This is a genomic window from Acinetobacter gandensis, assembly GCF_001678755.1.
Taxonomy (GTDB): Bacteria; Pseudomonadota; Gammaproteobacteria; order Pseudomonadales; family Moraxellaceae; genus Acinetobacter; species Acinetobacter gandensis.
In genome coordinates this window covers 1-54,787 of sequence record NZ_LZDS01000012.1, presented here as the reverse complement: position 1 = coordinate 54,787, position 54,787 = coordinate 1, and the positions used below count along the sequence as shown (strand labels likewise).

Sequence of the window (54,787 nt, the reverse complement as noted above, 5' to 3'; positions counted from 1 at the left end):
AAGCTCAGAAATCTCGTGCTGACGTATCTGGTGGTGGTAAAAAACCATTCCGTCAAAAAGGTACTGGTCGCGCGCGCGCTGGTTCTATTCGTAGCCCTATCTGGGTTGGCGGTGGTAAAACTTTTGCTGCTCGTCCACAAGATTGGTCTCAAAAAGTAAACCGTAAAATGTATCGCGGTGCTATGCAATGCATCCTAGCTGAACTTGTTCGTCAAGATCGTCTAGTTTTGGTTGAAGAGTTTGCTGTTGCTGCTCCAAAAACTAAAGAATTGCTTGCAAAACTTAACGACTTGAATGCTACTCGTGCATTGATCGTTACAGATGCTGTTGATGAGAACTTGTATCTTGCTGCTCGCAACATTCCACACGTTGATGTGGTTGATGCTACTGCAATCGATCCTGTTAGCTTGATCGCGTTCGATAAAGTTGTTATGTCTGTTGCTGCTGCTAAGAAAATTGAGGTAGAACTCGGATGAACAACGAACGTATCTATCAAGTCCTACAAGGACCTGTATTCTCAGAAAAAGCACAAGTTTTAGGCGAAACTGCTGGTGTTCAAGTTTTCAAAGTTGCTTTAAGCGCTAACAAACTTGAAATCAAAAAAGCTGTTGAGCAACTATTTGGTGTGGAAGTTGTTAAAGTTAACACGACTATCACTAAAGGTAAGACTAAACGCTTTGGTAAAACATTAGGACGTCGTTCTGATGTTAAAAAAGCATACGTCACCCTGAAAGCTGGCCAAGATGTTGAAATGGCTGACTTGGGCGATACCGCTGAAAACGCAGCGGAATAAGGACGAAAATTATGCCGATTCAAAAATGTAAGCCAACGTCTCCAGGACGTCGCTTTGTAGAGAAAGTGGTTCACGATCACCTTCACAAAGGCGCACCGTACTCTCCGTTGGTTGAAGCTAAAAAACGTACTGGCGGCCGTAACAACAATGGTCACATTACGACTCGTCACGTTGGTGGTGGTCATAAACAGCACTACCGTATCGTTGACTTCAAACGTAACAAAGACAGCATCCCAGCTGTAGTTGAGCGTATTGAATACGATCCTAACCGTACAGCTCATATTGCTTTATTGAAATATGCTGACGGTGAACGTCGCTATATTATTGCACCTAAAGGCCTTCGCGCTGGTGATCAAGTACAATCTGGTAACGATGCTCCAATCCGTCCAGGTAACTGCTTGCCACTTCGCAACATGCCAATCGGTTCTACTCTTCACAACATCGAGCTTAAAATCGGTAAAGGCGCACAATTAGTACGTTCTGCTGGTACTTCTGCTCAATTGTTGGGTCGTGACGGTTCTTACGCAATCATTCGTCTACGTTCAGGCGAAATGCGTAAAGTTCACGTTGAATGCCGTGCAGTTCTTGGTGAAGTTTCTAACCAAGAAAGCAACCTTCGTTCATTGGGTAAAGCTGGTGCATCTCGCTGGCGTGGCGTTCGTCCTACCGTTCGTGGTATGGCGATGAACCCAGTAGACCATCCACACGGTGGTGGTGAAGGACGTAACAAAGGTATTCAACCTGTAAGTCCATGGGGTCAAAAAGCTAAAGGGTACAAAACACGTACCAACAAGCGTACGACTAAGATGATCATTCGCGACCGTCGCGTTAAGTAACAAGTAAAGGAATCTGACAATGCCTCGTTCTCTGAAAAAAGGCCCATTCGTCGATGCGCACTTGTTCGCTAAGGTTGAAGCGGCTATCGCGGCTAATAACCGTAAGCCGATCAAAACTTGGTCGCGTCGTTCGATGATCCTCCCGGATTTTGTTGGTCTAACAATTTCTGTACACAATGGTCGTAACCATGTTCCAGTGATCGTATCTGAACACATGGTTGGTCATAAACTCGGTGAATTCGCGCCAACTCGTACCTATCGTGGTCACGGTGTTGACAAGAAATCTAAACGTTAAGGTGCGATGATGGAAGTTACTGCTAAATTACGCGGTGCCGCTATCTCGGCACAAAAAACTCGTTTGGTTGCAGATTTAATCCGTGGCAAATCAGTTGCTCACGCTTTAAATATCTTGAACTTCAGCAACAAAAAAGCTGCAGTTTTAGTGAAAAAAGCATTGGAATCTGCGATTGCAAACGCTGAACATAATAACAGTTTAGATGTAGACGACCTTAAAGTTTCTACGATCTACGTTGATGAAGGCACTAGCCTTAAACGTATTTTGCCACGTGCTAAAGGCCGTGCGGATCGTATTACTAAGCGTACTTGTCACATTACCGTTAAGGTAGGGGTTTGATATGGGTCAGAAGGTTCATCCAATCGGTATCCGCCTAGGTGTTGTGAAACGTCATAACGCTAACTGGTACGCGAATCCGAAACAATATGCTGAATACTTGCTTAAAGATTTGCAAGTTCGTGAGTTTTTAACTAAAAAACTTAAGAACGCAATGGTAAGCAATATTCTTATCGAACGTCCTACAGGCGCTGCTAAAATTACAATTAGCACTGCTCGTCCAGGTATCGTAATCGGTAAAAAAGGCGAAGACATTGAGAAATTACAGCGCGAATTAACATCTATTATGGGTGTTCCTGCGCAAGTAAGCATCAACGAAATCGATCGCCCAGACTTAGACGCTCGTCTAGTTGCTGAAGCAATTGCTTCTCAATTAGAAAAACGTGTTATGTTCCGTCGTGCTATGAAGCGTGCGGTACAAAACTCTATGCGTGCTGGTGCTAAAGGTATCAAAGTTGAAGTTTCTGGCCGTTTAGGCGGTGCTGAAATTGCGCGTACTGAGTGGTATCGTGAAGGTCGTGTACCTCTACATACACTTCGTGCTGACATCGACTACTCTTCTGTTCGTGCTGAAACTACATACGGTACGATCGGCGTTAAAGTATGGGTATTCCGTGGCGAGATCTTGGGTGGCATGAAACAAGTCATGAACCCGGCTCCTGCTGAAGAACGTCCAGCTAAACGCGGTCGCGGTCGTGGTGAAGGTCAAGAGCGTCGTGGTCGTCGCAATGATCGTTCTGCTGAAAAAGGAGAATAATCCATGTTGCAACCTAAACGTACTAAATTCCGTAAAGTGCAGAAAGGCCGTAATACTGGTCTAGCTCACCGCGGTAGCTCTGTATCTTTTGGTACTATTGCACTTAAATCAATTGAACGTGGTCAAATGACTGCACGTCAAATTGAGGCAGCGCGTCGTACAATTAGCCGTCGTATTAAACGTGGTGGTAAAATCTTTATCCGTGTTTTCCCAGACAAACCAATTACTGAAAAACCATTAGAAGTTCGTATGGGTAAAGGTAAAGGTTCTGTGGAATACTGGGTTTGCCAAATCAAACCAGGTAAAGTCTTGTACGAAATTGATGGTGTTAACGAAGAATTGGCTCGCGAAGCGTTCACGCTTGCTGCTGCTAAACTTCCGTTTAAAACCGCTATCGTGACTCGGACGGTAATGTAATGAAAACTAAAGATCTACGTGAAAAGTCGGTTGAAGAGTTGACAGCTTTGCTTGATGAGCAACAGCTTAACCAATTCCGTCTTCGTATGGCGAAAGCAACTGGTCAATTGGGTAAATCGCACGAAGTTGCGCTTACTCGTAAAACTATTGCTCGTATTAAGACACTCCTAACCGCAAAACAGGGGAACGGACAATGAGTGAACAAACAGTTCGCACGTTAACCGGTAAAGTTGTAAGTGACAAGATGGACAAGTCTATCGTTGTACTTATTGAACGCCGCGTTCAACACCCGTTGTATGGCAAATCAATCCGCCGTTCAACTAAATTACACGCTCATGATGAGAGCAACACTGCTAAATTAGGCGATGTTGTAACAATCAAAGAAAGCCGCCCAATTTCTAAAACTAAGTCTTGGACTCTAGTTGAAGTAGTTGAAGCAGCTGCTGAGTAATTAACGTTCTTGTTGCATCATCGGTCAATTTCGAGTACTCTTTGAGCCTTTCGAAATTGCGACCGGTGATGCTCGGTTTTGGAGTAGGGCAATGATTCAAACCGAAAGTATGCTCGACGTAGCAGACAACAGTGGTGCTCGCCGCGTACAATGTATTAAAGTACTTGGTGGTTCACATCGTCGTTATGCTTCTGTTGGCGACATTATTAAAGTTACTGTAAAAGAAGCAATTCCACGTGGCCGTGTTAAAAAAGGTGACGTGATGAATGCTGTTGTTGTACGTACAAAATTCGGCATCCGTCGTCCAGACGGTTCAGTTATTCGTTTCGATGATAACGCAGCTGTTATTTTGAACACCAACAAAGCGCCGATTGCAACTCGTATTTTCGGACCAGTGACTCGTGAACTTCGTACTGAACAGTTCATGAAAATTATTTCATTGGCTCCTGAAGTTCTATAAGAGGCACTCATGGCTAAGATTAAAAAAGGCGATCAAGTAATTGTGATCGCAGGTAAAGAAAAAGGCAAACAAGGTACTGTTTTGTCTGTTTCTAATGACCGTGTTAAGGTTGAAGGCCTTAACTTGGTAACGAAGCATCAAAAGCCTAACCGAGCTACTGGCGCCGAAGGCGGCATCGTAACTCAAGAAGCTGAGCTTCATATCTCTAACGTGGCAATTTTTAATGCTACAACCCAAAAGGCTGACCGTGTTGGTTACCAAACGATTGAAGGCGTGAAAACTCGCGTATTCAAATCAAATGGTGAATCAGTGGCGGTAGCGAAGTAATAGGTTGACTAGGCAATGGCCAGACTTAAAACGCGTTACAACGACGAACTTAAGGCTCAATTAAAAGAAACATTGGGCGTTAAGAATGTGATGGATATTCCACGCATTACAAAAATCACCATCAACATGGGTGTTGGTGCTGCATCAGCTGACAAGAAATTGTTAGATGGCGCTCTTTCTGATATGCAAGCAATTGCTGGTCAAAAACCAGTACTTACTTTAGCTCGTAAATCTATCGCTGGTTTCAAAATCCGTGATGGTTGGCCGATTGGCTGTAAAGTTACTTTACGCGGCGAACGTATGTACGAATTCTTAGACCGTTTGATCTCTATCGCGATCCCTCGTATCCGTGACTTCCGTGGTTTCTCTGCGAAATCATTTGACGGTCGTGGTAACTACTCAATGGGTCTTAAGGAACAAATCATGTTCCCTGAAATCGATTTTGATAAGATTGATCGTATTCGTGGTATGGACATTACCATCACTACGACTGCTCGCACCGATGACGAAGGCCGTGCGCTTATGCGTGCATTCGGCTTCCCGTTCAAATAAGAGGTCGATATGGCTAAGAAAGGTATGATTAATCGCGAATTGAAACGCGAAGCTACTGTTGCTAAATACGCTGCGAAACGTGCTGAATTAAAAGCAATTATCGCAAACGTAAATGCATCAGACGAAGAACGTTTCGAAGCGATGATGAAATTTCAAGCATTACCACGTAATGCGTCTCCAGTACGTCTACGTAACCGTTGTGGTTTAACTGGTCGTCCTCATGGTTACTTCCGTAAGTTCGGTTTAAGCCGTAACAAATTACGTGAAACAGTAATGCAAGGTGATGTACCGGGCGTTGTTAAGGCAAGCTGGTAAGGAGCACTATAAATGAGTATGCAAGATACCGTTGCCGACATGCTAACACGTGTTCGTAACGCACAAATGGCTAAGAAACAAACTGTTTCTATGCCAAACTCAAAGTTGAAAGTTGCGATTGCTAACGTACTTCAACAAGAAGGTTATATCGCTGATGTAGCTGTTGCTGACAACGAAGGCAAAGCGACTTTAACGATTACTTTAAAATATTTCGAAGGCAAACCAGTTATCGAAACTGTGAAACGCGTAAGCCGCCCAGGTCTACGTCAATATCGCGGTAAAGATGCACTTCCTAGCGTTAAGCAAGGTTTAGGTGTTGCAATTGTTTCTACAAGCAAAGGCATCATGACTGATCGCGCTGCACGTGCTGCAGGCATCGGTGGTGAAGTTATTGCTTTTGTTTCTTAATAGGTGATTCCTCATGTCTCGTGTGGCTAAAGCCCCAGTAACTGTACCTAACGGTGTAACAGTTACTCAGAACGGCCGGCAGGTCGAAGTGAAAGGCACTAAAGGTACATTGTCTTTCAACCTGCATGCGCTGGTCGAGCTAAAACAGGAAGACGGTACATTAGTTGTTGCTCCTAAAGCTGAGTCGAAAGACGCTTGGATGCAAGCTGGTACTGCTCGCGCTGTTCTTAACAACCTTGTAAAAGGTGTTAGCGAAGGTTTCGAACGTAAGTTACAACTGATTGGTGTTGGTTATAAAGCTGCGGTTAAAGGTAATGTAATTAACCTTAACCTTGGTTTCTCACACCCAGTCGACTACAACCTTCCTGAAGGTGTAACTGCTGAAACTCCTACTGCAACTGAAATCGTTCTTAAATCTGCTGATAAAGCAGCTTTAGGTCAAGTTGCTGCGGAAATTCGTGGTTACCGTCCTCCTGAGCCTTATAAAGGTAAAGGTGTTCGTTATTCTGACGAAGTTGTACTTCGTAAAGAAGCTAAGAAGAAATAAGGCGCGAGGTTCTTATGAACGAAAAGAAACAATCCCGTTTGCGTCGTGCGAAAAGCACACGCTTGCACATCCGTGCGTTGGGTGCGACTCGTTTGTGTGTAAACCGCACTCCGCGTCACATCTATGCTCAAGTTATCTCTGCAGATGGTGGCAAAGTATTAGCGCAAGCTTCTACTTTAGACGCTACTCTACGTGCTGGTACTACTGGTAACGTTGAATCGGCTCAGAAAGTTGGTGCTTTAATCGCAGAACGTGCTAAAGCGGCTGGTGTAACTAAAGTTGCATTTGACCGTTCTGGTTTCAAATATCATGGTCGTATCAAAGCCTTGGCTGATGCTGCTCGTGAAAACGGCTTGGAGTTCTAATCATGGCTAAAGTTGAACAAAACGAAGGTCTTGTTGAAAAGCTGGTTGCCGTTGATCGTGTAGCCAAAGTTGTTAAGGGTGGTCGTATCTTCTCTTTCACAGCATTAACTGTGGTAGGTGATGGTAATGGTCGCGTAGGTTTTGGTCGTGGTAAAGCACGTGAAGTTCCAGCTGCTATTTCTAAAGCACTTGAAGCTGCTCGTCGTAACATGATCACTGTTGACCTTGTTGACGGTACTGTACAACACCCTATTAATGCTCGTCACGGTGCAAGCCGCGTTTACATGCAACCTGCTTCTGAAGGTACTGGTGTAATTGCTGGTGGCGCTATGCGTGCAGTTTTAGAAGCTGTAGGTGTACGTAACGTATTAACTAAGTGTTATGGTTCTACTAACGCTGCTAACGTAGTTAACGCAACTTTCAATGGTTTGCGTGATATGACTTCTCCTGAGAAGGTTGCTGCGAAACGTGGTCTTTCAGTAGCACAAATTCAAGGGTAATCAATCATGAAAACGATTAAAGTTACCCAGACTAAATCTTCTGCGCATCGCTTGAAAAATCACAAGCTTAGCCTTAAGGGTTTAGGTCTGCGTCGTATTGGTCATACTGTTGAAGTGCAAGATACGCCTTCTAACCGTGGTATGATCAACCAAGTTTACTATATGGTTAGTGTAGAGGAATAAGCCATGACTCTGCGTTTAAATACAATTGCACCTGCAGAAGGTGCTAAACGTGATAACCTTCGTCTAGGCCGTGGTATCGGTTCTGGCGTTGGTAAGACTGGTGGCCGTGGTGTCAAAGGTCAAAACTCACGTAAGAGCGGTGGTACTCGTCCGGGCTTTGAAGGCGGTCAAACAGCGTTATATCGTCGTTTACCAAAATTCGGCTTCACTAGCCAACTCGCTTTGAAAACTGCTGAAGTACGCTTATCTGAGCTTACTAAAGTTGAAGGTGATATCGTTTCACTTGAAACTTTAAAAGCGGCGAATGTTGTTCGTAAAGACATGATTCGTGCTCGTATCGTACTTTCTGGTGAAATTACTCGTGCATTCACTATCCAAGGTGTTGCATTGACTAAAGGCGCTAAAGCTGCTGTTGAAGCTGCTGGCGGTAAAGTCGAGGAGTAATCCCCAGTGTCTATGACTCCTAGTTCGACAGGTCATGTTAACATGATGAAAGGTCAACCATTTCATGTGAAATACCGTGAAATTATTCGCCGTATGATGTTCCTCATCGGGGCGTTGTTGGTTTTTCGACTGGGAGCTCATATTCCAGTACCGGGCATTAACAATGCCGCACTTGAAAACTTGTTTAATGCAAACTCAGGCACGATCCTGGGTTTGTTTAACATGTTCTCGGGTGGTGCATTAGAGCGTATGTCAATTCTTGCGCTCGGGATCATGCCGTACATTTCTGCTTCGATTATCGTGCAGTTAATGTCTACGGTTGTTCCTTCGCTGGAAGCTTTAAAGAAAGAAGGCGAGCAAGGTAAACGTAAGATTAATCAATATACGCGACAAGGCACATTGTTTCTTGCACTTGTGCAAGCGATTGGGATGTGTGCAGGTTTGATTAGCCAGAATATTACGCTGACTAGTGGACTTGCTTTTTACGTTCCAGCAGTAACTTCTTTGGTTGCTGGTACAATGTTCTTAATGTGGTTGGGTGAACAAATCACCGAGCGTGGGGTGGGGAATGGTATTTCCATGATCATCTTCGCTGGTATTGTTGCTGGCTTGCCGAACTTAGTTCTGCAATCTTTAACTTCTGTAGATAATGGTCAATCAAGCTTGATTGGTTTAGCAATTTTTGCGCTGTTATCTGTCGGTGTTCTTGCAGCAATTGTATTTATTGAGAAGGCGCAGCGTCGTATTCCAGTAAACTACGCCCAAAAACAACAAGGTCGTCGTGTATTTACTGCTCAGCAAAGCCATTTGCCATTAAAAATTAATATGGCGGGGGTGATTCCTGCAATTTTTGCTAGTTCATTACTTTTGTTCCCTGCGAGCTTAGGTCAATGGGTGGGTAGTGCAGATCCTGATGCTGGGATTATCAAACGTGGACTTCAAGATTTGGCGCTCATATTGTCGCCAGGTCAACCGATGTATCTGGTTTTATTCGGTGCTTTGATCATCTTCTTCTGTTATTTCTATACGGCGCTTGTATTTAGCCCGAAAGAAGTATCTGAGAATTTAAAGCGCAGTGGTGCATATGTTCCAGGGATTCGTCCTGGTGAGCAAACAGCACGTTATTTAGACCATATTCTCAATCGTTTGACTTTTATTGGCGCGATTTATATCACGATCATCTGTTTAATGCCGATGATCCTGCAAAGCTCTTTTGGTATTCCATTTAGCTTAGGCGGTACGTCTTTACTGATCGTAGTGGTTGTTGTGATGGACTTTATGGCTCAGCTTCAAGCTCATCTCACATCGCATCAATATGACAATCAATCGTTAATGCGTAAAACGACTGCTCATCCGAAAGGATAAGCGCACTTAGAGATTTCATTATGAAAGTTCAAGCTTCTGTAAAGAAAATTTGTGGTAGCTGTAAAGTTATCCGTCGTAATGGGGTTATTCGCGTAATTTGCAGCGCAGAACCTCGTCATAAGCAGCGTCAAGGTTAATCTGATCAAGACCTGTTGATTTCAGTAGGCTAATTAGGTTATTATCCGCCCCTCAAGATTTTGTCGGGCGGTTGATTATCTTAACTGCCTTTTTGGAGAAAATTGAATGGCTCGTATTGCCGGTGTAAACATTCCGGATAACAAGCATGCTGTTATCTCTCTAACGTATATCTTTGGTATTGGTCGCCACACTGCAAAAGCTATTTTAGCTGCTGTAGGTATTGCACCAACTACTAAGATTCGTGAACTAGATGACGCTCAGCTTGATGCGATTCGTGCAGAAATTACTAAGGTTCCGACCGAAGGTGATTTACGTCGCGAAATTTCCATGAACATTAAACGTTTAATGGATCTAGGCTGCTACCGCGGTCTTCGTCATCGTCGCAGCTTGCCTGTCCGCGGTCAACGCACCAAAACTAACGCACGTACCCGTAAAGGTCCGCGCAAACCAATTAAGAAATAAGATTTCTGGAAGCTAAAAGATGGCTAAAGATACTCGCACACGCAAGAAGGTCACTCGTACCGTCTCTGAAGGTGTTGCACACATTCACGCTTCTTTTAATAACACCATTGTGACTATTACCGATCGTCAAGGTAATGCACTGGCTTGGGCTACCTCTGGTGGACAAGGCTTCCGTGGATCACGTAAATCAACTCCGTTTGCTGCTCAGGTAGCTGCTGAAGTTGCTGGTAAAGCTGCTTTAGATTACGGTTTGAAAAACTTGGACGTCCTTGTAAAAGGTCCTGGTCCTGGTCGTGAGTCTGCGGTTCGTGCTTTAGGTGCAGTGGGTTATAAAATTAACAGCATTACCGATGTGACGCCAATTCCGCACAACGGTTGCCGTCCACCTAAAAAACGTCGCGTGTAAGGAGAAACATTCATGGCTCGTTATATTGGTCCAAAATGCAAACTCTCTCGCCGCGAAGGGACAGACCTGCAACTTAAATCAGGCGTTAAACCGTTTGATGTTAAGACAAAAAAACATGCTAAAGCTCCTGGCCAACATGGCGGGGCTCGTGGTAGCAAACAATCTGAGTACTCACTACAATTACGTGAAAAACAAAAAGTACGTCGTATGTACGGTGTTTTAGAACGTCAATTTAGTAATTACTATAAAGAAGCTGCTCGTGTTAAAGGCGCAACAGGTGAAAACTTGTTGAAACTTCTTGAAAGCCGCCTAGATAACGTTGTTTATCGCATGGGTTTTGGTTCTACACGTGCAGAAGCTCGTCAGCTTGTATCTCACCGTTCAATCACTTTAAATGGTCGTCGCGTTAACATCGCTTCTATCCAAGTTAAAGCGGGTGACGTGATTGCAGTTCACGAAGGTGCTAAACAACAATTGCGTATTAAAAACGCGGTTGAATTAGCGACTCAACGTGGCATTCCTGCTTGGATTGAGATTGATCATTCTAAACTTGAAGGTACGTTTAAAGCTGCACCAGATCGTTCTGATTTACCTGCTGAAATCAACGAAAGCTTGATTGTAGAATTGTATTCTAAATAATCCTTGAGGTAGCAATAATGACGCGTACTGCAAATGAGTTTCTAACTCCGCAAGCGATCAAGGTCGAAGCGGCAAGCGGGACCTCGGCAAAAGTTATTCTAGAACCATTAGAGCGTGGCTTTGGTCATACTCTTGGTAATGCTTTACGTCGTATCCTTTTGTCTTCTTTACCTGGCGCAGCCGTGGTTGAAGTTGAGATTGAAGGTGTCGAGCACGAGTACAGTACTTTGGAAGGCTTGCAGCAGGACATCGTCGAGCTCTTGCTGAACCTAAAAGGATTGTCTATTAAGCTGTTCGATCAAAATGAAGCTTATCTGACATTGGAAAAACAAGGTGCAGGCGACGTAACAGCCGCTGATCTTCGTTTACCGCACAATGTTGAAGTGGTTAACCCTGAACACTTGATCGGCACATTAAGTGCTTCAGGCTCATTAAAAATGCGCCTGAAAGTTGCTCAAGGTCGTGGTTATGAGACTTCTGATTCACGCTTCCCTGAAGGCGAAACTCGCCCAGTGGGTCGTTTACAATTAGATGCATCTTATAGCCCAATTAAACGTGTTTCTTACACAGTAGAAAATGCTCGTGTAGAACAACGTACTGACCTTGATAAATTGATCATTGATCTTGAAACAAATGGTACTGTAGATCCTGAAGAAGCGATCCGCAAAGCTGCAACAATTTTGCAGCAACAAATTGCGATTTTCGTTGACCTTCAGAAAGATCAAGCACCAGTTGCTCAAGAACCTCGTGAAGAAGTTGATCCGATTTTGCTTCGTCCAGTAGATGATCTAGAGCTTACTGTTCGTTCTGCTAACTGTTTGAAAGCAGAAAATATTTACTACATCGGTGATTTAGTGCAGCGTACTGAAGTTGAGTTGTTAAAAACTCCTAACTTAGGTAAAAAATCGCTTACTGAAATCAAAGATGTTCTGGCATCGAAAGGCTTGCAATTGGGCATGCGTTTAGAGAACTGGCCACCAGCTAGTCTCCGCATGGACGATCGCTTTGCTTATCGTAGTCGTTAATTAAGTAGGACTATCACCATGCGTCATCGTAATAGTGGTGTGAAATTAGGCCGTACAAGCAGTCATCGTAAAGCGATGTTCCAAAACATGGCTAATTCTTTGTTCGAACACGAGTTAATTAAAACTACTGTTCCTAAAGCAAAAGAATTACGTCGTGTTGCTGAGCCTTTAATCACTTTAGCTAAAGTCGATTCTGTAGCAAACCGTCGTTTAGCGTTTGCTCGTACTCGTTCAGCAGCAACTGTAGGTAAATTATTTACCGTTCTTGGCCCTCGTTACAAAGAACGTAACGGCGGTTATCTACGTGTTCTTAAAGCGGGCTTCCGTGCAGGTGATGCTGCACCGATGGCTTACGTTGAGCTAGTAGATCGCGAAGTTAACTAATTTCGTGTAGAACAGCGCACGTTGTTCGGAAAAGGTCGGTTGTTTAACCGGCCTTTTTTTACGTCTGGTGAAATTGATTGTTAGACAATATTTTAATTTGTCCTGAAAAGATAAATTTTTTAGCGGTTTTTTATAAACTTGACATTGTGCATTGTCAAAAATGTGTTTTAATAAATATAAATCTAAAACAGGTTAAAAGAACAACATGGAAAAACAAGTTGATATTCTTATTGTCGGTGCTGGGATCTCAGGAGTAGGTTTAGCAGCACATTTATCTAAGCAATGTCCAAATCGTTCATTTGAGATTATTGAACGTCGTGAAAGTTTTGGCGGTACTTGGGATTTATTTAAATATCCGGGTATTCGTTCAGATTCAGATATGTCTACTTTTGGCTTTAATTTTAAGCCATGGCAAAAAGCCAGCGTACTCGCTGATGGTTCATCAATTAAAGGCTATTTATCTGAAGTTATTGATGAATATAAGCTAAAGCAGAAAATTCATTTTCAACATCGCGTGATTAGTGCTAATTACGACTCACAAAGCCACAAATGGTCCGTAGTGATTGAAGATGACAAACAAAAGCAACAAACTTGGGTAGCAAATTTTGTCTTCGGTTGTACGGGTTATTACAACTATGATCAAGGTTTCCAGCCAGAATTTCCGAACCAAGCCGATTTTAAGGGGACTTTCATTCACCCACAGCACTGGCCAGAAAATTTTAATTACGCAGGCAAAAAAGTGGTGATTATTGGTAGTGGTGCTACAGCAATTACCCTTGTACCTGCGATGGCAAAAGGTGGAGCAGGGCATGTGACAATGTTACAACGCTCACCAACCTATATTGCATCCATTCCATCTGTAGATATGATTTACGATAAGATGCGTAAAGTTTTACCAGAAGATGTTGCTTACAAACTCACACGTGCACGCAATATAGGTGTGCAGCGTGCTGTGTATGCAGTTGCACAAAAGCAACCGAAGCTGTTGCGTAAGTTCTTATTAAAGTCGATTGAAATGCAGTTGAAAGGTAAAGTGGATATGAAACACTTTACCCCGGATTATAATCCTTGGGATCAGCGTTTATGTGTGGTTCCTGATGGCGATTTATTTAAAATCTTACGCGAAGGCCGTGCTTCTGTTGAAACGGATCAAATTGAAAAGTTCACTAAAACTGGTATTCAGTTGAAGTCTGGTAAACACTTAGATGCGGATATTATTGTGTCTGCAACGGGTTTGAATATCCAGATTTTGGGTGGTATCAAAGCGACAATTGATGGTCAACCCTTGAATACTTCACAACATATGCTTTACCGTGGTGTGATGGTGAGTGATGTTCCAAATATGGCAATGATTATTGGTTACATCAATGCATCATGGACGCTTAAAGTGGATATTGCATCTGAATATATCTGCAAGCTTATTAATCATATGGACAAAAATGGCTATGATCAGGTGATTCCTCAGGGTGATGCTACAGAGCTGATGGAAGATACTGTTATGGGGAGCTTAAGCTCAGGTTACATTGCACGTGCTGCAGATGTTATGCCTAAACAAGGCAAACACGCACCTTGGAAAGTAAGCAATAATTATTTAGCTGATCGGAAAGAGCTTAAACAAGCTTCTTTTGATGATGGTGTATTAAAGTTTGAAAAAAAAAGCAGTGCAGCAAATGTTAAGCCGCGTTTAGTCTCTTAATGAGACACATGGATTGAAAAAAGGAGCTGTAATGCTCCTTTTTTATGACCTTAAGGTTCTAAAGCTTGAGCTAATCGATTTGTCTGTACATGATGAGATGAATAATAAATAAAGTATTTGTGCTCAATATGGATATCAACACACAAACGCATCTTTTTAATATTGGTAAACATCGGATCTTTGCTCAATCTTGGCATAAATTGGGTGGATCAAATGCTTGTCCAATCATTCTTTTACATGACTCTTTAGGCAGTGTCACTCTCTGGCGTGATTTTCCAAAACAATTGGCCGTACAAACTGGCCGCCAAGTCATTGCTTATGATCGCTTGGGCTTTGGTCTGTCTGATGTTTGTGAACAAAATTTATCAAATGATTTTGTATTTACTGAGGCGACTACGACTTTTAAAGCATTATTGGATTATTTTCAGTTCAGTCAGTTTTTGGTCTTAGGTCATAGTGTCGGTGGTGGTATGGCTGCAGCAATTGCTGCACAGTACCCAAAGCAGTGTGTAGGCTTAATCACTATTGCCGCGCAATATGAAGTTGAAGAATTGACATTGTCTGGCATTCGAACTGCTAAAAAAACGTTTCAACAAGCAGGGCAATTGGAGCGTTTGGAAAAATATCATCCCAATAAAGCTCAATGGGTGCTAGATGCATGGACGGAAACATGGTTATCTCCAACTTTTGCCAATTGGAATTTAAGTCAGGTGTTGGCTCAGGTGATGTGCCCAGCCCTGATCATACATGGTGAGTTGGATGAATATGGTACGACTGCACAAGCACAGCAGCTTTTTGAGGGAATTGAGGCAAATGCTGAGTTACATATTTTAGAAGGTTTGCATCATCTGCCACATAAAGAGCAGCCTGATCTGGTTATTGCTTTAATTGATGAATTTATACAGTCGTTGCCATAAATAAAAGCCCATCATAGAATGGGCTTTTATTTTGATCAACAAAATAAAAATTATAAGGAGCGTGATATTAATTCTTTCATAATTTCATTGGTTCCTGCATATATGCGATTCGCACGGTTATCTATATAAGCTCGTGCAATTGGATATTCCAACATATAGCCGTAGCCGCCGTGTAACTGTAGGCATTCATCAACTACTTTGGAGAACATTTCGGAAATTTTATATTTTGCAGCTGCTGCGGCATCAATACCTAGACTTTCTGTCAGTTGCAATTCCATACAGCGATCTAAATAAGCACGACAGAAGTCAATTTCAGTACGCAGTTCAGCCAATTTAAAGCGTGTATTTTGAAAGCTGGATACAGTTTTGCCAAAAGCTTTACGTTCTTTAGTGTATTGGACTGTATGCGCAAAGGCTGCTTCAGCACCTGCTTGGCAGATAATCGCAACTAACATCCGCTCCCAAGCTAATTCCTTCATCAGCATCATAAAGCCCATGCCTTCCATGCCGAGTAAATTTGTTTTTGGCACACGCAGGTTATCGAAAAATAACTCACAGGTATCTTGTCCTTTCATTCCTATTTTATTTAATGGCTTGCCTTTACTAAACCCAGCACGATCAGCTTCAACCATAATTAGGGATAAATTTGCTGAACCTTTTTCACTGCTGCCCGTTTTACATACGACGATTGCCATGTCACATAAGTAACCATTGGTGATGAAAATTTTTGAACCATTAATAATGAAATCATCTCCATCACTGACGGCTGTGGTTCTGACTGCTTGGAGGTCAGAGCCTGTACCGGGTTCGGTCATGGCAATGGCAGTCACGACTTCACCTGAAGCCATTTTAGGTAACCAATGTAATTTTTGCTCTTCATTGCCGAAGTTGTTGATGTAGTTAGCTACAATATCTGAATGCAAGGAAAAACCAGTGGATGAGTCCATGGCATATGCTTGTTCTTCAATTAAGATCATGCTGTAAAGGCGATCAACACCATAACCACCATAGGCTTCTGGCATAGTGGGGCAGAGCAACCCCATGGCACCAGCCTTATTCCATAAATCACGATCCACATGCTGTTGAGACTCGTATTTTTCTATATTGGGAACCACTTCTTTTTCGTAAAACTTACGTACCGTTTCACGGAAAGCTTCATGCTCAGCGTTAAATAATTGACGTGGCAGCATATTATTGATTGGGCGAATGGCTCCGGATTGCATGATTGTTTTCCTGTGTTTTTCTTTCTTTGTTTCAAAGTATAAGAATGACTACTGTGCTGCAATGTGCAGAATATTCAAAAGGCTTAAATTTGCTGAAGGATTTGGTCAATTTAATGAAAACGTGCAACCAAATTGAAGAGGATAAGGTAAACTAAGCAAGTTCTAAGATTGGGGAATACTATGACTGATGAAATCAGCTTAGAAGAACGCAAGGTGATTTACCGTGCGCGTCGTGGCTTAAAAGAGATTGATGTTTATTTTGATCCCTATGTAAAAGGCTACTATTTGCAAGCAGATCCAGCTGAAAAAGAAATGTTTGCTGAATTGGTTGCTGCAGAAGATCCAGATCTATTGGATTGGTTTATGGAAGTGAGTGAACCTCCACGTCCAGAATTAAAAACTTTTATTCATAAGCTAAAACATTACGTACATGGATAATCGGCACTTCAAACTGAAACGCAGTTTTTTGTCACATGCGTTTCAGTTTTTTATTTTCGCAGTTTTAATGACACTTCTATACCAGCTTTTACCTGTCGTACTTTGGGCGATTTGTTTTATGCTCGGCTTGGTTGTGTATGTGCTTTTTTTCCGTAAGACTTTAAAAATTACATCTTTGGAATACTTGGATGGTAGCGACTGGAATTTGCAGTTAATTAACCGTCCAGTGCAGCGTGTGCAAATCAGTCATATTCTAGATCACCAAGCCTATATCGTTGTGTATTTCTTACATGCACGTGCCAAACCCATCATTATTTGGCGAGATCAGCTCCCATTCAAACAGTGGAAATCACTCAAAGTATTGGCAAAAATGCTCTGATTGTTAGACACGCTTCAAAATAATTGAAAATAAAAAACATTAAAAAACAAATTCTTAATTCTATTTGCCAATTGTTTTGTCTAACAAAATGACAAACAATTGGTAAAATATTTAGATTGTCAGACAATTTAAACGCCTGCCGAATATTTCTACAGCTATATTAGCTTTACCCACAGCGTATTGAGGAAAACATCATGATGATGCCTACTTGGATGTTTCTGGTGATAGCAATTGTGTTAGCGATTGTTGTTGGACGACTAGGAACAGTGCTGAAGGAACAGTTAACCCAAAAATAAGCGATACAACGCTTTCACAGTTAATAAGTAGCATGTGCCGAACCGTCGCTATGCTACTTTTTTTTGCCCAAAATTTGGTATTTCTAAAAAAACAGTCAATTGCTTCGATTTTGAAACATGGCAGAGTGTGTCACTCAAATTAGAGCAAATACTCTTTAATTCACTTTTTGCTTCTGATATGTTTGTCGAGATGGACATAAACACAATTATAGAGGACAGGAAAATGTCGAGCGTCCAAAAAATATGCCAGGGTGTGGCAGTTATAGCAATAACAAGTACATTATTAGCGGGTTGTTCACAGGTTGTGAAAACGGGTGCCAACGTTGCACTTGGATTTACCGAAAAGCATATTGTTCCGCCGATTCTAGCGATGGAAGATGCTGAAATGGTGTGTAATAGCGGAACATCATTAACCCCAGCCATTATGGCGACCAAAGATATGGGGGCAGATCCAACGCGTGTTGCAGTTTTAATGTATTCCGCAGCAGGGATTTGTGCCGAACAAAAAGCATTAGAAGCTGAGTTGCGTTATCTACGTGCATCGAAGTCAAACCAAGTGGCTGAAGCACAAGATGCCCGTGTTGAACAAAAGCGTTGGGCTGCACTCGCTGCACAGCGTCAATACACAGGCTATAAGCTTTTCCAAGATCGTTACGAAAAAAAATATAAGAAAGAATTGGGCGAAGGTTGCCCAAAAATGAACAGCGATATTGATCAAACCGTTTACATGCTCGGTATGTTGAGCGGTTTGCAGTCAATGACCAACGATATTAATTCTGGTGGCGCAGTAAACGTGCCGAAAGATATTGCTGCGATCGTTGAGCGTGGCATGGTTTGCCTAAACAATGAAAAATTCTGGGGTGCACCAAATGCGACACGTGCGGTCATTTGGACCTTATTACCAGGTGCGGGTGATGGCAAACCTGATCCATATCAAACCTTAAAACAATCGACTCAGATTGGTGAGCAAAAAGGCGTGCGTTTATCACATGCACTCTATGCTGTTGCAGCACAAGCCAGTGGTGATGATGCCAAAATTCGTGATGCATTACGTACCTTTGCAAAAGCACGTTCAGATGAAAAGCCTGTCAATCCACAATTTAAACTGATTGATAGTATGGCTGAAAGTATGGTGAAAGGGATATCTGATCGCTACTGGACCGAGCACACAGGTGTACGTACTGGAGATGATGGTATGGAATCATTCTGGGATGAATCTTCAGACAGTTCAGAGTTGGATGATTTATTTGGTGGCGATGCAGATGGAGCAAGCACAGCAACTACGAGTGAATCCTCTGAATAAGCATTCACTTTCTGAACTCCACCTCTAAGTAGCAGGAGAAATGAAAATGAAAACACAATTTTTGGTACAGAAAATTGTTTTTTTAGCAATTTTCGTTTCTCTTTGCGCATGTTTACAGGTATTTAAAGACCATTTCATTTATTGGCAAGATACCTTATTTCACGACTTTTGGCGTTTGTGGACTGCGCATTGGGTGCATGTAGGCTGGATTCATTTTTTCCTTAATATGTTGGCATTTATTTGCTTACCCTTCATTTTTCCGCGTGCCGCAGTATGGCATTTCATTGCGATTTTACTCATTTTATCGCCGCTGATTAGTCTCAGCTTTTATTTCTTTTTACCTGATATTGAAGCCTATGCTGGATTATCTGGCGTGCTACATGGTGCTTATGTTGCAGTTGCATGTGTGCACCTCATGTATAAACGCGAGCGTAATTTCGCCGCATTTGTGTTGTTTCTAATCTTGGCAAAATTGGTGTGGGAAAATACCATTGGGAATACTGGAACCGCAGAGTTAATTGGCAGTCCAGTATTGGTGGAAGCGCATTTATTGGGTGTGATTGGTGGTGTTATCCTTGCGATAGGTTATATCGTCGGTAGCTATTTAATTGATAAATAATGATTGAATAGCGACAGAGTTGACAAAAAAACAGAAAAGAAAATACATATTGTCATTTTTATTCTGATCAAATTCATGCACATTGAAAGGCAATAATAAAACAGTGTGGCAAGAGGAAGGAAATACTCAAGCCAAAAAGGACAGGGATGAACTGTTGATGCAGTCATCCAAAATAAAAAATAGGAAGACTCATGCAAAATGATGAACACAACAGATCCGGCATCGTCGGGCTGTTACGTTATGTCTGGACAGAATGGATTTCGACTCTAGTCGTGTTGATCTTGCTTCTGCTTACATTGATTATTGGTACAGGGGAGATGATTCATGGTCAGCTTTTACGTACTGGTGAGCGTTTGTACGGCAATGAAAGCATTGGCATGCAATATTCATTCTTACGTGCGGAACCCACAAAGCCAGATTGTGACCGCCACCCCAACGTAGATGCGTTGGTACAAACACAAATGAAAGCCAATGCTGCTGATGAGTTTGCTGATATTTTTGGGACAGCGACTGAAGCAGATGTACGTGCTTCTGTCATGGCGGGCGTACAGCAATGTGAAGAAAAATTCCAATTTTATGACAAAGCTAAAAATTACTTAGATGAACATCCAAGTATTCGTACTTACCGTGCGATTGAAACGACGTTCTTTGGTATTTTTAAATTTGGTTCTGAAAACCGTGTCCTGATTTTACTGTTGATGGTTTTGGTTTCAGCGATTACTGCTTCAGTCAAATTCCATCATATCGGACTTCGTGCACCGACCACTCGCTTGGATTATAAAGTTTATGCATTGTTCATGGCGATTGGTAACGGCTTACTGACATTCTCTGTGTATAGCCAATTCAATTCTGTGTTGAACTCTGGGGTGAAATCGACCAATGAAACCTTGGCAGTATATTGGTTGTGGTTAGCACTCTTTGGAATTGTCACACTGATTAGTATTTATCAATTTTTCAAGCCACCTGCAGCAAAAGAGCCAGGGGCCGGAAATATTGGTTTGGCATTATTGAGTGTACCTTTATATGCCTTTATGGCCATTATCACAGGTATTGCCTTTACCTTCTTCATGGATTATCCAATGGGGCAAGGGATTTACCTTGGACAGTTGGTTGAGTTCTCAGGCATTTTCTTAAACCTTGCACTGTTTATTTGGGCAGGGATGTTGCTGACACAAACCCGTGTGATGGATTTGTTCCTTGGAATTTTACGTCCATGGAATCTAGCGCCTGAAACATTGACATGGTTGATACTAATCGCTGCCGCAATTCCTACCGCCTATACCGGTGCATCGGGGATCTTCGTTGTTGCAGCAGGTGCGATCATTTATAAAGAAGTGTGGAATGCAGGTTCACGTCGTCAGTTTGCTCTGGCTGTTTCAGCGATGTCAGGCTCATTGGGTGTAGTGATTCGTCCATGTCTATTGATTATCTTAATTTCGATGTTAGATAGTCGTCATGTAACCTCGGATGAATTATTTGATCATGGTATTTATGTCTTCTGGCTAACGGCATTTTTATTCCTCGGTATTTCACTGTTCTTGGCTGAAACGCGCTTCCGTGTTGCGTCGCCAAAAGTTGCTGTTCCGGGCATGTTAAAAGCATTCGTTCCAGTAATCCCTTACATCGTACTGACACTGATTGTGATTGCTTTCTATAAATACGGTCTAGACACCCAAATGGACGAGTTCACAGCACCAGTTGTGTTGCCTATCATTTTAATTGTCTACATCATGTTTGATCGCTGGTTCTCAGATCGTTTTACACCTCAGGCCGTCGATGCGCATGCACAGCTTAGTTTGCAGCATGAACAAAAATCTGAATTTATGCGTGAACATGGTGGGCATGGGGTCAACCGTCGTGGGTTCCGCAGTTCAATTTGGTATGCGTCTTCTGAAACGGTTGGACATATTGGTGCTTTGATTATTTTGATGGCACTCTCAGCAAGTGTTGGTGGTTTAATCGAGCGTACTGAAATTGTGGAATTGTTACCGACACATTTAGGTAATATCTACATTTCATTGGCATTCATTGCACTTCTACTGGCAATTATTGGAATGACGACAGACCCATTTGGTGCGGTGATTCTAGTGGCGGCAACGATTGCACCTGTGGCTTATGAAAATGGTATCCATCCGATTCATTTCTGGATGATTGTATTGGTTGCATTCGAGTTGGGCTATGTATCTCCACCTGTTGCATTGAATCACTTGCTGACGCGATTGTCGGTCGGGGACGAAGAAGTGCGTGCAGCAGATGCGGAAGCAAAAGAGAAATACACCAATTTCTACTACCGTTATGAGCGTTGGATTTTACCGATTTTGGTATTGTTCCCATCGCTACTGATCGTGACGTACGCACCTTACATTTTCAAATTATTTGATTGGTATAAATAAAAATTTGGCTTAAACCCATTAAAACTTAAAAAAGCACCTTCGGGTGCTTTTTTATTTAGTTTGTAGCGTTTGTTACTCGGATTTTTTTAGTTTGCTTTGTAAAATGGGACTACACAAAATAATCGCTATTAAGATAAAAGCAAAACCGACTAAGCTATATAGATCAGGAACTTCTTGCCACATCAAATATCCCCAAATACCTGCAAAAATGATGGCGACATAATTCACAGGGCCAATTTGACCTGCAGGTGCTAATTTGTAGGCATTGGACATCACAATTTGGCTGATATTGGCAAGTAGACCGGCACCGATTAAAAAGGCCAGTTCCTTTAAAGTATATGGTCGCCACAGCCAAAACATGGGAATCATTGAAATGAGTGTACCGAAAAAGCAAAAATAAAAGACGATACGTTCGGGTGGCTCGGTTGCAGTGAGGGCTCGTACAGTGACAAACGCCATCGCAGCAAGGAAGCTGGCAGTAAGGCCGATCAAAGACAATTGGTTAAACATTCCTGCATCTGGTTTGGCGACGAATAGCACGCCAAATAAGCCAACGATGGCGGCCAACAGCATAGATGCTGTCATTTTTTCTTTTAAAAATAGCCAAGCAATCAATGGAATGAAGATGGGAGAGGAATAGGTAAAGACCATGGCATTTGATAGTTTTAGATTTGCAATGGCGTAGAAAAATCCATACATGGCAATCAAGCCGACGACAGAGCGCCAAGTATGCATCCAGAGTTTTTCAGTTTTAAAAAATACTGTACCTTTACCTAGAATAAAAGGCAGAAAAATAAATAATCCGACCACATTACGAAAGAAAACAATGCTGGCATTGTCCACGGTATGTGACGCATAGCGAATGCAAACACCCATTAAAGAAAACAGCAATGCAGAAAGCATGAGTAAGCCAATGGCTTTGGGAATGTTGGGTGTACTGGAGATGTAAGACATAAAAATAAGGCCAGAATATCTGTTGGTATTCTAGCCCATATAGTGCGAATTATACTGCTGCATTATTTAGCTTGTTGAGCTAACTGCGCTTCAAGTAATTTGATTTGTTCTTCTTTGAGTTTGATTAACTCATCAGCATCATTATGTTGTTGCTTTAATGTTGTTTCTTGATCATTTAACTGAGATTGAATGTCATCCAGTTTGGCAATTTCTTCTTTCGCCAAGGAAGCATTCTCTGGAACAGGAAGTTCAGTGATATTTTCTTCTACCAGTTTAACCATTTCAGTTTCAGCTAATGGTGCTGAGGCTTCTGACATAGATTCAATTGGCGTAGCCACAGCCGGTTTTGCAGGCTTAGTAACCATCTCTTCTTCATGAACATTATTTTGTTCAGTATTGCTGCTGAACCATTGATATGCAAAAAATACTGCAATCAGAATGGTTAAGCCCCCAATGATTCCAACTAACAATTTTGGATTATGTCTTTGATCTTCTGTCATTGTTTGACCTTAATTTTTATTTAGGCTGACGTGGCTTAAATTGGATCACACCGATATCGTCTGGCACGGCGGGTTGTTCAGGTTGATCGACATGAGTCGGTCGATTTTCACTGTAACCACAATCAATGCATTCAATCCACTCGTCTTCACCAGAGGTGAGCATGACAACCCGGTCCATCGCCTGGCATTTTGGACATTTAGCGCCTGCAATGAAACGTCGTTTAATGGTCATCATACTTACCTTGAATCTAACTAAGGTCGTTAGTTTAAGCGTTTTTAGATGCGTTAGTCCAACCTTGATGACGAAGCAAAGCATCTATTTTTGGCTCGCGTCCGCGGAAATTGATAAATGCATCAAGTGCTGTATCTTTTCCGCCAACTGCTAGAATAAATTGTCTAAAAGACTTGCCAGTCGCAGTGTTAAAAATTCCTTCTTTTTCGAAGCGATCGAAGGCATCACTGGCCAAAACTTCTGCCCATTTGTATGAATAATAACCAGCTGCATAGCCGCCTGCGAAAATATGACTGAAGCCATGTTGGAAACGGTTGTAACTAACAGTTGGTACAACAGCATATTTTTGACGAATTTCGTCTAAGGTCGATTGGATACCAGATGCATCTAAAGCAGGGTTTGCTTTATGGATGTTTAAGTCGAACATGGCAAATTCAATTTGACGTAAGGTTTGCATACCTGATTGGAAGAAACGAGCATCTTGTAGAGCTTTAAGTAACTCAGCAGGTAATGTTTGTTTTGATTCGATATGTTCGCTGAGTAGATCTAAACTTTCTTGATCCCACGTCCAAAACTCCATGAACTGACTAGGTAATTCCACCGCATCCCATGCCACGCCATGTGTGCCTGCCACAGCAATATTATCCACTTCAGTCAGCATGTGATGTAAACCATGTCCAAACTCGTGGAATAGAGTGGTGACTTCATCATGGGTTAATAGTGCAGGTTGGTCACCTACAGGTGGGGTAAAGTTACACACCATATAGCAAATTGGCTTTTGTAAGCCTTTCTCAGTTTGCATACGAGAACGGAAACCACTCATCCACGCACCGCCACGTTTGCCACTTCGCGCATACAGGTCAAAGTAGAAACCACCAATCACTTGGCCTTGATCTTCAAGTTCAAAGTAATGAGCATCCGTATGCCATACTGGCGCTTCACGTTGAATAATTTCAATGCCGTATAGACGGTTGACGATACTGAACAAACCTTGAATGATTTTAGGTGCAGGGAAATAGGGTTTGAGATCTTCTTGAGACAGATTGAATTGTTGGACCTTGAGCTTTTCAGAATAATAGGTTGCATCCCAAGGTTGCAGCTCTGTTATGCCGTCCTGTGCAGCGATGGCTTTGAGTTCAGCAATTTCTTTTTCCGCTGGTGCACGTGCGTGTTCTGCTAGTTCAATGAGGAACTGATCGACCGTTTCGACATTGGGCGCCATTTTGCTGGCCAATGAAAGTTCGGCGTAGTTATTAAAACCTAATAACGTCGCCATTTCCTGACGTAGTTGCAGAATTTCTTCCATTACTTGTGTGTTATCAAATTGAGTTTGCTCAGATTGATCAGACGCACGAGTGGTATATGCTTTATACAATGCTTCGCGGACGTCACGATCTTCCGCATAGGTCATAATTGCGATGTATGAAGGAAAATCTAATGTTGCGACAGCTTGGTGTAATTCGCGTTGCTGACCATACTGTTTGAGTAATTCAATGCTGCCTTGAGGTAAACCTTTTAACTGAGCTTCTGTTAAAGGCTTAAAGTAGGCTTGGGTTGCATCCAAAACATGGTTGGAGAAGTCTGATGATAGCTGTGACAAACGTGCTGAAATCTCAGCATAACGCTTTTTGGCTTCGCCTTCTAAAGCCACACCTGAAAGTTTGAAATCACGGAGTGCTAATTTAATCGCACTTTGCTGTGCTGCAGGGAAGGTATCAAATAAACCATTATCATGCGCATGTTGATAGGTTTGATATAAAGCAGTGTGTTGACCTAGTTGAGTGTAGTACTCACTTAGGCCTGGTAATAAGGACTGATACAGTTCACGGGTTTCAGCATTGTTCATCACGGCATTTAAGTGTGACAACACGCCCCAAGCTTCGCTCATATTATTTTCTAGGCGATCAACTTGTTCTAAGGTATTCAGTTGTTGCTGAATCGAATCAGGGACTTCTGTTAATTCATTGAGAAATTGCTGACCTTGTTGAATGGCGCTTTGAATTTTTTCTTTCAGCTGTTCCAATGTGATTTGGTCAAATTGTGGAACAGGTAATGTTGCCTTTTCTAAAGTCATGTTGATGTCTACATTAATCTCTTGTGTTAACTATAGAAGTAAGGCTTCAAGCTAAGGAAATCAAGGCTCAGTCCTTTTTAATTGGTTTTTTCTAGCTATTTTGGAATATGGGGATTTTATAAAGATAAAAAAGAGCGCCGAAGCGCTCTTTATTTCTAAACCTTAATCCGCAGATGATTTTGCATTGGATTTTTTCTTTTTCGGTTTAGATTTTTTCTTCACTTTATCTTTAGCCTTTGTTTCAGACTTTGCTGCAGATTTTTTAGCAGGTTTTTTGCCGAAAGAACTGGGCTTCGATTTGCTTTTTTTGCGTCGTATGGGCTGTTCTCCATCTTCGCTGGCCGTAGTTTTACGCTCACCAAAAACTTCTTCTTTCGCTGTAGCTTTGGCAACGCGGGGCGCACGTGCACGAATAGCGCGACCACCGTGGCTCAGTTGCTGAATTAACTCAAAATCAATTTTACGTTCTTCGAGATTTACCCCCGCAACTTTAATTTTGACTTCATCTCCTAAACTAAAGGCTTGACCACGTGCTTGACCGACAAGACTTTGACTGGCTTGGTCATAAACAAAGAAGTCATCACCCAATTGGCTAACATGAATCATGCCATCGACGTACAAATCTTTGAGGGTCACGAATAGGCCAAATTCAGCTGTTGCACTGATGGTACCAACAAACTCTTCACCCAAATGCTGCTGCATATAATGGCATTTTAACCATGTAGTCACAGAGCGAGAGGCTTCATCAGCACGGCGTTCAGTCGCAGAGAAATGCTCACCCGCATCATCTAAAGCAGCACCTGAAATAGGATATGGTTTTTTCTTCAATTGTGCTTTAATCGCACGATGAAGTAATAAGTCAGGATAACGACGAATTGGTGATGTGAAGTGAGTATAAGCCTCATATGCTAAACCAAAGTGTCCTGAATTATTGGCACCATAATATGCCTGCATCATGGAGCGTAATAAAACGGCATGAATGCTCGGGGCATCAATACGGTCTTTGGTTGCTTCAATTACGGCTTGATAATCTGCTTGCGTTGGTTGTTCAGGGAACGGTAAGCCCAGCAATTTAACAAAGTCACGAACCTTTTGAATACGTGAAAACTCTGGTGGCTCATGTACACGGTAAAGCATCGGAATTTCATTTTTCAATGCATATTCAGCTGCGGCAACGTTTGCCAGTAACATGCACTCTTCAATTAGCTTATGTGCATCATTACGTGTACGCGGTAGGATTTCTTTAATACCACCCAGCTCATCAAAGGTCATATACGTTTCAACGGTTTCAAATTCCATGGCATGACGTTCAGCACGTAAGCCTTTGAGGACTTGATAGAGTTGGAATAAAGTATTGACTGATTTACGTACATCACGGTCTTCTGGAATGGCTTGACTGTTGCCATCGAAGTATTCCGCAACTTGGGTATAGGTCAGACGTGCTTTGGAATGCATCACACCCGGATAGAATTCAAATTTCGTCACACGACCGGCACGTGATAAATTCAAATCACAAACCATACATAAGCGGTCCAGGTTTGGATTCAGCGAACATAAACCGTTGGAAAGTGCTTCTGGTAACATCGGTAAAACGAAGTGAGGGAAGTACACCGAAGTACCACGCTCCTGCGCTTCATCATCCAATGGTTTACCTAGACGAACATAGTGACTCACATCGGCAATCGCAACCACCACACGATAACCGCCACCCGGACGTTTTTCAGCATATACCGCATCATCAAAGTCACGGGCATCTTCACCATCAATGGTGACTAAAGCTAAATCACGTAAATCGACACGACCTTGACGATCTTGTTCTGATGGTTCTTTAAAGCTATCGGCTTCTTTTTGAACTTCATCAGGGAATTCGTAAGGCAGACCATATTCCAAAATGGTTTGTGGAATGATGATTTCAGTATCTGCTTTGTCCGCCATAGACTGAATAATGTGGCCTGTCGCAAATTCTTCTTTGGTTGGGTAGTCGTCAATTTCGACACGCACTGAATCGCCTAATTTTACTTTGGCATGTTCAATTAATTCTTTTTCGAGGGTAATCGGTTGGTGTGCATTTGGATTGGCAGGTTGAATAAAATATTCACCCTCATATTCCGACACTTTACCAATAATTTGTTTAACACGATGTTGCAATACTTCAGTAATAAAGCCCCACGCTTTACCTTTACGGTCAACTGAAGTTTGACGTACTTTAACACGGTCGCCATTAAATACTTGGCGTAGCTCACGCTCTGGTAATAATAAGTCGTCAGAACCGCTGACACTTGCAGTTCCCATACCTTTAGAATTGATATAAACCGTTGCTTCATGAGTCGGTTGCTCAGCTGCAAGCTGGAACTTAAATCCATCTTTCATCAACTGACCATCACGAACCATCGCAATCAGACGATGACTTAATGCATCAATACTTTTTTGATCAGCAATTGCAAAGTGCTCCACAAAATCAGCATGAGATAGGGGAGTATTCAGTTGTTCAATCGTCTCTTGAATTAAAGTACGACTCGGAATTGGATTTTCATAACGTTCGGCTTCAGCTTTCGCTTCGGGGTCGACCCAGTTTTTCATAATGTATTTGACTTCAAATTAGAAGATTAGGATTAGCATAAGACATGCTGCGCGATACTGCACGTAATTGATTGCAATAAAGTGTTTTCAAAACATATTTTACGATGTTTAAGCATGAAAAGCCGTAGAGATGGACGGAATATCGACTTTTATCAGAAGGATTTATTCAAATCGTTTAAAAAGTATCTAATTGAACAAAAAAATGAAAAAAATATAAAGACGGAGCTTGCAGTCCCCCCTCGATCTTTGTATTATGGCCGCACGTTACGGTGAGATGGGTGAGTGGCTGAAACCACATCCCTGCTAAGGATGCATACGGGCAACTGTATCGAGGGTTCGAATCCCTCTCTCACCGCCACGATTTACTTATGTCGCGCTCATAGCTCAGCTGGATAGAGCACTTGGCTACGAACTAAGGGGTCGGGAGTTCGAATCTCTCTGAGCGCACCAATAAGTAAGTTTAAAGTAACGTAAGCCGTTAAAGGCACACAAGTTTAGCGCTCATAGCTCAGCTGGATAGAGCACTTGGCTACGAACTAAGGGGTCGGGAGTTCGAATCTCTCTGAGCGCACCAACTTGAACAAATTACCGCACATGTTGCGGTTTTTTTGTGCCTGAAATTTGAGTTACATCAAATATTTAACAATGCCATGATTGTCTGTGCAAGTCAGTGGATAGAGCGAAAGCCATCAAGTGCAATGAGTGCATAGCCAATGCGTATTGGTTTTAGGTTGGTAAATGATCGGTCAATATGATGAACAAAATTTACAGCACCAAATAGAAAAGTACCACATAGAAAATAGTACATAAAAATTTACCCCAATAAAATCAATGCCTGAGTTTTGCAGCAGTGATTAAATTCGCTGCTTTGGTTTTGTTATTTAATGATTGAATGTTAGGTGTTGAGTGTTTAAGTTGGATCTGTGATGCTGGTCTTTAAAGACCAGTGTTTTGTGATGGTCTTATTATTTTTCTGTGTAATCATTCAAAAGGGTAGAACGTTGTCATATAAAATAAGCATAGCTCGACTACATTTGCTTAATTTTTAATACTTCAAAGCTATTAATGTTTAATATCTAGGCAGTTGTATCAATTTTATTAAAATAGCACTTAACAAATAATAATAATCACGTATAATGAGCCACATCAAGACGTCGCGCTCATAGCTCAGCTGGATAGAGCACTTGGCTACGAACTAAGGGGTCGGGAGTTCGAATCTCTCTGAGCGCACCAACTTGATCAAGTTAGAAAAAACCGCACATGTTGCGGTTTTTTTGTGTCTGAAATATAGCTAAAACCGATTATATAATTTCACATCATTCAGTTGATTTCACTAGCTGAGTTTTTCTTTAACTTTCAATGCAAAAACCGTATTTCCACCCAAAGCTGGAAGCATATCGTGATAAGGCAGACTGCGCATTGCACGTAGTAAAAACGGTGCTTTATCATCAATTTTCATGGCGCTGGTCAGTTGTAATAAAGAACCTTGCTGTTGTGGATGAATTTGCATTGAACCTCGGACAAACTGTAGATCACCCCCTGTCGCGGTATATTGGTTTTGCAACAAATCTGGATAATCAAAACGCATTTTAAAATCGAAGGGGATATTAATTACCCCAAGACCAACTGAAATTTTATAGTCTGCATCAATGGTCTTTGCATTAAGTTTGGTAATCTGCATTTCTTTGACTTGTCTTGGAAAAAGTTTTTGAAATGCAGGTGCAGCTATCCAGTGCTGTAGCTTAGATGGATTTTGCGAGTAATATTGATAACTGCTACTAAAGCGCATAAGTTCATAATTTTGCCCGTAGGGAACACGCTGAGCAGGTAGGATAAATGACACTGGTGCTTGAGAGCGTTGACTCAGCTGACTGATTTTTTCAAGTTGGTTACGATTAAGTTGCAGCTTTGGGAGTTGACCAGCGGCAAGTGTTTCACTGCTAAATGCTTTGAAGCGACGCTGTAAGGATTCAAGAAGGAAGCCATTGGTTCCTGCGGGTATTCCCAATTTGGCATCTGGTAAAGCCTTTAAAATTTTACTGAATAAAAATCCTTTTGGCTGGTCGAGATCGCCCCACTGGGTAATGGTAATTAAGGTGTGATTTTTATCCAGTTCAAACCATTCAATTTTCCCTGCACCAAAGGGAACAGGTGCTTCTAAAATTAAACTGGTCAAACTGTTGCCCTGAAGTTGGTGCTGCATCAATACTGATTCTTTAAAATTCAGTACCGGAATCGGGGTTGGGATATGAATTTTATAGCGTACTTGGCTGAGATTACCGTGTTGCTCAACGACTTCAGCGGATTTGAGCGTGGGAAATAAGCCAGCATAATTGCTGTAATTCGACAGCAGTCGCGCGACATTTTTACTGTTAGTTGGAACGACCACCGCAGCGCTTTGGTATTGCCCAATTTTACTTTGACGAGTGCCCATGGTGGGTAAGCGAATGTGTTGGGTTGGATGGGCAAAAATGACGATACGATCTGCGGCCAGATCAGCTAAAGCATGGGCTTGACCCTGAAACAAATCAAGGCTGCTTGGTACATCAGCTTGCCAGTGAATCATGCGTGCCCAACTTGTCGTGCTCATCCAGCACGTACATAGCAGCACAGATATTATTATTTTTTTCATCTGCAATACTTCCTGTATCTGCGTATTTTTTATTGCAGATGTTTTAAAACATTTTTTGCGTGTTTGAAAGTAGTGAAGTGTTACATCCAAAGCTTAAAAAGCATGAAGATCAATAGAAATGTGGTGTAGTATTTAGCCCAAATTAACTTTTCATGTATTTACGCTTATGTCTGAGACTCAACCAGCATTATCACTGCGCTATTTTTTAAATCTTGAAGAATCACAGGATGGTTTTGCATTGGCAACCTTTGGCAAAAAGCAATTTACTCGCTTTTTAACGCCTGCGATTAGTGTCGGGATTATCATTTGGGGTATTTACCTTGGTGTAAATGGTGTTGGTGCTTACTATGTGGGGCTTGGTGCATTTTTCTTGTTATTACAAGGGTTAATGCGCTATTGGTTTTTACCGATGATGTTTAAACGTCAGTTTGTAAAATATCAATTAGGCAAAAGTGAGCAAGGTATTGATTTATTTCAAGACTATGCGGAGATTCATGCCAACGGTCGTAAAAATGTCTTCAATTATGCTGAAGTTGCAACTTTTGCTGAAGGAAAACACACCTATATGATCGAATTAAAAAGCAAGACGGTCATCATTGTGCCTAAAAGTGCTTTTGCTAATCCGGCAGATCAAAGTATCTTTGTGAATACTTTTAAAAAATAAATTTAAACATTTCATCGGAGGGAAGCCCATGTCATCACGTCCATCTAAAATTATTTGTGTGGGTCGTAGTTATGCCGATCATGCCAAAGAGTTAGGCAATGCTATTCCAGATCGTCCGGTATTGTTTATTAAGCCACCGAGTGCACTCATTTCTTTAGAGGACGGCATTGCTTGGAACGCAGAGTGGGGCAACTGTCATTATGAATGCGAATTAAGTTTACGTATTGACCGCCCTTTGAAGGCTGAAACTGATCCTGCAAAAGCATTAGAAGCGGTAGGTGCAGTGACATTAGGCTTGGATTTAACCTTACGCGACTTACAAGATGATTTGAAGAAAAAAGGTCATCCTTGGGAGCGTGCAAAAGCCTTCGATGGTTCATGTATGCTTGCGGACTGGGTTGATGTAGCAGATGTGGTAACTGATTGGAAAGATGTGCATTACACCTTTGAAATTAACAATGAGCTGCGCCAAAAAGGTAATACCGCATTGCTTATTTTTGATGTGGGTATATTGCTTGCAGATATTAGCCAAGTATTTAGCTTAGAAGCGGGTGATGTGGTCATGACGGGTACACCAGCAGGTGTTGCTGCATTAAATGCAGGTGATCAATTAAGCATGACGCTTAAAGGTAAAGATCAAGACTACGTGTGGAAAACCTTTGTGAAGTAATCTTCATCGGTGACTTAAATAAAGGGCTGCTTGGTGCAGCCTTTTTTATTTTTGCGGTTGAAACATTGAATCAGTTATTCATGATGAGCTGTTTGATCAACACTTGTATTTGGTAGCTCATTCGGTTGTAGCGGGCCGGAGGCTTTCCATTCGTCATAGCTTTCTGCCATGCGTTTTGAATCGGCATCTCCCAATGCACCTGCTTTGGCATACCATTGCCGTGCCATTTCACCATCACGTACATCATAATGATAATAATGTGCCATTTTCATCGCTGCATCAGCATCTTTTCCTTCATTTGCAGCTTGGCTTAAATAGGTCGTTGCTTGTTGGTCGTTGGCGTATTCTGTTTCACCAAAATAATGCTGATCACCCAAAACTTTAATGGCGAGAAGATTATTTTGTTGAGCAGCTTTTTTAAACCAAAGATTGGCTTGATGCCTGTCTTTGATTAAGCCTTTGCCTGTGTAATACATCCAACCGACCGCATATTGCGCATTGCTATCGCCAGTCTGTTTTGCCGTGGCTAATACCCAATGGGCGAAAAGTGTGTTGCCTTCATTTTGTAAGGCTTGAATTACTTTATTAGCTGCTGCATTGTTGTTATAAGCTTGCCCCATCAGCCAAGCAAAAGCTTGATGATGACCTTGTCGTGCAGCCTTTTCATACCAATGCACACTTTCATCAATATTTAGATCTGTCCCTGTGCCAGAAAAATAAAAATCCGCCACCTTCATTTGCGCAATGGCATCTCCGTTTTGAGCGGTTTTTAAGGCAGCATTAAATTCACGTTGTGCTTTTGAGCTACAACCACTGAGGAGTAATAAGCTACAACAAAGGGCTAAAATATAATTTTTATGATGTATTTTCATTAAGTTGGCTGATTTTTATAAGATAAGTACAGCATAAATGAATGCATTGAAAAGACAATTGCGTAAACTAATTTGAATTTGCAAAAATTATCCACTGAGCCCTGACTTACGAAATTGATCAGGAGTACACAGCATCCATTTTTTGAACATATTAATGAAGGCGGATGCATTGGCATAACCCAGTTCGAGCGCGATACTTTCGACTTTTTGGCCAGAATTCAGCATTGTCATGGCTTTGGTCACTTTAAGTCGTTGACGCCATTCATGTAGAGACATGCCTAATTCTTTTTGGCAGTAGCGTGCAAGGGTACGCTCTGTCATGTTAATGCGTTGGGCCAATTCATCTAAAGTGCTTTGATCGGCAGGATGTTGATGGAGAAAGTCTAAAATTTGTTTTAGCGCAGGATGCTCGGAGTGCGGTAAATAACTACTGACTAAATTGGCTTGATGAAGTTGGTCGAGCAAGACGTGTAATAAGCGCTGATATTCAACCGAATTTTCATCTAGCTCAGGATTGTCATGTAGAACTCTAAGATGGGTAAATAATGCCGTGACTAATGGCGAGCTGAGTAAGATTCCTGCTTGCTTGGGAAGCTGGTGACATAAAGATTCATGAATATATAACGTACCATGGGAAACAGCAGTACGGTTTAAACCGCTATGTTCTAAATTTGGCGGCAACCAAATGCCGTACGGTGGTGGTGTAATATAATCGATGTGGTCAATATTGACCTCCATCACACCATTAAAGGCATAAACGAATTCTCCCCACGCATGCCCATGGACAGGATAGACAGACAAAGCAGGGTCGTTACGAAAGCTCATCCAAAGGGGGGCTTGAATGAGGTCATTGGTTGGCAGTTGCTTCAATGATGCTGTTTCTAAATGAGCTTTATGACGCATGATTAAATTTGCCTGAATAAGAAGATATCTTGTCTGTATTGAAGTATATATTTTATTTCAGACAGCTTTATAGTGTCATCTATCATATTATCGAGTGAATCTTGTGGAACAGCGTAAAGCACTTGATGCGCAAGCATCAGGTCTGATGATTATTTTGTGCATGATTTTAGGAGTGCAGCAGGTGGTACTTAAGTTAGCTGCTGCTGATATTGCACCCATCATGCAAATTGCCATTCGTTCAGGTCTTGCTGCGTTGCTGGTCTTTCCATTAATTCGCTTAAAAGCTGGCACACATTTATATACGCGTGAATATTTAATGCCTGGAATCTGGTTGGCATTTTTATTCTCCGCAGAATTTATTTTAGTGGCTGAGTCACTTCGTTTCACTTCAGCATCACATACAGTGGTTTTACTATATACCGCACCAATTTTTGTTGCCTTGGGTTTACATTGGAAATTACCCGATGAAAAGTTAAGTCCAATTCAATGGGGCGGTATTTTCCTAGCATTTTCAGGTATTGTGCTGTCCTTTATAGGGCGAGAGGGTAATGCCGGTTATAACGCTCAAGCGTTAATAGGCGATGTCATGGCATTGCTTGCGGGTGTAATGTGGGCATTAACAACCATATCGCTACGTTTAAGTAAATTGGCTGATGCACCACCGACTCAGACATTATTTTATCAGTTGGTGGGTGGCTTTGTATTCCTCTTGCCTGTGGCTTGGCTTACAGGTCAAACCACTTTACATTGGACGGCTATCTCGATCAGTAGCATGCTTTTCCATGTGTTTATTATTTCGTTTTTTAGTTTGATGCTATGGTTTTGGCTACTCAGTAAATACCGTGCCAATGGTTTAGGTGTATTTTCTTTTTTAACACCTATTTTTGGTATGGTGTTTGGTATTGTATTTTTAAACGAAACAATTGAACTGAATTTTATAATTGGTACAGCCTTGGTGATGTTAGGTGTGATGACCGTGACCTTGCACCGTTGGCTGGCCAAATTTATTCCGCATACGAAATCTGCGGGTTGGTAGAGTATTTACACATTAATCTATTGAAAGGAGAGCATTGCTCTCCTTTTTTTGTTCATGTGGCGTTATTTTTCTTCAAATATTTTAGACAGTGGAATGGAGAGTTTCGCGGCAAGATAGTCGTCAGACTCAATGAGCTGCGGACCAATTTTTTGCATCCATTCATCGTCTGGGCAGACATTACCAAGGTCTTGGCGGTCTGGAAGTGGATAGGGTAAATGACTATAGAAACTCCAAAAATCCACTTGCGATAAATTACGTACCAATACATAGCGATCGTCATCTGTGCGCTTAATCAAACTTTGCTTTTCAAATAAAGCCATGTAGGTTGGCAGTCGTCCAATTTCATCGCGACCTAAAACTTCAAGAGCTTCTTTCTCAGAAACACTTTCACCAATTTTTTGTTTTTTATAAAACAGTTCGAGTAAGTCCATCAGCATAATCACGGGATGGCGCTTTTGGTCCTTGCCTGAATTAAAGGCGGTGAGGGCATAACTGATTTCCACACCAATCAGTACAATATTCCAAGACAAAAATATCCAAAGTAGGAAAATGGGGACGGCAGCAAAAGCACCATAGACAATTTGATAACTGGTGAAGTTTGACATGACAAAGCCAAACAAATTTTTCAAAAGTTCAAAAACCACCGCACTAAATACACCGGCAATCAAAGCTGCTTTAATCGGTACACTTCGATTGGGGATGGTCCAGTACAAAATAAAGAAACCTAAAATGGTTAATGAAAAGGAGATGACCCACAGTAAAAAAGCACCATCGAGTTCATAACCAGCAAAATTATTACTCAGCACATTCATGGACGCCAAAGTTGATGACACTACAAAGGCACTGCCGAGTAAAATCGGTCCTAAGGAAATAATAGTCCAATAGCGCATGAAACCAATGATGCCGCCACGCGTTTCACGCACTCGCCAAATACGGTTAAACACGGTTTCGATACTGGTCAGCATCATCACTGTGGTGACGAATAAAAACAGCACACCAATGACGGTTAAATTGCTGGATTTGTCAGTAAAGGCATTGAGGGCTTTATCAAAAGCGATGGTGGTTTTTGGTAAGAAATTACTATAAATCAGTTGTTGTAACTGTTGACGTGCGGGTTCGAGGGCATTGATGGAAGAGATAATAACCAAGAAAACCGTCAACATCGGTACCACAGCAAACAGGGTGGTATACGTTAAAGAGCCAGCTTGTTCACGACAACGATCAGCCTCAAAGCGGCGAATGACAAATAAAATAAATTGAAACCATTTCTTGTCATAAAAGGGAAGTTTTTTTAAAAATGCTTCGATCATGCGTATCGGTCTCGAGTTATTTTATTCATGTTTATGCAATTTTCATGGTTTAGCTTAACCAAAAAATAGGAAAAATACCGTATAGTTTTCTTTTTTAATCGAATTAATAAAAATCATGCAAGCATATGTACTGGTGTTGTATTACAGCAAATATGGTTCTACACGGGAAATGGCGCATTTGATTGCCAATGGTATTGAAGCGACAGGTATGGCTGTGAAGATTCGCACTGTTCCGAATCTTTCGACTATGGTAAAAGAAGCTGAACCAAGTATTCCTGCTGAAGGTGATATTTATTGCACATTAGATGATCTGGCGAATTGTTCTGGCCTAGCACTGGGTTCACCAACACGTTTTGGCAATATGGCATCAGAAATGAAATATTTTTTAGATCAAACTACCGCGCTTTGGTTGAACGGGGCATTGCATGGTAAGCCGGCATGCGTATTTACCAGTTCAGGTTCAATGCATGGTGGGCAAGAAAGCACTTTACTGACCATGCTGCCGCCTTTATTTCATCATGGCATGATGATTATGGGTTTGAGTAATGCCCATCCTGCATTGTCGAATACTAAAACTGGCGGTACACCCTATGGTGCGAGTCATGTTAGTGGGGCACGCCATGATCAAACATTAAGTCAAGATGAACGTGCCTTATGTGAAGATCAGGGTAAACGACTGGGTGAAGTAGTTAAAAAATTAATTGCAGGATGATGAAATAAAAAAGAGCGTAGAAACGCTCTTATTTAATTTAGCAGCAATCAAAATTTGTCTTGATCTTCAGTTTTTGCTGCATCTTCAGGTTGAGATTCAACTTCAAAGCGTTGTTTGCAGGCCTTGCATTGGTAATCTAAAAATATATTTTGATCTACAATCACACCTGCTTTTTTACCAAAGCGATGGCCTAAAAAGCCGCCTGTGATGCCAACGCTAATCGCCCCAACAAATGTACCAATTGTCCCGCCCATAATCACGCCAAGTGGGCCAGCTGTAACACCACCAATGGCTGCGCCAATAGATGCGCCAGACGCAGCACCACCCACTGTGCCGGCTGCTGTTCCTGCACCGCTGAGTAAGACCCCACCAATTTTTTGTAAGTTTTGTTCGTGGTTACGTTTTTCAACATCTGTTGAACCGCATTTTGGGCATTTTACAGCGTGTTCCATCAATTGATTTTCTGTATTCATAACATCCTGTAGCCTTAATAAATAATGTGGCTGAATTTGTGTTGCAGCTTAAATCAATTTCAGGGTCAAAACCTTGACGAATATGATCAATCACTACATTTTCACTGAATTTTATCGATTTTCTGTAAAAGATGTTTAGTCAGCTTGTAACAAAGTGCCAAGAAAATGCTGGTTCTGTCACGGTTATGGCAGATTTAAAGCAAAAAAAAGAACACCGAAGTGTTCTCATTTTATTATCGTGCTGAAATAAATCAGTCACGAACAAATTCGACAGTACCATTTGCGAGTGATTTAACGCGTGCTAATGATTCTACGCGGTAGCCTTTTTCAAGCAAAATATCGCGGCCTGGTTGGAATGATTTTTCAATCACAATACCAATACCGAGTACTTCAGCGTCTGCTTGATGAATAAGGTCGGCTAAACCTAATGCTGCTTGACCATTAGCTAAGAAGTCATCAATGACTAAAACTTTATCAGTAGCGTTGATGTGTTTCTTAGAAATTGCAATCGTACTTTCAGTTTGTTTCGTGAAAGAGAATACTTTAGAGCGGTATAGATCGTCTTTTAATGTTAAAGACTGATATTTACGTGCAAAAATCACAGGAACACCAAGTTCAAGACCCGCCATAACTGCAGGTGCAATACCTGAAGCTTCAATGGTGATGATTTTGGTAATGCCAGCATCTTTGGTGGTGTTCTAAAAAGTATGCTGGCATCAGACATAGCCATAATTGACATAGAAGAATACCAAATCAAACACCTTAAAGTGGTTATCAAACTTCTTTGAGAAGCAGCAGGTCTTTCGAACGGCTCGTCGCAATCGGTGCCTAAGGCGACAGTTATTACCTTCTATGCCTACCGTATGCTGCTTGCCGATTTGTTTCTTGTCAGGCTTGAATGCGGTTATAAAGCTATCCCAGTTATCCATGCTAATAGAGCCATAGCTGACTTTCAGTTGTTTAAGACGGGCTCTTAGCTTCTTAGCTGTTTTCAAGTCACGTTTGCCCCAGACATAAGCGACAATCTCATTGGTAGCGCGGTCATAAGCATAAATAAGCCAAACTTTACGCTTCTTGCGATACACGTAAGTCCAAAACTCATCAACCTCTAAGCGTTCATAATAGCGCTTCTTAGGCGCAATCTTATAAACAGATGAGCCTATGGTGCTAAGCACTTTACCAATGCTAACTGAGGCTATAATAGCAATGTCTCTGACGCCACAGCCTCTCACTGTCATTAGCCGTATTTTATCTTCTATTCTAGAGTGACAGCCGTTATAAGTTAGGGCATGATCGCCAATAAACTGGCGTTTGCAGTCCTTACATTGATAGTTCTGCTTGCCATAGCTTTTTTTGCCGTTTTTCTTTAAACTGGGACTGTGACAGTCGGGGCAATTGATCTGTATTTGTGTCTTCATAACCTCAAATATATCATCTTGCTTCGGCTGTCACTCTCCTTTATTAACTCAGCATACTTTCTGATACACCACCGCATCTTTAAATAGACGGGCAAATTCTTGACCAATTTGCTGCATCATTACAGGGTCAATTTGGTGGTTCAAGAAAGAATCGACTTTCAGAACTTCTTCAGAGAGAACGATACCTTCAGCTAAGATTTTCTGTTCCAGAGCGTGCACGGGAGAATCCTCGAGGGGCAGGTGCTTTTTAAAGCAAAAGCGTATTTTAAAAAGCACCGAGAAAAATGCAAGCGAAATTGATCAAATCAATTAATTTGTTGCACCTTTATAGCCTGTCAAAAGTAGACCATATGAGGTTTTGTTGTCTTGATGCGATACTTTTACAGGTAAGTAGTCAAGTTTTGGAGCCAACCAGAAGGTGGTTTGACGACCCGGTTTATCATGTTTCATAACGACTTTAACTGTATCGAAACTGCCGTATGCAGTTGTGACTTTTTCAGTACCTTGTTTGACGAATTTACGGCCTTCAACTTCTTTGGCATCAGCAATATAGTAATTCGATTTCAAACCGCCTTTTTTCAGATCTTCACGGATTTGCAATTCGGCATTCAGTTCATCTAGCACACCAGACTTCCAAGCAAATGAACGTGCTTTGTCATCTTTTTTGGTGTTAATGGTTTTTGCACCAGCATTGAAATTGATGTTCATGGTGTTGTTGTGCACCAAAATTTTACTGGTACGGCTAAAGCTATTTGAATTAATTTGTGTGCCATTCAAACTAAAACGACTGGTTTCAGTTGCAGAGGCAATTGCGCCTGCTTTGGCAGCAAATATATAGGTCCAATTATTCCCAGATTGTTTCAGGGTACGTGTTGCTGAACCCATATTTTTACCGTTGTAATTAAACTGGTAGCTTGCTTGGAATGGACTCATGGCAAATGACTGACTTGAGAAACCAGTCAAAAGCAGTGTAGTCGATACCCCAGCAACAAGACCTAAATTTTTCAAAACTGAATGTGCCATAAGTATGGTTTTCCTATTCAATAGAAGTGCGGTGGGCTAAACCACCTGATATGTTTATTATGCGGCTGGATTGTGGAGAATCACGTCACAAATCCGTGCCTAATGTATATATTGTGTAGCGTTTTTATAGGTTCATGATGTCTAAGTACAGGATAAGTCTAGCTTTCCTTTTGCTTTATAGGCGTGACTTCATCGTCTTTTAAATTTGAATCATCCCAATCTTCAATCCGCTGTTGTGCCATTTTAGTAAACAGCGCTGTTAGATTAACGTTACCGATGACCACCAATTCAGCCTCACGTAAAACAGCATGATTGACATGGACTTTGCCTAGTGTGTCGATAATCGAGCGGCTTTTACCGAGCCAGCGATTCAGGTCTAAATACAGTAGGTCATCTTTAACTTTGATAACGTTCAGTTTTTCCAAAATCATACCCAATGGATCTTGGTTGAGTACTTTTTGATAGAACCATAAGGCCATGCGCACGCCCATCTTATACAGAACATTTGGATACTTCGCTTCAATCACTTGTGTATCGCTAATTTGTTCAAATACGATCAGTTGGGTTTGTTTGTTGAGTTCCATCTGTACCAGTTTTAAATCGACAGAGAGTGTAATGACCAGGCCGTTATAATCCAGTGTGGCATATAGTCGAAGCCAGTCATCGTGCAGATCGGCATGCAAGTCTTTGAGCATCTTCACATTATCTGTCACAAAGCGTTCAAAGGTCGCATTTAGGAACACTTGAGACATCGGGAATTCACGCTCATCTTCAATAAACCCTTCTGCTTTTTGGTACACTTGTCGTATACGTTTAGAGATATTGGAAATTAGCGTTTGCATAAGAGGCGCATCCTGGCAAATTATGATTTTTGACTGGGTGTATCTTGTCGATTTCTATAAAAAACACAAGGTTTTGATCTTGCAGTTTAGCAAAATAAATTGCACCATTTTCATGATTTTAATTGTGCGTTATCGATGTGTTGATGGATTTCTCATTTTCATAAAAAAATGAAAACGAGGTTTATTTTATACTGTTTTATGCAGTTTGGGGAATGCGGCAAATTGTCGGTTTAATGTGATGCTGAAAAAAATAACGTTTATGCCGTTGGTCAAAGAGTGGTGGAAAGATCCAGTTTTTACGACTGCGGTTTTACTGGCGGCTTTGTTACATCTGGCATTTTTGACAATGCAATTTACCATGCCGCAAGAAGGTGAATACAATACCAAAGAAATAGCCGTTTCTTTGCGTCCTGCCACCGATGAAGTAGAACATGCTGACTTTTTGGCACAAGCGGATCAACAAGGTTCAGGTACTTTTCGTGAATCACATCGTATGTCGAGTGATATGCCTGCACCCATGATTGAGCAGAAAGTGGGCGAGCAAAAAAATGAAGCACTTGAGCAATTACAGCAAAAGAAACAATTAAGCTTTGAAGAAAAAGTTTTAATGACCACTTTAAGTTGGCAAAAACAAGCCGAAGAAAATAGCCGTAAAAAAGCTGTTGAAGAACTCAATAGCCAGTTCCAAGCGAAAGCGGCTATGGTGGCAAGTATTGAAGCGCAATATTTACAACGCCAACAAAACTTTAGCCGTCAGCAAAAAATTAAAACCATTGATGGGATTCAAGCCAAGCAAGATGTATCGGCTGCCTACATGGAAAAATTCCGTCAAAAAGTCGAGTTTTATGGCAATCGCTACTATCCTGAAGCTGCTAAACAACAGCAATTATCAGGTGAAGTACGTCTGATGGTGATATTGAATACCAATGGTGGTATTCGCGCGATTCGTTTAATTGAAAGCTCAGGTTCGACTCTGCTTGATGACGCAGCGAAAACCTCGGTACGTAAAGCGGCACCATTTGGTCAGTTTGATGCCAAAATGAAAGATATTTCTGAATTACGTATTATACGGACGTGGCGTTTTGACCCTGCGGAAGCCGAGTTTGAAGTACGTTAGTTAACAGGTCGATTGATAGTGTCGAATGACCTCACAGACTTCGACACTAAAAAATTGATACCAGCTTTTTTTACCGAGGGCTTGTGCAGCTTGATGTTCTGCATCATTGTGCCATGCGTGAATATCCGCTAAATCCTTCCAATAAGACAATGCAATTTCGTTTTCACCTTCAGTCAACGCTTCAAATTTTTGGCAGTTGAATGTGGATAATGCTCGATCACGCATGCGCTGCGCTGTTTGAAAATACTTTGAATCGAGATGCTTAATTCGAGCTTTGAAAATTACGACATAGGTCATAGTGGTGGCATTTTATTTTTGTGTGAAAGCATGATGGAATAAAGGCATAAAAAAAGCGAGCCGTAGCTCGCTTTTTTTATTTGAGGACTTAATCTCGTTCTAGATATGGATTGTCAAAACCGAGTTTGGCCAAAATTTCGATTTCCAAAGCTTCCATTTCTTCCGCATCTTCGTCAGATGTTTCATGGTCATAGCCCATGAGGTGCAACGTACCGTGTACTAGCATATGAGTGAAATGGGTAAGGGCTGCTTTGTTTTGTTCACTGGCCTCACGAAGTACCATAGGTATACAAATGACCAAATCGCCAATTGGAAATGAATCCAAAATCGCAGCCATTTCATCTGGAAGATCACTCGGGAAAGACAACACATTGGTCGGTTTATCTTTACCACGATATTCCAAATTTAATTTGTGGCTTTCGTCATTATCTACACATGCGATGCCAATTTCACAATCACTTTGAGTTTCAATATGACGTAAAGCAGTTTCCACCACTTTTTTGATATGCGCACGTTTCACCACCAACTCAGGTGATTGAAAATTTTGCTGCAAGGAGAGATTAAGTTTCAAAATGAATCCTTAAATGGTTTAGTCCTGATGCTGCTCATCAGCTTTAGCATCATTGTCCGCAACTAAGGCTTCTTGACGTGCTTTGCGTTCAGCACGCTGTTCTGCCGTTAGGCGTTGTTGTTCGCTATCCCATCCTTCGTAGGCTTCAACAATTTTTTGAACCAATTGATGACGTACTACATCTCGGGAGTGGAAGCGAGTAATGTGAATTTCTTTAATTTTATCAATCACACGTAGCGCATGTGCCAAGCCTGATTGCTGACCACGTGGTAAATCGACCTGTGTAACGTCACCAGTAATGACCGCACGAGAACCAAAACCTAAACGGGTTAAGAACATTTTCATTTGTTCAGGGGTAGTGTTTTGTGCTTCATCTAAAATTACAAAAGAGTGATTTAGAGTACGACCACGCATGTAGGCCAAAGGCGCAACTTCAATCACTTGGCGTTCAATCAGTTTTGCAACTTTTTCAAAGCCCAACATTTCATACAAGGCGTCATATAAGGGCCGCAAGTAAGGGTCAATTTTTTGGGTTAAATCACCAGGTAAGAAACCGAGTTTTTCACCCGCTTCGACCGCAGGACGAACCAGTAAAATTCGCTGAATTTCATTGCGTTCTAGCATATCGACAGCAGCGGCCACAGCTAGGTAAGTTTTGCCTGTACCAGCAGGGCCAATACCAAAGGAAATATCGCTTTGTAAAATACGTTGCACATAGCGTTTTTGGTTGGCACCGCGTGGGTTAATTCGACCTTTACGTGTTTGCAAGTAGACATTGTCTAAACCTGAATGTTCATTCTCAGAAAAATCTTCCTGAATTTCACGATCGGTTTGACTGCCTTGAATCATCATATGCAGTGTATCTGCACTGATTTGTGGGTTGGTTTCGGACTCTTCATATAAACGGTGAAGGAGGCTTTCGGCTCTCTCAACCGCATCGATTTCCCCATCGACAAAAAATGCATCTGCACGATGGGAAATTTTGACTTCTAAACGTTGTTCAATTTGTTTGAGATGACCGTTATAAGCACCGAGCATGCTTTGTAAACGGTCAAGTGGAATACCAGCAAAAGTTACAGTACGTCGAATCGCTGCAGTCAAGAGAATTCCTTTATATGGTCTGACGATTAGTCTTACATTACGCCACGTCAGGCTCAAGATTCAAGAGTTCACCATAAACAAACTTCAAAGTTTTAATGTCGGTAATTTCGATTTCAGCAAAACGACCTACCCATGCAGGATCACCGATGAAGCTCACCAAACGAGTATTGTCAGCAGTACCAATCAATAAGTTTGGATCTTTGTCTGAAACAGACTCTACCAAGACACGTTGAATCGTGCCTAACATCGCGTCGGTCTTATCAATACTGGATTGTTTAATCCATTGTTGAACTTTCGCTAAACGCTCTTTTTTCACATCTTCAGAGGTCGTGTCTTCAAGTTCAGACGCAGGTGTACCCGGACGTTTTGAATAAATGAAGCTATAAGAATGGTCAAAGTCCATATCTTTAATGAATTGATAGGTTTCTTCAAAATGCGCATCTGTTTCACCAGGGAAACCAATAATGAAGTCTGAAGATAAGTGCATGTCTGGACGAACTTGACGCAAACGTGCAATTTTATCGATATACACATCAATGGTGTGGTTACGCTTCATGGCTTGAAGTACGTCGTTTGAACCGCTTTGAACAGGTAAATGCAAATGAGAAACCATCTGAGGTAAATCACGATAGCATTGAATCAAATCATCATTAAATTCTAGTGGATGTGAAGTCGTGTAACGAATACGTCCAATGCCCGGAATTTCGGCCACTAAACGCAGTAACTCTGCAAAGGTGCAAATATTACCTTCGAAGGTTTCACCACGGTAACCATTAACGTTTTGACCTAAAAGACTGATTTCACGGACACCTTTTTCAGCCAAAGTTGCAATTTCAGCCAATACATCATCCAGTGGACGTGATACTTCTTCTCCACGTGTGTAAGGAACCACACAGAAAGAACAGTATTTTGAGCAGCCTTCCATAATCGAGACAAAGGCTTTAAAACCTTCTACACGCGGTTCCGGCAAAAAGTCGAATTTTTCAATGTCAGGGAATGAAATATCCACCAATTGAATTTTTTCTTTTTTCGGCTTAACCACTTGTTCAGTGTGTTGATCCAGCATTTGCGGTAAACGATGCAAAGTTTGTGGGCCAAAGACCATATCGACATAAGGCGCACGTTTTTGAATGTTGTCGCCTTCTTGAGAGGCCACACAACCACCGACACCAATCACAAGATCAGGATTCTTTTCTTTTAGTTTGCGCCAGCGACCCAATTCAGAGAACACTTTCTCTTGTGCTTTTTCACGAATCGAGCAGGTATTCATGAGCAGAATATCGGCTTCTTTCGGATCATTGGTTAGGACGTAACCGTGTGAATCACCTAAAAGATCGCCCATACGTTGACTGTCATACTCATTCATCTGACACCCTTGCGTTTCGATGTACAGTTTTTTCACTGAGCCATCGTTGGCAGGGGTGTGCTGTGGCTGGGTTACAGTGTTTTCTGAGGCAGCTTGGGCACCATTGGGAATGAAGGTTTGAACCGTCATGTAGGCTCCTAAAGGAATTTTATGAAAATCAATAAACCATACGTGGCTGACAGACAGATCAATAGTTGAAATGTGCAGCTGCGGAGGTCAAAAAAGAGGATTTTAAGAATGCCCGATATTTTAGCAGCAATTGAGGGCAAACTTACAGCTTAAAATAACAACTGGCTCATATTGATTTATGGAGTAAAAATGTTTGAAAATTAATATTGGGTAATCATAAGGTTACACAACAGAACACAATGCTGAGTTTAGAATTATTAAACTAATTCCGAGTAAGGTTAGATGTACTGTAATTGGACAGATTGACATGAAAGAAGGCAAGTGGATGTTAAAACAGAAATTTACACAGAAAAATTACTATAAATTGCTGGCTTTAACTGTGGCTGCATCCGGACTTTCATTGTCAGCGTATGCTGCGGATGAGCAATTTAATGATGCTTTACGAGCGGCCAATTCAGGCAACATCTCTTTGCTCCAGCAATATCAATACTCAATGCAAAATGATGTTTTGGGCTACTACCCAGAGTATTGGATTTTGAATAATAATTTGGCTTCGCAACCTGCTAGCGCCATTACAAGTTTTGCGCAGCGTTATCCGCAATCGGCAATGGCTGAAAAACTTGCTGCCGATTATGTTGAAGAAAAAGTAAAACAAGCAGACTTCGCAACTGCACAGCCCGTCTTGCAATACGTTTCAAATGCGGATCGTGCGGAAACCTGTGCGATTGCTCAAGTACGTGCCAAATCTGGCGATCCATTGGTCTACGCCGAATTTAAAGATGTTTGGCTGACCACCAATTCGCAACCCGACTCATGTACAGGCTTAGGCCGCATGATGTTGTCGAGCCCATTAATGACGAAAGATGATCGTCATCAGCGCATGTGGGGGCAATTGCGTGCAGGGCAATCCGGTCAGGCCATTGCAACTGCACAAACCATTGGTGTGAATATTAGTCTTGCCCAGCTCAATACCATTCAAGCCAATCCATTAAATTACCTTTGGGCAGCACCCAAAGCGACGGCAGAAGATCATGCTTATCTGATTTATGCGATGGGGCGCTTAGCGGATTCAGATTTAAATGGTGCAATGTCATCTGTTAAGCGTGCTGCGGAAGGCACACCTGAAAGCGTACAAAAAGCGTTGTATCGCAGTGTCGGTTATATTGGTGGAACCACGGTGATGAAAAACAATTTCAACCGTGAAGTGCTGAACTATTTAGATGCCAGTTATGGTTTGCCGTTTAGCTCAGAAGAAGCTGAAATTTATGCACGTCAAGCCATTCGTTTTGGTGCATGGGAAAGTTTGATTCGCGCCATTGATGCAATGAATGTGACACAAAAGCAAGAAGATCGTTGGCAATATTGGTTGGCACGTGCTTCAGAGCAGCGTGGCGATGCCTCTTCAAAACGAACGGCACAAGACATTTATCGAAAATTAGCAGTGGGGGATGATTACCATAATTTGTTAGCACGTGACAAAATTGGTCAGTCTTATAACAATATTCCGTCAAATGTGCAGCCTAGTGCACAGGATGCGCAGCGATTGAGTCAGGATATTCATTTTAATCGTGCCTTTGCATTGCGCAATATTAATGCATCTGACAGCTATATTAACCGTGAATGGAACTGGGCTGTCCGTCAGGCCTATTTAAAGCATGATGATGGCATGATTCTTGCCGCAGCTAAACGTGCAACTGATATTGGTTGGTATGATCGTGCAATTTATGCGGCAGATCGAACCACCAATAAACACAATTATTCTTTACGTTATGCAATGCCACATCAAAGCTATGTGGTGAGTCATAGTCGAAATGCTGGTATTGATCCAGCATGGGCTTACGGTTTGATGCGTCAAGAAAGTCGCTTTGTGACGAGTGCGCGCTCTCATGTTGGAGCAGGTGGTTTGATGCAAATTATGCCAGATACTGCAAAACTGGTCGCGCGACAAATGGGAGAGAGTTATAACCCAGCCGCATTGAGTGATATGAATACCAATATTCGTTATGGTACTTACTATTTATCAATGATTCAGCGTCAGCTGAGCAATAGCCCAGTTTTAGCAACCGCGGGATATAACGCAGGGCCGAATCGTGCACGTCGCTGGCAGCCAGAATACCAAGCGATTGCAGCGGATCAATATACGGAATCGATTCCGCTGACTGAAACCCGCGACTATGTCAAACATGTGATGACCAATGCAACGCATTACGGTTTACTGCTGGGACAAGGGCCGCAGTCAATTGAAAAGCGTATGCAAATGATTCCGTTACGTAGTACGCAATAAGTTTTTTAATTTTATCGTTTTTTAACACGTATCAACACAGGTAATTGATTGATGCCGAGACTTGAAAACAGACCTGCATTTCGGGTACTGACATCACTACTGTTAGGTAGTGGTGCGGGACTTTGCATGTCTGTGTCTTTGGCAGCACCTGTGGTTAATGGATATGTGATGGATGTGCAAATGGTCCCTGCAGTTTGTGCTTATGACCCATTAAAAAATAAAAAGCGCAAATGTTTGGAAGGCTATTCTTTAAATATTACGGGTCTGTATCCAGAGACCAATAGCAAAGATTGTACAACCAATAGTTCACCTAAGCTGCCACCATTACAAGCCAAAGTGGTGGCGCGAATTATGCCCGATGAAAATGCGCGTGTTGCGCTTTGGCATAATATAGGGGGCTGTGTACCAATGAATGCGAGTCAGTATTTCCGTACCGTGATTAACCATGCAGACAAGCTGAAAGTTCCTGAAGAATTAACCAGTCAGGAAACACGTGTCATGCAAGTTGGCGTTTTACGAAATAAGATGGTACGTATGAATAGCGGTTTGGCTGGACAAAGTATAGAGTTTAATTGTATGCAGACCCACGGCAGTAGCATGCTGACTGAAATTCAAATTTGTTATAAAAACAATGGTCAGTACAAACATTGCCCAACCACAGTTGTGGGAAATTGTCCAGCTTCATTCACAATTAAAGGTTCGTTTTAAGCTTTTTTCTGCATTTTATTTGTATTTCCTATCATACTTTTGTTGAAAAGCATTCTCTTTTACATGCAACTGCCAAAAGATTGGAGTACAATCTTTGCCGTTTATGATTATTAAGATTAGATAGAACAGCTATTTAATCATTATGACCTTCCTCAATTGGAGATAATTACATGAAGCAAGCAGTTCGTGTTGCCGTTACTGGCGCAGCTGGTCAAATCGGTTATAGCTTATTATTCCGTATCGCAAGCGGTGAAATGTTGGGTAAAGACCAACCAGTTATCCTTCAATTATTAGAAATTCCAGTTGAGAAAGCTCAACAAGCGCTTAAAGGCGTAATGATGGAACTTGACGACTGCGCATTCCCTCTTTTAGAAGGCATGATCGGTACTGATGATCCTAAAGTTGCATTCAAAGATGCTGACTACGCTCTTTTAGTTGGTTCACGTCCACGTGGTCCAGGCATGGAACGTGCTGACCTTCTTAAAGTAAACGGTGAAATCTTCATCGGTCAAGGTAAAGCGCTTAACGAAGTTGCTAGCCGTGACGTTAAAGTTCTTGTTGTAGGTAACCCTGCAAACACTAACGCTTACATCGCAATGAAATCTGCTACAGATCTTCCAGCGAAAAACTTCACAGCGATGCTTCGTCTTGACCACAACCGTGCGTTAACTCAATTGGCTCAAAAAGCTGGTGTTGCAGTTTCTGACATCAAAACTATGACAGTTTGGGGTAACCACTCTCCAACAATGTATGCTGACTACCGTTTCGCGACTGTAAACGGCGAAAGCTTAAAAGACAAAATCAACGATGCTGCTTGGAACAAAGATGTGTTCCTTCCAACTGTTGGTAAACGTGGTGCTGCGATTATCGAAGCACGTGGTTTGTCTTCTGCTGCTTCTGCTGCAAATGCTGCAATCGACCATATGCGCGATTGGGCTCTTGGCACAAACGGCGAATGGGTAACTATGGGTATTCCTTCTGATGGTTCTTACGGTATCCCTGAAGGCGTAATGTTCGGTTTCCCTGTAACTTGCGAAAATGGCGAATACAAAATCGTTCAAGGTCTTGAAATCGATGAATTCAGCCGTGAGCGTATCAACTTCACTCTAAATGAGCTTGAAGAAGAACGTGCAGCAGTTGCTGACATGATTAAATAATTTAGTATTTTACTAAGTTAGAAAAAGCACTCCTTTTGGGGTGCTTTTTTTTATTAAAAATTGAACAAAAAATAACAACTCATGTAGATGATGTAACTGACACTCGTCAGGCTTCGCGCTAACTTAAAAGAATAATAAGCATAGGCTGAAGGAGAACATAATGTTTGATCAACAACCGACCTTGGAGCTTTTTTTTGATCAATTGGGGTTGGACTCATCCGAGCAGGGTATTGAGCAATTCATTGAGACCCACCAGTTGACCATGGATATTCCTTTGCACGAAGCGGCATTTTGGACTAAGTCACAGCGAGATTTCATTATTAGTCATTGGAAGAAAGATGATGAATGGGCCATTGTGGTCGATGTGTTAAATGAGCAATTGCATACAGAACATAAGTTATCAGGGTCATGCAAAATCTAAATACAATTTGAAACAACAAACCTAGCAGTTTTGCTAGGTTTTTTAATCAATATCTTATAAGTTAATTAAATAATAAATGACAGATTAGTTGATAAGGAGGGCGAGATGCTCAATCAAAATAAACCATCCTTAGAATTATTGTTTTCTCAATTGGGGTTAGCCAATAGTGCGGCTGCGATCGAACTTTATGTACGTACGCATCAATTGCCGGCCAATGTATCTTTGCACGATGCACCATTTTGGAATAAGTCTCAGCGCTCTTTTCTCATTAGTCATTTGGTTCAAGATGATGACTGGGCAATTTGGGTAGATGAACTGAATCAGCAGTTACATATGGATGCTTATAAATTACAGCCAGTCTAAGTCGTTTCTTCGAATAAAAAAAACACCTCATAGGAGGTGTTTTTTTTATTTAATGCATTTTACTTTGGCATAACTGATTAAACCAATCTTCTTGATGAAAGTTTAAGAATGATGGGTGTTCCAATAAGGTCGCCATTTCAAATTCTGATGTTTTGCAATATTTGTTTAACCAGTGTCGAGTCATTGCGGGCTCATTTTTAACGGCAGAAGCGTATGCTAGATAGAAATAAATACCGCCATGCTCAGCTTTGGACATTGGCTTCATAATTTGCTGCGTAATCAGAGCATAACGTTGCTCTTGGGTAATTTCAAAGAACACCATATAGGCTTTTGCTAAATGCAGCGATAAATCAATATACAAAGCCATCGGCATTTCTTCAAATTCCATACGGCCTTGTTCTAGCAGCACAATCGCTTCCTGAAGGAAATGCACTTTTTCCTGTTGGTTTTTACTGATATCGACTAATTGTAGACGAAGATCAGCACGTTCCAGTGCTAATGTTGGCGTATTCGCTTGTAAGAACAATTGATCAGTTTCGCCAATACGCTGAATGATTTGCTTGGTGTTTTGACGCATCGGGGAATCCTCATCTATGAATGCCTCATATATGAGGATAATTTAAAATTTTTAAAGGATGGAATAGTGATTACCACAACGTACTGTCATTACGTAGCCATGCTGTAATCGATAAGCGCTGATGCTTGGCTTTGAGAACCTCATGTAGTAAATCACTTTGGAATAACGCAATGCGGTTGGGTTTAGGCTGCACAATGTGCCATTTGTCATTTTTATCTTGTAGACGTAATTCGCCGCCCCAATCTGCTTGCCAATTTTCATGCAAATAATAAACCGCAGAAATGACACGGCCATTTTTACCTTGTGGATTGTCACGGTGCAGGGCGTAGTACTCGCCGGCGTTATAACATGCAAAATGGGCTTCTACATCTTGAATACCCGAATAAAATGCCCGATTGAATTCTTGTGCGAGGGCGTTTAAAGCTTGAATATGTTGTTGTGCGTATTCTAAGTTTTCATTGATCCATAAAATATGATCACTGCGAATATTGCTGACCACGCCATTTTGAATGGCTGCATCACGGAACTGATTTAAGTTGGAAAGACACTCTTCAACAAGTGCATGTATATATGTGGGTGTATAAGCATCATCAATAATTGTAAAACCGTGTTGATCTAAATCATCAAGAATTTGATCAACCGGCCAAGACTTTGGGAGATAGGCTGCTTCCATGTACAAAACCCCTAAATAGAGCAGAAAAAAGGTGACGTATTCTAGAGCAAGAATAGCATCGGAATGAAACTATTTTTCATGCTAAAATATCCGTTGATATCAGGAATTAATGAAACATGAATTACCGTCACCATTTCCATGCTGGCAACTTTGCCGACGTCATGAAGCACGTTTTGTTGCTTCAGTTATTGAGTCGTCTCAATAATAAAGATAAACCTTATCGCTATGTAGATACGCATGGTGGTGCAGGTAAATATGACTTGTCGACTTCTGAAGCGCAAAAGTCTGGTGAGTTTTTAAATGGTATTCATCGTTTGGTTAAACTTGATGATTCAATTAAACGTAATGCGCCTGAAGGTGTTCAACAATACTTAAAAGTTGTTGAAAAGATGCGTGAAAACTTTGGTAAAGGGGCATATCCAGGCTCACCATGGTTTGCGCTTGAAGGGATGCGTGATATTGATAAAGCAACAATATTTGAAATGCAGCGTGATGTATTTCAGCAGTTGCGCCACAATATTTTTGATAAACGTGCTGGTCTGCATGAACGTGATGCTTATGAAGGGCTTTTAGGGGTTATTCCACCAAAAGAGAAGCGCGGTTTAGTCATGATTGACCCACCTTACGAAATTGAACGTAAGGATTTTCCACAGCTAGTAGAGCTATTAGTTGCTGCTTATAAAAAATGGCCGACAGGTGTTTTTGCAGTATGGTATCCAATTAAAGATCGCGCGATGATTGAACGTTTTGAAAAGAAAATGTACAAAACCGGTATTCGTCGTCAGTTGGTATGCGAAATTTGTGTGTGGCCTGATGACACTCCAGTTGGTTTGAATGGTTGTGGTTTACTGGTGATTAACCCACCTTGGAAATTCTCAGAAGATGCTGATGAAGCGCTACAATGGTTATTCCCACATCTTCGTATGAACGAAAATGGTGGTCATGCTGCTGTACGCTGGTTAGTTGGCGAATAACAGTTATATTTAAATAAGAAAATAGGTCACAGTTAGGATCAAAGAATGACAAATACCAATAAACCTGAACGGGACATTTCTTCGAAGGATGAAAATGCGTTTGATGGCATTACATTTGAAGTTGAAGAAGAGGAACATACCCATGAAGGGCAGAAAGTGAAGCGTCGTGGGATCTATCTGTGGCCAAACCTGATTACAACCGCTGCGTTGTTGTCAGGTTTTTACTCCATTATTGCGAGTATGAATGGTGAATTCCAACAAGCGATTTATGCCATTTTTATTGCGGCATTATTTGATGGTTTAGATGGTCGCGTCGCACGTGCAATTGGTGCACAAAGTCCATTTGGTGAGCAATTTGACTCATTGTCAGACTTACTGGCTTTTGGTGTTGCACCGGCTATTTTGATGTATAGCTGGAGCCTTAATGATTTAGGTCGTATCGGCCTGGCTGCATGTTTTGTTTATACCGCATGTGCAGCTTTCCGTTTGGCGCGTTTTAACGTACAAATTGGTGTGGTCGATAAACGTTATTTTATTGGTGTTGCAAGCCCATTGGCTGCTGTGATGATTATTTCATTGGTTTGGGTTGGTCTTGATATTCCAGAAGTATTTGATTTGCGTGAGCGTGGTATTCAAGCAGTTAACGCTGTAGTCATCATTGCGATTGGTTTATTGATGATTTCGAATGTGAAATATTATTCATTTAAAACAGTGGATCGTCGTCGAGTTCCTTTCGCAGTGCTACCAGTGATCGTCTTTATTTTAGCGGCGGTGACTTACAATATTCCTGTAGGAATTTTGGTACTTTCTGTTATCTATGCATTATCAGGATTTGTTACCACTTTAATGGCCAAGAAGAATACAACAGTATGAGTTAGTTCAATGTAGAAAGGAGCTTGATATGCAGTTGCTTATGAATCTAGTCGATGAATCGAAACAACTCAATCAAGCTCGTTTCCCATTTGATCTGGCATATCACCCGCCTAAAGGTTGGTTTAAAATTATTCATCAAGGATTGGTAATTCCAAACCTACCTGCACCGCTACATTATTTTAATTTCATCACCATATTAGGACAGCCTAATATTCCTATGATGCGTAATGCATCCGCAATTCATACTACGTCACTTGATACCGCAACGGTTATTAGTAGTATTAGCCCACAAATGGTTGGACACTTTCATAGTTATTCTTTAGAAAATGAATGTGAAATGCGAGAAGGATATTTTCAATTTGCAAATAGAGAAACACTGACAGGCTCTTTTCCTGAATTTCATTTATACCGCGAGGATGATGAGCTTGAAGTAGATTTACAGATTATCACTAAGCCCATTCTTTCACATTTTAGTAAACTTAAATTAGGGCTATTTGAACATTGGTCACTCCTTTGCGAATGTCGCGGTAGCATTCGTTATAAAGAACAAAGCTTTCAAATTAATCAATTAGGCGCTTTTGAATATGCTCGAGCGATTAATATCCCATATTTACCTTTGTGTTTTTTTACCTATCAAATTATTAATCTAAAAGATCAACGCCAACTATTATTGGCACAGTTGAGAAATAACTTTAATCAAATTATTCAGTCGCGAATTTATCTGCGTGAAGTGTCGTCAGTGAAAGCCGTAATGTTTGATGAAAAGGTGTTATTTAAAGTGCATCGTGTTTATCCCAAAGTGACTACGCCTAATCATCAACACATGTATTTGCCCCGAGAGTTTGAGTGGCAATTTAGCGATGGAGAAACCACTATTCAGATTCAAGCACAAAGTCGCGGAGATTTTAAATTTGGTTTAGCTGCAGGATATGTGGGGAGTTTTAACTATCAAGTTAAAATTAATGATTATGAGGAAGAGGGAACAGCGGGTTATTGTGAATACATTGATTGCAGGCCGCTCAAATGGCAAGAAAAGAAAAAGGAAGCAAAAAACACAGAACAACAGCTAGAAACAGCACCAATAGCATTAAAAAAGTAGAAAAAAAGCCCATTTTGCAGAATAAATAAACAAACGTTGCCTATTTTAAAAAATAAATGGGAAAAGGTGTTGCGTTGGGTAAGAAATGCTGTAGAATGCACATCCATCGGCGGTAATGAAGATTAAAACTTCTGATAAAACAGTGACTTAGTTAAGATTGATTAAGTTGGGTTTTAGAAAGAAAGTTTAAAATAATTTGAATTACTAGTTGACACTTTAGAAATAAAGCGTAATATAGCCGACCTAGCTTGCTGGTGACGAATCAGTAAGAAGATCATTAAGAGATTATGAAGAACAACTTGTGTGGATTTTTACTAGTTGATCAGTCGAAATTATTTTCATTGATTGATGGTAGAAATTACTCGAAGTTTATTTGAGAAATTAATGTCAGAAAATTGATGAGCCAAGATTGGTAGCCTTTAAGCTACTATTGATTTTAAACTGAAGAGTTTGATCATGGCTCAGATTGAACGCTGGCGGCAGGCTTAACACATGCAAGTCGAGCGGATGAAG

General features: G+C 41.4%; 66 protein-coding genes, 4 tRNA genes, 1 rRNA gene and 3 pseudogenes (1 of these 74 cut by a window edge). 51 read left to right on the top strand and 23 right to left on the bottom strand.

Annotated elements, in window-relative coordinates:
* From rplD to A9J31_RS05180, 28 genes and pseudogenes are all read left to right on the top strand, one after another.
* Positions 1-476 carry the 3' portion of a 50S ribosomal protein L4 gene (rplD, locus tag A9J31_RS05315; RefSeq protein ID WP_067762917.1) on the top strand. Its footprint begins 127 nt before the window's first position, so the window shows 476 of its 603 coding nt (coding positions 128-603); the start codon falls outside the window, past its left edge; the stop codon is at positions 474-476.
* A complete protein-coding gene (gene rplW / locus A9J31_RS05310) occupies positions 473-793 on the top strand; it encodes a 50S ribosomal protein L23 (RefSeq protein ID WP_067762916.1) in 321 nt (106 codons plus the stop codon). The genes rplD and rplW overlap by 4 nt, the downstream gene beginning before the upstream one ends.
* Positions 794-804: 11 nt before the next feature.
* Positions 805-1,629: a 50S ribosomal protein L2 gene (gene rplB / locus A9J31_RS05305; protein ID WP_067762915.1), complete on the top strand. Its 825-nt coding sequence runs from the start codon at positions 805-807 to the stop codon at positions 1,627-1,629.
* 19 nt (positions 1,630-1,648) lie between these two features.
* Complete coding sequence (gene rpsS / locus A9J31_RS05300) at positions 1,649-1,924, top strand: 30S ribosomal protein S19 (RefSeq protein ID WP_004281508.1); 276 nt, start codon at positions 1,649-1,651, stop codon at positions 1,922-1,924.
* 9 nt (positions 1,925-1,933) lie between these two features.
* Positions 1,934-2,263 carry a 50S ribosomal protein L22 gene (gene rplV, locus A9J31_RS05295; RefSeq protein ID WP_067762914.1) on the top strand — a complete coding sequence of 110 codons (330 nt, stop codon included), beginning with the start codon at positions 1,934-1,936 and terminating at the stop codon, positions 2,261-2,263.
* 1 nt (position 2,264) lies between these two features.
* A pseudogene (gene rpsC / locus A9J31_RS05290) lies at positions 2,265-3,081 on the top strand (30S ribosomal protein S3).
* Positions 3,021-3,434: a 50S ribosomal protein L16 gene (rplP, locus tag A9J31_RS05285; RefSeq protein ID WP_067762912.1), complete on the top strand. Its 414-nt coding sequence runs from the start codon at positions 3,021-3,023 to the stop codon at positions 3,432-3,434. Before rpsC ends, rplP begins: the two are co-directional and overlap by 61 nt.
* On the top strand, positions 3,434-3,631 hold the full coding sequence (gene rpmC / locus A9J31_RS05280; protein ID WP_067762911.1) for a 50S ribosomal protein L29: 198 nt from the start codon (positions 3,434-3,436) through the stop codon (positions 3,629-3,631). The genes rplP and rpmC overlap by 1 nt, the downstream gene beginning before the upstream one ends.
* Positions 3,628-3,885, top strand: coding sequence for a 30S ribosomal protein S17 (rpsQ, locus tag A9J31_RS05275; RefSeq protein WP_067762910.1), 258 nt, complete (start codon positions 3,628-3,630; stop codon positions 3,883-3,885). The genes rpmC and rpsQ overlap by 4 nt, the downstream gene beginning before the upstream one ends.
* A 91-nt stretch (positions 3,886-3,976) precedes the next feature.
* A complete protein-coding gene (rplN, locus tag A9J31_RS05270) occupies positions 3,977-4,345 on the top strand; it encodes a 50S ribosomal protein L14 (RefSeq protein WP_067762909.1) in 369 nt (122 codons plus the stop codon).
* 9 nt (positions 4,346-4,354) lie between these two features.
* Positions 4,355-4,672, top strand: a complete 318-nt coding sequence (gene rplX, locus A9J31_RS05265; protein ID WP_067762908.1) for a 50S ribosomal protein L24 — start codon at positions 4,355-4,357, stop codon at positions 4,670-4,672.
* Between the two features lie 15 nt (positions 4,673-4,687).
* A complete protein-coding gene (gene rplE, locus A9J31_RS05260) occupies positions 4,688-5,224 on the top strand; it encodes a 50S ribosomal protein L5 (RefSeq protein ID WP_067762907.1) in 537 nt (178 codons plus the stop codon).
* A gap of 9 nt (positions 5,225-5,233) precedes the next feature.
* Complete coding sequence (rpsN, locus tag A9J31_RS05255) at positions 5,234-5,539, top strand: 30S ribosomal protein S14 (RefSeq protein WP_067762906.1); 306 nt, start codon at positions 5,234-5,236, stop codon at positions 5,537-5,539.
* A 12-nt stretch (positions 5,540-5,551) separates the two neighbouring features.
* On the top strand, positions 5,552-5,947 hold the full coding sequence (rpsH, locus tag A9J31_RS05250) for a 30S ribosomal protein S8 (protein WP_067762905.1): 396 nt from the start codon (positions 5,552-5,554) through the stop codon (positions 5,945-5,947).
* A gap of 13 nt (positions 5,948-5,960) precedes the next feature.
* Positions 5,961-6,494: a 50S ribosomal protein L6 gene (gene rplF, locus A9J31_RS05245; RefSeq protein WP_067762904.1), complete on the top strand. Its 534-nt coding sequence runs from the start codon at positions 5,961-5,963 to the stop codon at positions 6,492-6,494.
* Between the two features lie 14 nt (positions 6,495-6,508).
* Entirely contained in the window at positions 6,509-6,859 is a 351-nt protein-coding gene (rplR, locus tag A9J31_RS05240) for a 50S ribosomal protein L18 (RefSeq protein ID WP_067762903.1), read from the top strand.
* Positions 6,860-6,861: 2 nt separating this feature from the next.
* Positions 6,862-7,359: a 30S ribosomal protein S5 gene (gene rpsE / locus A9J31_RS05235; protein WP_067762902.1), complete on the top strand. Its 498-nt coding sequence runs from the start codon at positions 6,862-6,864 to the stop codon at positions 7,357-7,359.
* Positions 7,360-7,365: 6 nt separating this feature from the next.
* Positions 7,366-7,542: a 50S ribosomal protein L30 gene (gene rpmD, locus A9J31_RS05230; RefSeq protein WP_067762901.1), complete on the top strand. Its 177-nt coding sequence runs from the start codon at positions 7,366-7,368 to the stop codon at positions 7,540-7,542.
* Positions 7,543-7,545: 3 nt separating this feature from the next.
* The gene (rplO, locus tag A9J31_RS05225; RefSeq protein WP_067762900.1) at positions 7,546-7,986 is read left to right on the top strand and encodes a 50S ribosomal protein L15; all 441 of its coding nucleotides are present in this window, start codon (positions 7,546-7,548) and stop codon (positions 7,984-7,986) included.
* 45 nt (positions 7,987-8,031) lie between these two features.
* Positions 8,032-9,351, top strand: coding sequence for a preprotein translocase subunit SecY (gene secY / locus A9J31_RS05220; RefSeq protein ID WP_171256677.1), 1,320 nt, complete (start codon positions 8,032-8,034; stop codon positions 9,349-9,351).
* A 20-nt stretch (positions 9,352-9,371) separates the two neighbouring features.
* Positions 9,372-9,488, top strand: a complete 117-nt coding sequence (gene rpmJ / locus A9J31_RS05215) for a 50S ribosomal protein L36 (protein WP_000867907.1) — start codon at positions 9,372-9,374, stop codon at positions 9,486-9,488.
* Between the two features lie 106 nt (positions 9,489-9,594).
* Complete coding sequence (rpsM, locus tag A9J31_RS05210; protein WP_067762898.1) at positions 9,595-9,951, top strand: 30S ribosomal protein S13; 357 nt, start codon at positions 9,595-9,597, stop codon at positions 9,949-9,951.
* 19 nt (positions 9,952-9,970) lie between these two features.
* Complete coding sequence (gene rpsK, locus A9J31_RS05205) at positions 9,971-10,357, top strand: 30S ribosomal protein S11 (RefSeq protein ID WP_001040166.1); 387 nt, start codon at positions 9,971-9,973, stop codon at positions 10,355-10,357.
* A gap of 12 nt (positions 10,358-10,369) precedes the next feature.
* A complete protein-coding gene (rpsD, locus tag A9J31_RS05200) occupies positions 10,370-10,996 on the top strand; it encodes a 30S ribosomal protein S4 (RefSeq protein ID WP_067762897.1) in 627 nt (208 codons plus the stop codon).
* A 17-nt stretch (positions 10,997-11,013) separates the two neighbouring features.
* Positions 11,014-12,021 (top strand): DNA-directed RNA polymerase subunit alpha, encoded by a 1,008-nt coding sequence (locus tag A9J31_RS05195; protein ID WP_004281489.1) that lies wholly within the window; start codon positions 11,014-11,016, stop codon positions 12,019-12,021.
* Positions 12,022-12,039: 18 nt separating this feature from the next.
* Complete coding sequence (gene rplQ, locus A9J31_RS05190; protein WP_005012953.1) at positions 12,040-12,405, top strand: 50S ribosomal protein L17; 366 nt, start codon at positions 12,040-12,042, stop codon at positions 12,403-12,405.
* A gap of 205 nt (positions 12,406-12,610) precedes the next feature.
* Positions 12,611-14,101 carry a flavin-containing monooxygenase gene (locus tag A9J31_RS05185; protein ID WP_067762896.1) on the top strand — a complete coding sequence of 497 codons (1,491 nt, stop codon included), beginning with the start codon at positions 12,611-12,613 and terminating at the stop codon, positions 14,099-14,101.
* A gap of 128 nt (positions 14,102-14,229) precedes the next feature.
* Complete coding sequence (locus tag A9J31_RS05180) at positions 14,230-15,018, top strand: alpha/beta fold hydrolase (RefSeq protein ID WP_067762895.1); 789 nt, start codon at positions 14,230-14,232, stop codon at positions 15,016-15,018.
* A 50-nt stretch (positions 15,019-15,068) separates the two neighbouring features.
* Here A9J31_RS05180 and A9J31_RS05175 read toward each other — a convergent pair whose 3' ends face one another.
* Positions 15,069-16,241: an acyl-CoA dehydrogenase family protein gene (locus tag A9J31_RS05175; protein ID WP_067762894.1), complete on the bottom strand. Its 1,173-nt coding sequence runs from the start codon at positions 16,239-16,241 to the stop codon at positions 15,069-15,071.
* Positions 16,242-16,421: 180 nt separating this feature from the next.
* Here A9J31_RS05175 and A9J31_RS05170 point away from each other — a divergent pair, with 180 nt between their 5' ends.
* The 5 genes from A9J31_RS05170 to A9J31_RS05150 all read left to right on the top strand — a co-directional run bounded on the left by A9J31_RS05170 (position 16,422) and on the right by A9J31_RS05150 (position 21,669).
* Positions 16,422-16,679, top strand: a complete 258-nt coding sequence (locus tag A9J31_RS05170) for an FAD assembly factor SdhE (RefSeq protein WP_067762893.1) — start codon at positions 16,422-16,424, stop codon at positions 16,677-16,679.
* Positions 16,672-17,058, top strand: a complete 387-nt coding sequence (locus tag A9J31_RS05165) for a hypothetical protein (protein ID WP_067762892.1) — start codon at positions 16,672-16,674, stop codon at positions 17,056-17,058. Before A9J31_RS05170 ends, A9J31_RS05165 begins: the two co-directional genes overlap by 8 nt.
* Positions 17,059-17,577: 519 nt before the next feature.
* Positions 17,578-18,657 carry a hypothetical protein gene (locus A9J31_RS05160; RefSeq protein WP_067762891.1) on the top strand — a complete coding sequence of 360 codons (1,080 nt, stop codon included), beginning with the start codon at positions 17,578-17,580 and terminating at the stop codon, positions 18,655-18,657.
* Positions 18,658-18,703: 46 nt separating this feature from the next.
* A complete protein-coding gene (gene rrtA / locus A9J31_RS05155; RefSeq protein WP_067763235.1) occupies positions 18,704-19,276 on the top strand; it encodes a rhombosortase in 573 nt (190 codons plus the stop codon).
* 191 nt (positions 19,277-19,467) lie between these two features.
* Entirely contained in the window at positions 19,468-21,669 is a 2,202-nt protein-coding gene (locus A9J31_RS05150; RefSeq protein ID WP_067762890.1) for a TRAP transporter large permease subunit, read from the top strand.
* A 72-nt stretch (positions 21,670-21,741) separates the two neighbouring features.
* Here the strand turns inward: A9J31_RS05150 and A9J31_RS05145 are convergent, their stop codons facing one another.
* The 5 genes from A9J31_RS05145 to rnr form a co-directional block, all read right to left on the bottom strand.
* Positions 21,742-22,623, bottom strand: coding sequence for a DMT family transporter (locus A9J31_RS05145; RefSeq protein ID WP_067762889.1), 882 nt, complete (start codon positions 22,621-22,623; stop codon positions 21,742-21,744).
* Positions 22,624-22,685: 62 nt separating this feature from the next.
* Positions 22,686-23,123, bottom strand: coding sequence for a hypothetical protein (locus tag A9J31_RS05140; RefSeq protein WP_067762888.1), 438 nt, complete (start codon positions 23,121-23,123; stop codon positions 22,686-22,688).
* Positions 23,124-23,139: 16 nt separating this feature from the next.
* Entirely contained in the window at positions 23,140-23,349 is a 210-nt protein-coding gene (locus A9J31_RS05135) for a YheV family putative zinc ribbon protein (RefSeq protein WP_171256675.1), read from the bottom strand.
* 40 nt (positions 23,350-23,389) lie between these two features.
* On the bottom strand, positions 23,390-25,429 hold the full coding sequence (locus A9J31_RS05130; protein WP_067762886.1) for a M3 family metallopeptidase: 2,040 nt from the start codon (positions 25,427-25,429) through the stop codon (positions 23,390-23,392).
* A 162-nt stretch (positions 25,430-25,591) separates the two neighbouring features.
* On the bottom strand, positions 25,592-28,012 hold the full coding sequence (rnr, locus tag A9J31_RS05125) for a ribonuclease R (RefSeq protein ID WP_213029709.1): 2,421 nt from the start codon (positions 28,010-28,012) through the stop codon (positions 25,592-25,594).
* 265 nt (positions 28,013-28,277) lie between these two features.
* Between rnr and A9J31_RS05120 the strand changes: the two genes are divergently transcribed.
* The 3 genes from A9J31_RS05120 (at position 28,278) to A9J31_RS05110 (ending at position 28,583) form a co-directional block, all read left to right on the top strand.
* Positions 28,278-28,367 (top strand) — tRNA-Ser (locus A9J31_RS05120).
* A 15-nt stretch (positions 28,368-28,382) separates the two neighbouring features.
* Positions 28,383-28,459: transfer RNA gene (locus A9J31_RS05115), tRNA-Arg, on the top strand.
* Positions 28,460-28,506: 47 nt separating this feature from the next.
* Positions 28,507-28,583: transfer RNA gene (locus A9J31_RS05110), tRNA-Arg, on the top strand.
* Between the two features lie 93 nt (positions 28,584-28,676).
* Here A9J31_RS05110 and A9J31_RS15560 read toward each other — a convergent pair.
* Entirely contained in the window at positions 28,677-28,817 is a 141-nt protein-coding gene (locus tag A9J31_RS15560; protein ID WP_155857599.1) for a hypothetical protein, read from the bottom strand.
* Positions 28,818-29,165: 348 nt separating this feature from the next.
* Here A9J31_RS15560 and A9J31_RS05105 point away from each other — a divergent pair.
* Positions 29,166-29,242, top strand: a tRNA-Arg gene (locus A9J31_RS05105).
* 100 nt (positions 29,243-29,342) lie between these two features.
* Here the strand turns inward: A9J31_RS05105 and A9J31_RS05100 are convergent.
* Positions 29,343-30,641, bottom strand: coding sequence for a hypothetical protein (locus A9J31_RS05100; RefSeq protein WP_067762884.1), 1,299 nt, complete (start codon positions 30,639-30,641; stop codon positions 29,343-29,345).
* 166 nt (positions 30,642-30,807) lie between these two features.
* Between A9J31_RS05100 and A9J31_RS05095 the strand changes: the two genes are divergently transcribed.
* Positions 30,808-31,305 carry a YcxB family protein gene (locus A9J31_RS05095; RefSeq protein ID WP_067762883.1) on the top strand — a complete coding sequence of 166 codons (498 nt, stop codon included), beginning with the start codon at positions 30,808-30,810 and terminating at the stop codon, positions 31,303-31,305.
* Positions 31,306-31,333: 28 nt separating this feature from the next.
* Complete coding sequence (locus A9J31_RS05090; protein WP_067762882.1) at positions 31,334-31,975, top strand: fumarylacetoacetate hydrolase family protein; 642 nt, start codon at positions 31,334-31,336, stop codon at positions 31,973-31,975.
* A 74-nt stretch (positions 31,976-32,049) separates the two neighbouring features.
* On the opposite strand, the gene A9J31_RS05085 is transcribed toward A9J31_RS05090, so the two are convergent.
* The gene (locus A9J31_RS05085; protein ID WP_067762881.1) at positions 32,050-32,847 is read right to left on the bottom strand and encodes a tetratricopeptide repeat protein; all 798 of its coding nucleotides are present in this window, start codon (positions 32,845-32,847) and stop codon (positions 32,050-32,052) included.
* An 87-nt stretch (positions 32,848-32,934) separates the two neighbouring features.
* Entirely contained in the window at positions 32,935-33,750 is an 816-nt protein-coding gene (locus tag A9J31_RS05080) for an AraC family transcriptional regulator (protein WP_067762880.1), read from the bottom strand.
* Positions 33,751-33,853: 103 nt separating this feature from the next.
* Here A9J31_RS05080 and A9J31_RS05075 point away from each other — a divergent pair, with 103 nt between their 5' ends.
* Positions 33,854-34,786, top strand: coding sequence for a DMT family transporter (locus tag A9J31_RS05075; RefSeq protein ID WP_245668207.1), 933 nt, complete (start codon positions 33,854-33,856; stop codon positions 34,784-34,786).
* A gap of 62 nt (positions 34,787-34,848) precedes the next feature.
* Here A9J31_RS05075 and A9J31_RS05070 read toward each other — a convergent pair whose 3' ends face one another.
* Positions 34,849-36,096: a YihY family inner membrane protein gene (locus tag A9J31_RS05070; RefSeq protein ID WP_067762879.1), complete on the bottom strand. Its 1,248-nt coding sequence runs from the start codon at positions 36,094-36,096 to the stop codon at positions 34,849-34,851.
* Positions 36,097-36,211: 115 nt separating this feature from the next.
* Between A9J31_RS05070 and wrbA the strand changes: the two genes are divergently transcribed.
* Positions 36,212-36,808, top strand: a complete 597-nt coding sequence (gene wrbA, locus A9J31_RS05065; RefSeq protein WP_067762878.1) for an NAD(P)H:quinone oxidoreductase — start codon at positions 36,212-36,214, stop codon at positions 36,806-36,808.
* Between the two features lie 47 nt (positions 36,809-36,855).
* Here wrbA and A9J31_RS05060 read toward each other — a convergent pair whose 3' ends face one another.
* From A9J31_RS05060 to A9J31_RS05040, 6 genes and pseudogenes are all read right to left on the bottom strand, one after another.
* The gene (locus A9J31_RS05060; protein ID WP_425394345.1) at positions 36,856-37,260 is read right to left on the bottom strand and encodes a hypothetical protein; all 405 of its coding nucleotides are present in this window, start codon (positions 37,258-37,260) and stop codon (positions 36,856-36,858) included.
* A gap of 272 nt (positions 37,261-37,532) precedes the next feature.
* A pseudogene (locus tag A9J31_RS05055) lies at positions 37,533-37,970 on the bottom strand (xanthine phosphoribosyltransferase); the annotation flags it as partial.
* 27 nt (positions 37,971-37,997) lie between these two features.
* Positions 37,998-38,699: an IS1 family transposase gene (locus A9J31_RS05050; RefSeq protein ID WP_067762875.1), complete on the bottom strand. Its 702-nt coding sequence runs from the start codon at positions 38,697-38,699 to the stop codon at positions 37,998-38,000.
* Between the two features lie 72 nt (positions 38,700-38,771).
* Positions 38,772-38,918 (bottom strand): annotated as a pseudogene (locus tag A9J31_RS15330) (xanthine phosphoribosyltransferase); the annotation flags it as partial.
* Between the two features lie 90 nt (positions 38,919-39,008).
* The gene (locus A9J31_RS05045) at positions 39,009-39,722 is read right to left on the bottom strand and encodes a DUF3108 domain-containing protein (RefSeq protein WP_067762874.1); all 714 of its coding nucleotides are present in this window, start codon (positions 39,720-39,722) and stop codon (positions 39,009-39,011) included.
* 158 nt (positions 39,723-39,880) lie between these two features.
* Positions 39,881-40,564 carry a hypothetical protein gene (locus A9J31_RS05040; RefSeq protein WP_067762873.1) on the bottom strand — a complete coding sequence of 228 codons (684 nt, stop codon included), beginning with the start codon at positions 40,562-40,564 and terminating at the stop codon, positions 39,881-39,883.
* Positions 40,565-40,823: 259 nt separating this feature from the next.
* Between A9J31_RS05040 and A9J31_RS05035 the strand changes: the two genes are divergently transcribed.
* A complete protein-coding gene (locus A9J31_RS05035; protein WP_213029708.1) occupies positions 40,824-41,681 on the top strand; it encodes an energy transducer TonB in 858 nt (285 codons plus the stop codon).
* Here the strand turns inward: A9J31_RS05035 and A9J31_RS05030 are convergent, their stop codons facing one another.
* The 4 genes from A9J31_RS05030 to miaB form a co-directional block, all read right to left on the bottom strand.
* Positions 41,682-41,978, bottom strand: coding sequence for an antibiotic biosynthesis monooxygenase family protein (locus tag A9J31_RS05030; protein ID WP_067762871.1), 297 nt, complete (start codon positions 41,976-41,978; stop codon positions 41,682-41,684).
* An 88-nt stretch (positions 41,979-42,066) separates the two neighbouring features.
* Positions 42,067-42,549, bottom strand: a complete 483-nt coding sequence (gene ybeY / locus A9J31_RS05025) for an rRNA maturation RNase YbeY (RefSeq protein WP_067762870.1) — start codon at positions 42,547-42,549, stop codon at positions 42,067-42,069.
* Between the two features lie 18 nt (positions 42,550-42,567).
* On the bottom strand, positions 42,568-43,650 hold the full coding sequence (locus A9J31_RS05020; protein WP_067762869.1) for a PhoH family protein: 1,083 nt from the start codon (positions 43,648-43,650) through the stop codon (positions 42,568-42,570).
* Between the two features lie 37 nt (positions 43,651-43,687).
* Positions 43,688-45,145: a tRNA (N6-isopentenyl adenosine(37)-C2)-methylthiotransferase MiaB gene (gene miaB / locus A9J31_RS05015; protein ID WP_067762868.1), complete on the bottom strand. Its 1,458-nt coding sequence runs from the start codon at positions 45,143-45,145 to the stop codon at positions 43,688-43,690.
* A gap of 307 nt (positions 45,146-45,452) precedes the next feature.
* Between miaB and A9J31_RS05010 the strand changes: the two genes are divergently transcribed.
* From A9J31_RS05010 to A9J31_RS04990, 5 genes are all read left to right on the top strand, one after another.
* Positions 45,453-47,429, top strand: a complete 1,977-nt coding sequence (locus A9J31_RS05010) for a lytic transglycosylase domain-containing protein (protein ID WP_067762867.1) — start codon at positions 45,453-45,455, stop codon at positions 47,427-47,429.
* Positions 47,430-47,555: 126 nt separating this feature from the next.
* Positions 47,556-48,137 (top strand): ribonuclease T2 family protein, encoded by a 582-nt coding sequence (locus tag A9J31_RS05005; protein ID WP_171256671.1) that lies wholly within the window; start codon positions 47,556-47,558, stop codon positions 48,135-48,137.
* Positions 48,138-48,307: 170 nt separating this feature from the next.
* Positions 48,308-49,294, top strand: a complete 987-nt coding sequence (locus A9J31_RS05000; protein ID WP_067762865.1) for a malate dehydrogenase — start codon at positions 48,308-48,310, stop codon at positions 49,292-49,294.
* A 160-nt stretch (positions 49,295-49,454) separates the two neighbouring features.
* A complete protein-coding gene (locus A9J31_RS04995) occupies positions 49,455-49,715 on the top strand; it encodes a DUF2789 family protein (protein ID WP_067762864.1) in 261 nt (86 codons plus the stop codon).
* Between the two features lie 105 nt (positions 49,716-49,820).
* On the top strand, positions 49,821-50,078 hold the full coding sequence (locus A9J31_RS04990; protein WP_067762863.1) for a DUF2789 family protein: 258 nt from the start codon (positions 49,821-49,823) through the stop codon (positions 50,076-50,078).
* Positions 50,079-50,127: 49 nt separating this feature from the next.
* On the opposite strand, the gene A9J31_RS04985 is transcribed toward A9J31_RS04990, so the two are convergent.
* Both A9J31_RS04985 and A9J31_RS04980 read right to left on the bottom strand, forming a co-directional pair.
* Positions 50,128-50,655 carry a hypothetical protein gene (locus A9J31_RS04985; protein WP_067762862.1) on the bottom strand — a complete coding sequence of 176 codons (528 nt, stop codon included), beginning with the start codon at positions 50,653-50,655 and terminating at the stop codon, positions 50,128-50,130.
* A 70-nt stretch (positions 50,656-50,725) separates the two neighbouring features.
* Positions 50,726-51,328: a 2OG-Fe(II) oxygenase gene (locus A9J31_RS04980; protein WP_067762861.1), complete on the bottom strand. Its 603-nt coding sequence runs from the start codon at positions 51,326-51,328 to the stop codon at positions 50,726-50,728.
* A 116-nt stretch (positions 51,329-51,444) separates the two neighbouring features.
* Between A9J31_RS04980 and A9J31_RS04975 the strand changes: the two genes are divergently transcribed.
* The 4 genes from A9J31_RS04975 to A9J31_RS15755 form a co-directional block, all read left to right on the top strand.
* Complete coding sequence (locus tag A9J31_RS04975; protein ID WP_067762860.1) at positions 51,445-52,302, top strand: 23S rRNA (adenine(2030)-N(6))-methyltransferase RlmJ; 858 nt, start codon at positions 51,445-51,447, stop codon at positions 52,300-52,302.
* Between the two features lie 45 nt (positions 52,303-52,347).
* Positions 52,348-53,175, top strand: coding sequence for a CDP-diacylglycerol--serine O-phosphatidyltransferase (gene pssA / locus A9J31_RS04970; RefSeq protein ID WP_067762859.1), 828 nt, complete (start codon positions 52,348-52,350; stop codon positions 53,173-53,175).
* Between the two features lie 28 nt (positions 53,176-53,203).
* Complete coding sequence (locus A9J31_RS04965) at positions 53,204-54,274, top strand: DUF6670 family protein (protein WP_067762858.1); 1,071 nt, start codon at positions 53,204-53,206, stop codon at positions 54,272-54,274.
* A 438-nt stretch (positions 54,275-54,712) separates the two neighbouring features.
* A 16S ribosomal RNA gene (locus tag A9J31_RS15755) occupies positions 54,713-54,787 on the top strand; the annotation flags it as partial.

Excerpts from the sequence above, each read along its gene's own strand:
- rpsE (WP_067762902.1), top strand. The coding sequence starts at position 6,862 with ATGGCTAAAGTTGAACAAAACGAAGGTCTTGTTGAAAAGCTGGTTGCC.
- A9J31_RS04990 (WP_067762863.1), top strand. The coding sequence starts at position 49,821 with ATGCTCAATCAAAATAAACCATCCTTAGAATTATTGTTTTCTCAATTG.
- A9J31_RS05030 (WP_067762871.1), bottom strand. The coding sequence starts at position 41,978 with ATGACCTATGTCGTAATTTTCAAAGCTCGAATTAAGCATCTCGATTCA.
- A9J31_RS05070 (WP_067762879.1), bottom strand. The coding sequence starts at position 36,096 with ATGATCGAAGCATTTTTAAAAAAACTTCCCTTTTATGACAAGAAATGG.
- rpsK (WP_001040166.1), top strand. The coding sequence starts at position 9,971 with ATGGCTAAAGATACTCGCACACGCAAGAAGGTCACTCGTACCGTCTCT.
- A9J31_RS05080 (WP_067762880.1), bottom strand. The coding sequence starts at position 33,750 with ATGCGTCATAAAGCTCATTTAGAAACAGCATCATTGAAGCAACTGCCA.
- A9J31_RS05060 (WP_425394345.1), bottom strand. The coding sequence starts at position 37,260 with ATGGAACACGCTGTAAAATGCCCAAAATGCGGTTCAACAGATGTTGAA.
- rplQ (WP_005012953.1), top strand. The coding sequence starts at position 12,040 with ATGCGTCATCGTAATAGTGGTGTGAAATTAGGCCGTACAAGCAGTCAT.
- A9J31_RS04965 (WP_067762858.1), top strand. The coding sequence starts at position 53,204 with ATGCAGTTGCTTATGAATCTAGTCGATGAATCGAAACAACTCAATCAA.
- A9J31_RS05085 (WP_067762881.1), bottom strand. The coding sequence starts at position 32,847 with ATGAAAATACATCATAAAAATTATATTTTAGCCCTTTGTTGTAGCTTA.
- rplP (WP_067762912.1), top strand. The coding sequence starts at position 3,021 with ATGTTGCAACCTAAACGTACTAAATTCCGTAAAGTGCAGAAAGGCCGT.
- A9J31_RS05130 (WP_067762886.1), bottom strand. The coding sequence starts at position 25,429 with ATGACTTTAGAAAAGGCAACATTACCTGTTCCACAATTTGACCAAATC.
- wrbA (WP_067762878.1), top strand. The coding sequence starts at position 36,212 with ATGCAAGCATATGTACTGGTGTTGTATTACAGCAAATATGGTTCTACA.
- A9J31_RS04980 (WP_067762861.1), bottom strand. The coding sequence starts at position 51,328 with ATGGAAGCAGCCTATCTCCCAAAGTCTTGGCCGGTTGATCAAATTCTT.
- pssA (WP_067762859.1), top strand. The coding sequence starts at position 52,348 with ATGACAAATACCAATAAACCTGAACGGGACATTTCTTCGAAGGATGAA.
- rplF (WP_067762904.1), top strand. The coding sequence starts at position 5,961 with ATGTCTCGTGTGGCTAAAGCCCCAGTAACTGTACCTAACGGTGTAACA.
- A9J31_RS05050 (WP_067762875.1), bottom strand. The coding sequence starts at position 38,699 with ATGAAGACACAAATACAGATCAATTGCCCCGACTGTCACAGTCCCAGT.
- rpsM (WP_067762898.1), top strand. The coding sequence starts at position 9,595 with ATGGCTCGTATTGCCGGTGTAAACATTCCGGATAACAAGCATGCTGTT.
- rpsS (WP_004281508.1), top strand. The coding sequence starts at position 1,649 with ATGCCTCGTTCTCTGAAAAAAGGCCCATTCGTCGATGCGCACTTGTTC.
- A9J31_RS05005 (WP_171256671.1), top strand. The coding sequence starts at position 47,556 with ATGTCTGTGTCTTTGGCAGCACCTGTGGTTAATGGATATGTGATGGAT.
- rplR (WP_067762903.1), top strand. The coding sequence starts at position 6,509 with ATGAACGAAAAGAAACAATCCCGTTTGCGTCGTGCGAAAAGCACACGC.
- A9J31_RS05195 (WP_004281489.1), top strand. The coding sequence starts at position 11,014 with ATGACGCGTACTGCAAATGAGTTTCTAACTCCGCAAGCGATCAAGGTC.
- A9J31_RS05035 (WP_213029708.1), top strand. The coding sequence starts at position 40,824 with ATGCCGTTGGTCAAAGAGTGGTGGAAAGATCCAGTTTTTACGACTGCG.
- A9J31_RS05100 (WP_067762884.1), bottom strand. The coding sequence starts at position 30,641 with ATGAAAAAAATAATAATATCTGTGCTGCTATGTACGTGCTGGATGAGC.
- miaB (WP_067762868.1), bottom strand. The coding sequence starts at position 45,145 with ATGACGGTTCAAACCTTCATTCCCAATGGTGCCCAAGCTGCCTCAGAA.
- A9J31_RS05045 (WP_067762874.1), bottom strand. The coding sequence starts at position 39,722 with ATGGCACATTCAGTTTTGAAAAATTTAGGTCTTGTTGCTGGGGTATCG.
- A9J31_RS05180 (WP_067762895.1), top strand. The coding sequence starts at position 14,230 with ATGGATATCAACACACAAACGCATCTTTTTAATATTGGTAAACATCGG.
- A9J31_RS05170 (WP_067762893.1), top strand. The coding sequence starts at position 16,422 with ATGACTGATGAAATCAGCTTAGAAGAACGCAAGGTGATTTACCGTGCG.
- A9J31_RS15560 (WP_155857599.1), bottom strand. The coding sequence starts at position 28,817 with ATGTACTATTTTCTATGTGGTACTTTTCTATTTGGTGCTGTAAATTTT.
- rplX (WP_067762908.1), top strand. The coding sequence starts at position 4,355 with ATGGCTAAGATTAAAAAAGGCGATCAAGTAATTGTGATCGCAGGTAAA.
- rplO (WP_067762900.1), top strand. The coding sequence starts at position 7,546 with ATGACTCTGCGTTTAAATACAATTGCACCTGCAGAAGGTGCTAAACGT.
- A9J31_RS05010 (WP_067762867.1), top strand. The coding sequence starts at position 45,453 with ATGAAAGAAGGCAAGTGGATGTTAAAACAGAAATTTACACAGAAAAAT.
- rplV (WP_067762914.1), top strand. The coding sequence starts at position 1,934 with ATGGAAGTTACTGCTAAATTACGCGGTGCCGCTATCTCGGCACAAAAA.
- rpsD (WP_067762897.1), top strand. The coding sequence starts at position 10,370 with ATGGCTCGTTATATTGGTCCAAAATGCAAACTCTCTCGCCGCGAAGGG.
- A9J31_RS05145 (WP_067762889.1), bottom strand. The coding sequence starts at position 22,623 with ATGTCTTACATCTCCAGTACACCCAACATTCCCAAAGCCATTGGCTTA.
- A9J31_RS05140 (WP_067762888.1), bottom strand. The coding sequence starts at position 23,123 with ATGACAGAAGATCAAAGACATAATCCAAAATTGTTAGTTGGAATCATT.
- A9J31_RS05040 (WP_067762873.1), bottom strand. The coding sequence starts at position 40,564 with ATGCAAACGCTAATTTCCAATATCTCTAAACGTATACGACAAGTGTAC.
- rplW (WP_067762916.1), top strand. The coding sequence starts at position 473 with ATGAACAACGAACGTATCTATCAAGTCCTACAAGGACCTGTATTCTCA.
- A9J31_RS05185 (WP_067762896.1), top strand. The coding sequence starts at position 12,611 with ATGGAAAAACAAGTTGATATTCTTATTGTCGGTGCTGGGATCTCAGGA.
- A9J31_RS05095 (WP_067762883.1), top strand. The coding sequence starts at position 30,808 with ATGTCTGAGACTCAACCAGCATTATCACTGCGCTATTTTTTAAATCTT.
- A9J31_RS05090 (WP_067762882.1), top strand. The coding sequence starts at position 31,334 with ATGTCATCACGTCCATCTAAAATTATTTGTGTGGGTCGTAGTTATGCC.
- rplB (WP_067762915.1), top strand. The coding sequence starts at position 805 with ATGCCGATTCAAAAATGTAAGCCAACGTCTCCAGGACGTCGCTTTGTA.
- A9J31_RS05160 (WP_067762891.1), top strand. The coding sequence starts at position 17,578 with ATGTCGAGCGTCCAAAAAATATGCCAGGGTGTGGCAGTTATAGCAATA.
- A9J31_RS05175 (WP_067762894.1), bottom strand. The coding sequence starts at position 16,241 with ATGCAATCCGGAGCCATTCGCCCAATCAATAATATGCTGCCACGTCAA.
- rpmJ (WP_000867907.1), top strand. The coding sequence starts at position 9,372 with ATGAAAGTTCAAGCTTCTGTAAAGAAAATTTGTGGTAGCTGTAAAGTT.
- secY (WP_171256677.1), top strand. The coding sequence starts at position 8,032 with ATGAAAGGTCAACCATTTCATGTGAAATACCGTGAAATTATTCGCCGT.
- A9J31_RS04985 (WP_067762862.1), bottom strand. The coding sequence starts at position 50,655 with ATGCGTCAAAACACCAAGCAAATCATTCAGCGTATTGGCGAAACTGAT.
- rpmD (WP_067762901.1), top strand. The coding sequence starts at position 7,366 with ATGAAAACGATTAAAGTTACCCAGACTAAATCTTCTGCGCATCGCTTG.
- rpsN (WP_067762906.1), top strand. The coding sequence starts at position 5,234 with ATGGCTAAGAAAGGTATGATTAATCGCGAATTGAAACGCGAAGCTACT.
- rrtA (WP_067763235.1), top strand. The coding sequence starts at position 18,704 with ATGAAAACACAATTTTTGGTACAGAAAATTGTTTTTTTAGCAATTTTC.
- A9J31_RS04995 (WP_067762864.1), top strand. The coding sequence starts at position 49,455 with ATGTTTGATCAACAACCGACCTTGGAGCTTTTTTTTGATCAATTGGGG.
- rpsH (WP_067762905.1), top strand. The coding sequence starts at position 5,552 with ATGAGTATGCAAGATACCGTTGCCGACATGCTAACACGTGTTCGTAAC.
- rplE (WP_067762907.1), top strand. The coding sequence starts at position 4,688 with ATGGCCAGACTTAAAACGCGTTACAACGACGAACTTAAGGCTCAATTA.
- rplN (WP_067762909.1), top strand. The coding sequence starts at position 3,977 with ATGATTCAAACCGAAAGTATGCTCGACGTAGCAGACAACAGTGGTGCT.
- A9J31_RS05150 (WP_067762890.1), top strand. The coding sequence starts at position 19,468 with ATGCAAAATGATGAACACAACAGATCCGGCATCGTCGGGCTGTTACGT.
- A9J31_RS05000 (WP_067762865.1), top strand. The coding sequence starts at position 48,308 with ATGAAGCAAGCAGTTCGTGTTGCCGTTACTGGCGCAGCTGGTCAAATC.
- rpmC (WP_067762911.1), top strand. The coding sequence starts at position 3,434 with ATGAAAACTAAAGATCTACGTGAAAAGTCGGTTGAAGAGTTGACAGCT.
- A9J31_RS04975 (WP_067762860.1), top strand. The coding sequence starts at position 51,445 with ATGAATTACCGTCACCATTTCCATGCTGGCAACTTTGCCGACGTCATG.
- A9J31_RS05165 (WP_067762892.1), top strand. The coding sequence starts at position 16,672 with ATGGATAATCGGCACTTCAAACTGAAACGCAGTTTTTTGTCACATGCG.
- rpsQ (WP_067762910.1), top strand. The coding sequence starts at position 3,628 with ATGAGTGAACAAACAGTTCGCACGTTAACCGGTAAAGTTGTAAGTGAC.